The sequence below is a fragment of the Mycolicibacterium sp. lyk4-40-TYG-92 genome (assembly GCF_030209435.1).
GTDB lineage: Bacteria > Actinomycetota > Actinomycetes > Mycobacteriales > Mycobacteriaceae > Mycobacterium.
In genome coordinates, this window is record NZ_JARVRX010000003.1 from 1 (window position 1) to 57,671 (window position 57,671).

The 57,671-nt window shown below is 66.8% G+C and carries 41 protein-coding genes and 1 pseudogene (1 of these 42 running past the window's edge); 22 read left to right on the forward strand and 20 right to left on the reverse strand.

Annotated features, from left to right (window positions below):
- The first annotated feature begins 49 nt into the window (after window positions 1-49).
- Window positions 50-2,944, forward strand: a complete 2,895-nt coding sequence (locus QRN63_RS06315; protein ID WP_267316042.1) for an MMPL/RND family transporter — start codon at window positions 50-52, stop codon at window positions 2,942-2,944.
- A gap of 377 nt (window positions 2,945-3,321) precedes the next feature.
- Here the strand turns inward: QRN63_RS06315 and QRN63_RS06320 are convergent, their stop codons facing one another.
- Together QRN63_RS06320 and QRN63_RS06325 are read right to left on the reverse strand one after the other, a co-directional pair.
- A complete protein-coding gene (locus QRN63_RS06320; protein WP_267316043.1) occupies window positions 3,322-3,543 on the reverse strand; it encodes a hypothetical protein in 222 nt (73 codons plus the stop codon).
- Window positions 3,544-3,704: 161 nt separating this feature from the next.
- Window positions 3,705-4,490: pseudogene (locus QRN63_RS06325) on the reverse strand (L,D-transpeptidase); the annotation flags it as partial.
- 277 nt (window positions 4,491-4,767) lie between these two features.
- On the opposite strand from QRN63_RS06325, the gene QRN63_RS06330 reads away from it, so the two are divergent.
- A complete protein-coding gene (locus QRN63_RS06330) occupies window positions 4,768-5,829 on the forward strand; it encodes a patatin-like phospholipase family protein (protein WP_285030032.1) in 1,062 nt (353 codons plus the stop codon).
- 13 nt (window positions 5,830-5,842) lie between these two features.
- On the opposite strand, the gene QRN63_RS06335 is transcribed toward QRN63_RS06330, so the two are convergent.
- Window positions 5,843-6,259, reverse strand: a complete 417-nt coding sequence (locus QRN63_RS06335) for a DUF732 domain-containing protein (RefSeq protein WP_061001472.1) — start codon at window positions 6,257-6,259, stop codon at window positions 5,843-5,845.
- A 163-nt stretch (window positions 6,260-6,422) separates the two neighbouring features.
- The gene (locus QRN63_RS06340) at window positions 6,423-7,094 is read right to left on the reverse strand and encodes a hypothetical protein (protein ID WP_267316045.1); all 672 of its coding nucleotides are present in this window, start codon (window positions 7,092-7,094) and stop codon (window positions 6,423-6,425) included.
- Between the two features lie 468 nt (window positions 7,095-7,562).
- On the opposite strand from QRN63_RS06340, the gene QRN63_RS06345 reads away from it, so the two are divergent.
- The 8 genes from QRN63_RS06345 (at window position 7,563) to QRN63_RS06380 (ending at window position 14,377) form a co-directional block, all read left to right on the forward strand.
- Window positions 7,563-8,552, forward strand: coding sequence for an ABC transporter substrate-binding protein (locus tag QRN63_RS06345; RefSeq protein ID WP_285030035.1), 990 nt, complete (start codon window positions 7,563-7,565; stop codon window positions 8,550-8,552).
- Window positions 8,553-8,580: 28 nt separating this feature from the next.
- The gene (locus tag QRN63_RS06350; protein WP_285030036.1) at window positions 8,581-9,276 is read left to right on the forward strand and encodes a queuosine precursor transporter; all 696 of its coding nucleotides are present in this window, start codon (window positions 8,581-8,583) and stop codon (window positions 9,274-9,276) included.
- 74 nt (window positions 9,277-9,350) lie between these two features.
- Window positions 9,351-10,013: a 5-oxoprolinase subunit B family protein gene (locus tag QRN63_RS06355; RefSeq protein WP_285030037.1), complete on the forward strand. Its 663-nt coding sequence runs from the start codon at window positions 9,351-9,353 to the stop codon at window positions 10,011-10,013.
- Window positions 10,014-10,023: 10 nt separating this feature from the next.
- Window positions 10,024-10,917, forward strand: coding sequence for a 5-oxoprolinase/urea amidolyase family protein (locus QRN63_RS06360; protein ID WP_267316049.1), 894 nt, complete (start codon window positions 10,024-10,026; stop codon window positions 10,915-10,917).
- Between the two features lie 49 nt (window positions 10,918-10,966).
- Window positions 10,967-11,533 carry a GNAT family N-acetyltransferase gene (locus tag QRN63_RS06365; RefSeq protein ID WP_267316050.1) on the forward strand — a complete coding sequence of 189 codons (567 nt, stop codon included), beginning with the start codon at window positions 10,967-10,969 and terminating at the stop codon, window positions 11,531-11,533.
- A gap of 137 nt (window positions 11,534-11,670) precedes the next feature.
- Window positions 11,671-12,819 (forward strand): uroporphyrinogen-III synthase, encoded by a 1,149-nt coding sequence (locus tag QRN63_RS06370; protein WP_267316051.1) that lies wholly within the window; start codon window positions 11,671-11,673, stop codon window positions 12,817-12,819.
- A complete protein-coding gene (locus QRN63_RS06375; RefSeq protein WP_285030039.1) occupies window positions 12,816-13,499 on the forward strand; it encodes a sirohydrochlorin chelatase in 684 nt (227 codons plus the stop codon). The genes QRN63_RS06370 and QRN63_RS06375 overlap by 4 nt, the downstream gene beginning before the upstream one ends.
- A 65-nt stretch (window positions 13,500-13,564) precedes the next feature.
- Window positions 13,565-14,377, forward strand: coding sequence for a hypothetical protein (locus tag QRN63_RS06380; RefSeq protein ID WP_285030041.1), 813 nt, complete (start codon window positions 13,565-13,567; stop codon window positions 14,375-14,377).
- A 9-nt stretch (window positions 14,378-14,386) separates the two neighbouring features.
- Here the strand turns inward: QRN63_RS06380 and nirD are convergent, their stop codons facing one another.
- The 4 genes from nirD to QRN63_RS06400 form a co-directional block, all read right to left on the reverse strand.
- Window positions 14,387-14,776 carry a nitrite reductase small subunit NirD gene (nirD, locus tag QRN63_RS06385; protein ID WP_267316054.1) on the reverse strand — a complete coding sequence of 130 codons (390 nt, stop codon included), beginning with the start codon at window positions 14,774-14,776 and terminating at the stop codon, window positions 14,387-14,389.
- A 12-nt stretch (window positions 14,777-14,788) separates the two neighbouring features.
- Complete coding sequence (nirB, locus tag QRN63_RS06390) at window positions 14,789-17,305, reverse strand: nitrite reductase large subunit NirB (protein WP_267316055.1); 2,517 nt, start codon at window positions 17,303-17,305, stop codon at window positions 14,789-14,791.
- A 128-nt stretch (window positions 17,306-17,433) separates the two neighbouring features.
- Window positions 17,434-17,850, reverse strand: a complete 417-nt coding sequence (locus QRN63_RS06395; protein WP_267316056.1) for a hypothetical protein — start codon at window positions 17,848-17,850, stop codon at window positions 17,434-17,436.
- Complete coding sequence (locus QRN63_RS06400; protein WP_285030043.1) at window positions 17,841-18,599, reverse strand: isocitrate lyase/PEP mutase family protein; 759 nt, start codon at window positions 18,597-18,599, stop codon at window positions 17,841-17,843. The genes QRN63_RS06395 and QRN63_RS06400 overlap by 10 nt, the downstream gene beginning before the upstream one ends.
- Before the next feature lie 145 nt (window positions 18,600-18,744).
- On the opposite strand from QRN63_RS06400, the gene QRN63_RS06405 reads away from it, so the two are divergent.
- The 5 genes from QRN63_RS06405 (at window position 18,745) to QRN63_RS06425 (ending at window position 22,978) form a co-directional block, all read left to right on the forward strand.
- The gene (locus QRN63_RS06405; protein WP_267316058.1) at window positions 18,745-19,032 is read left to right on the forward strand and encodes an Rv0250c family protein; all 288 of its coding nucleotides are present in this window, start codon (window positions 18,745-18,747) and stop codon (window positions 19,030-19,032) included.
- A gap of 97 nt (window positions 19,033-19,129) precedes the next feature.
- Complete coding sequence (sdhC, locus tag QRN63_RS06410) at window positions 19,130-19,957, forward strand: succinate dehydrogenase subunit SdhC (protein ID WP_267316059.1); 828 nt, start codon at window positions 19,130-19,132, stop codon at window positions 19,955-19,957.
- 62 nt (window positions 19,958-20,019) lie between these two features.
- Complete coding sequence (locus QRN63_RS06415) at window positions 20,020-21,924, forward strand: fumarate reductase/succinate dehydrogenase flavoprotein subunit (RefSeq protein ID WP_267316060.1); 1,905 nt, start codon at window positions 20,020-20,022, stop codon at window positions 21,922-21,924.
- Window positions 21,925-21,926: 2 nt separating this feature from the next.
- On the forward strand, window positions 21,927-22,679 hold the full coding sequence (locus QRN63_RS06420; RefSeq protein WP_155900521.1) for a succinate dehydrogenase/fumarate reductase iron-sulfur subunit: 753 nt from the start codon (window positions 21,927-21,929) through the stop codon (window positions 22,677-22,679).
- Window positions 22,680-22,816: 137 nt separating this feature from the next.
- Complete coding sequence (locus tag QRN63_RS06425; RefSeq protein WP_204158310.1) at window positions 22,817-22,978, forward strand: hypothetical protein; 162 nt, start codon at window positions 22,817-22,819, stop codon at window positions 22,976-22,978.
- Window positions 22,979-22,987: 9 nt separating this feature from the next.
- Here the strand turns inward: QRN63_RS06425 and QRN63_RS06430 are convergent, their stop codons facing one another.
- Entirely contained in the window at window positions 22,988-24,409 is a 1,422-nt protein-coding gene (locus tag QRN63_RS06430; protein ID WP_285030044.1) for an MFS transporter, read from the reverse strand.
- Between the two features lie 25 nt (window positions 24,410-24,434).
- On the opposite strand from QRN63_RS06430, the gene QRN63_RS06435 reads away from it, so the two are divergent.
- Window positions 24,435-24,965: a CGNR zinc finger domain-containing protein gene (locus QRN63_RS06435; protein WP_285030045.1), complete on the forward strand. Its 531-nt coding sequence runs from the start codon at window positions 24,435-24,437 to the stop codon at window positions 24,963-24,965.
- 3 nt (window positions 24,966-24,968) lie between these two features.
- On the opposite strand, the gene QRN63_RS06440 is transcribed toward QRN63_RS06435, so the two are convergent.
- The 7 genes from QRN63_RS06440 to QRN63_RS06470 form a co-directional block, all read right to left on the reverse strand.
- On the reverse strand, window positions 24,969-25,454 hold the full coding sequence (locus QRN63_RS06440; protein WP_267316063.1) for a flavin reductase family protein: 486 nt from the start codon (window positions 25,452-25,454) through the stop codon (window positions 24,969-24,971).
- Window positions 25,455-25,523: 69 nt separating this feature from the next.
- Complete coding sequence (gene rfbD / locus QRN63_RS06445; protein WP_502888092.1) at window positions 25,524-26,948, reverse strand: dTDP-4-dehydrorhamnose reductase; 1,425 nt, start codon at window positions 26,946-26,948, stop codon at window positions 25,524-25,526.
- Window positions 26,945-27,943 (reverse strand): dTDP-glucose 4,6-dehydratase, encoded by a 999-nt coding sequence (gene rfbB / locus QRN63_RS06450; protein WP_285030047.1) that lies wholly within the window; start codon window positions 27,941-27,943, stop codon window positions 26,945-26,947. The genes rfbD and rfbB overlap by 4 nt, the downstream gene beginning before the upstream one ends.
- Window positions 27,943-28,812, reverse strand: a complete 870-nt coding sequence (rfbA, locus tag QRN63_RS06455; protein WP_267316066.1) for a glucose-1-phosphate thymidylyltransferase RfbA — start codon at window positions 28,810-28,812, stop codon at window positions 27,943-27,945. Before rfbA ends, rfbB begins: the two co-directional genes overlap by 1 nt.
- A 36-nt stretch (window positions 28,813-28,848) precedes the next feature.
- Window positions 28,849-30,363 carry a serine/threonine-protein kinase gene (locus tag QRN63_RS06460; protein ID WP_285030048.1) on the reverse strand — a complete coding sequence of 505 codons (1,515 nt, stop codon included), beginning with the start codon at window positions 30,361-30,363 and terminating at the stop codon, window positions 28,849-28,851.
- A 77-nt stretch (window positions 30,364-30,440) separates the two neighbouring features.
- Complete coding sequence (locus QRN63_RS06465; RefSeq protein ID WP_285030049.1) at window positions 30,441-31,301, reverse strand: CDP-diacylglycerol diphosphatase; 861 nt, start codon at window positions 31,299-31,301, stop codon at window positions 30,441-30,443.
- Between the two features lie 73 nt (window positions 31,302-31,374).
- Window positions 31,375-32,307: a type IV toxin-antitoxin system AbiEi family antitoxin gene (locus QRN63_RS06470; RefSeq protein ID WP_285030050.1), complete on the reverse strand. Its 933-nt coding sequence runs from the start codon at window positions 32,305-32,307 to the stop codon at window positions 31,375-31,377.
- A gap of 354 nt (window positions 32,308-32,661) precedes the next feature.
- Here QRN63_RS06470 and QRN63_RS06475 point away from each other — a divergent pair, with 354 nt between their 5' ends.
- Window positions 32,662-34,386, forward strand: coding sequence for an AMP-binding protein (locus tag QRN63_RS06475; RefSeq protein ID WP_267316070.1), 1,725 nt, complete (start codon window positions 32,662-32,664; stop codon window positions 34,384-34,386).
- 12 nt (window positions 34,387-34,398) lie between these two features.
- Window positions 34,399-35,040 carry a GAP family protein gene (locus QRN63_RS06480; RefSeq protein ID WP_267316071.1) on the forward strand — a complete coding sequence of 214 codons (642 nt, stop codon included), beginning with the start codon at window positions 34,399-34,401 and terminating at the stop codon, window positions 35,038-35,040.
- Window positions 35,041-35,043: 3 nt separating this feature from the next.
- On the opposite strand, the gene pe is transcribed toward QRN63_RS06480, so the two are convergent.
- From pe to QRN63_RS06495, 3 genes are read right to left on the reverse strand one after another with little or no spacing between them, the layout of a single operon-like run.
- Window positions 35,044-36,198 carry an acyltransferase PE gene (gene pe / locus QRN63_RS06485; RefSeq protein WP_285030052.1) on the reverse strand — a complete coding sequence of 385 codons (1,155 nt, stop codon included), beginning with the start codon at window positions 36,196-36,198 and terminating at the stop codon, window positions 35,044-35,046.
- Entirely contained in the window at window positions 36,195-39,170 is a 2,976-nt protein-coding gene (locus QRN63_RS06490; RefSeq protein ID WP_285030053.1) for an MMPL/RND family transporter, read from the reverse strand. The genes pe and QRN63_RS06490 overlap by 4 nt, the downstream gene beginning before the upstream one ends.
- Window positions 39,171-39,201: 31 nt before the next feature.
- Window positions 39,202-40,641, reverse strand: a complete 1,440-nt coding sequence (locus tag QRN63_RS06495; RefSeq protein ID WP_267316074.1) for a condensation domain-containing protein — start codon at window positions 40,639-40,641, stop codon at window positions 39,202-39,204.
- A 357-nt stretch (window positions 40,642-40,998) separates the two neighbouring features.
- Here QRN63_RS06495 and QRN63_RS06500 point away from each other — a divergent pair, with 357 nt between their 5' ends.
- Window positions 40,999-52,035 carry a type I polyketide synthase gene (locus QRN63_RS06500; RefSeq protein ID WP_285030055.1) on the forward strand — a complete coding sequence of 3,679 codons (11,037 nt, stop codon included), beginning with the start codon at window positions 40,999-41,001 and terminating at the stop codon, window positions 52,033-52,035.
- A 55-nt stretch (window positions 52,036-52,090) separates the two neighbouring features.
- Here QRN63_RS06500 and QRN63_RS06505 read toward each other — a convergent pair whose 3' ends face one another.
- A complete protein-coding gene (locus QRN63_RS06505; protein ID WP_285030057.1) occupies window positions 52,091-54,289 on the reverse strand; it encodes an acyltransferase family protein in 2,199 nt (732 codons plus the stop codon).
- 232 nt (window positions 54,290-54,521) lie between these two features.
- Between QRN63_RS06505 and QRN63_RS06510 the strand changes: the two genes are divergently transcribed.
- The 3 genes from QRN63_RS06510 to QRN63_RS06520 all read left to right on the forward strand — a co-directional run.
- Window positions 54,522-54,947 (forward strand): hypothetical protein, encoded by a 426-nt coding sequence (locus QRN63_RS06510; RefSeq protein WP_285030058.1) that lies wholly within the window; start codon window positions 54,522-54,524, stop codon window positions 54,945-54,947.
- Window positions 54,948-55,030: 83 nt separating this feature from the next.
- Window positions 55,031-56,881, forward strand: coding sequence for a DUF4012 domain-containing protein (locus QRN63_RS06515; protein ID WP_285030059.1), 1,851 nt, complete (start codon window positions 55,031-55,033; stop codon window positions 56,879-56,881).
- 140 nt (window positions 56,882-57,021) lie between these two features.
- Window positions 57,022-57,671, forward strand: partial view of a tyrosine-protein kinase domain-containing protein gene (locus tag QRN63_RS06520; protein WP_285030061.1) — the start only. It continues 739 nt past the right edge of the window; 650 of the gene's 1,389 nt are visible here — the first part of the coding sequence; its start codon is at window positions 57,022-57,024; the stop codon falls past the right edge of the window.

Sequence of the window (57,671 nt, forward strand, 5' to 3'; positions counted from 1 at the left end):
GCACCTCCACGGGCGTGCACGCCCAGACCTTCTGCCTGGTGAAATCCGCATGAGCAACCACAGCCTCGACGCCCCGACCGACTCTTTCCCCAGAGCTGAGCAGCCGCCGCACCGGCCGCTGATCCCGCGCCTGATCCGCACGCTCGCGATCCCGGTCATCGTGGCCTGGATCGGCATCGTCGTCATGCTCAGCACGATCGTCCCGGGGCTCGACGAGGTCGGCAAGATGCGCTCGGTCTCGATGTCGCCGCACGACGCGCCGTCGATGATCGCGATGAAGCAGGTCGGTTCCGACTTCAAGGAATTCGACTCCGACAGCTCGGCCATGGTGGTGCTCGAGGGCGAGCAGCCGCTGGACGCCGCCGCCCACGCGTACTACGACCAGATCGTCGCCAAGCTGCAGGCCGACACCGCGCACGTCGAGCATGTGCAGGACTTCTGGAGCGACCCGCTGACCGCGTCGGGCTCCCAGAGCGCGGACGGCAAGTCCGCCTACGTGCAGGTCTACCTGCGCGGTAACCAGGGCGAATCCCTCGCCAACGAGTCCGTCGAGACCGTCGACAAGATCCTCAAGAGCATCCCCGCTCCCCCGGGCGTGAAGAGCTACGTCACCGGCGCGGCCGCGCAGGCGTCCGATATGAACGTCGCCGGCGACCGCAGTCTGAAGATCATGGAGGCCGTCTCGTTCGCGGTCATCATCATCATGCTGCTGCTGGTGTACCGGTCGATCGTCACGGTGCTGATCGAGCTGTTCATCGTGATGGTGCTGGTGGGCGCGGCGCGCGGCCTGGTCGCCGTGCTCGGCTACTACAAGATCATCGGCCTCTCGACGTTCGCCACCAACCTGCTGCCGATGCTGGCCATCGCGGCGGCCACCGACTACGCCATCTTCCTGATCGGCCGGTATCAGGAGGCGCGCACCGCGGGGATGTCGAAAGACGACGCCTACTACGACATGTACCACGGCACCGCGCACGTCATTCTCGGTTCAGGTCTGACGATCGCCGGCGCGACATACTGCCTGCACTTCACCCGACTGCCGTACTTCCAGACGCTCGGTATCCCGCTGGCCATCGGCATGGTCACCGTGGTGCTGGCCGCGCTGTCCCTCGGCCCGGCCCTCATCACCGTGGTCACCAAGTGGGGCAAGACGCTCGAACCCAAGCGCGCGATGCGGGTGCGCGGCTGGCGCAAGATCGGCGCGGCGATCACCCGCTGGCCGGGCCCGATCCTGGTCGCCACCATCGCGGTCGCCCTGGTCGGCCTGCTGGCGATCCCCGGCTACAAGACGAGTTACGACGATCGTCAGTACATGCCCGCGGACCTCACGTCCAACGAGGGTTATGCGGCCGCCACTCGACACTTCTCCCCGGCCCGCATGAACCCCGACCTCCTGCTGGTCCAGACCGACCACGACCTGCGCAACCCGGCGGACTTCCTCGTGATCAACAAGATCGCGAAAGCCGTTGTGGCCGTTCCCGGTATCGCTCAGGTGCAGGCCATCACCCGGCCCGAGGGCACGCCCATCGAGCACTCGACCATCCCGTTCCAGCTGGGTATGCAGAGCACCACGCAGGTGATGAACCAGAAGTACCAGCAGGACATGATGGCCGACATGCTCAAGCAGGTCAACGACATCCAGGTGAGCATCGACACCATGACCAAGATGCAGGCCATCACGGTTCAGATGTCGACCGTCATGGACAGCATGGTCGGGAAGATGCACGGCATGCTGTACGACATCGAAGATCTGCGCAACCACATCTCCGATTTCGACGACTTCTTCCGGCCGATCCGCAACTACCTGTACTGGGAACCGCACTGCTACGACATCCCGGTCTGCTGGTCCATTCGATCGGTGTTCGACACCCTCGACGGCATCGACACCATGACGGACGACTTCCAGACCGTCATCCCCGACATGGACAAGATGTCCGCGCTGACCAAGCAGATGGTCCAGGTCATGCCCCCGCAGATCGAGACCATGAAGAACATGAAGAAGTACATGCAGATGATGTACGCCACCCAGAAGGGGCAGCTGGATCAGCAGGCCGAGGGCCAGAAGAACTCCAGCGCCATGGGTGAGGCCTTCGACAAGTCGAAGAACGACGACTCGTTCTACCTGCCGCCGGAGGCCTTCGACAGCGCCGACTTCAAGCGGGGTATGAAGAACTTCATCTCGCCGGACGGCAAGTCGGTGCGCTTCATCGTGCAGCACGAGGGCAATCCGCTTACGCCCGAAGGCATCTCGCACATCGACGCGATCAAGCTGGCCGCCAAGGAGGCGATCAAGGGCACCCCGCTGGAGGGCTCCAAGATCTACCTGGCCGGTAGCGCTGCGACCTTCCGCGACATGGCCGAGGGTTCGGACTACGACCTGATGATCGCCGGAATCTCCGCTCTCGCACTGATTTTCGTCATCATGCTGATCATCACGCGAGCCGTGGTGGCGGCCGCGGTGATCGTGGCGACGGTGGCGATATCCCTGGGCGCGTCGCTGGGTATGTCGATCCTCATCTGGCAGTACCTGATCGGCCTACCCCTGCACTGGATGGTGATACCGATGTCGGTGATCATCCTGCTGGCCGTCGGTGCGGACTACAACCTGCTCCTGGTCGCCCGGTTCAAGGAGGAGATCCAGGCGGGCCTCAACACCGGCATCATCCGGGCCATGGGCAGCACCGGCTCGGTGGTCACCAACGCCGGCCTGGTCTTCGCGTTCACCATGTCGTCGATGATCATCAGCGAGCTGCGCATCATCGGCCAGGTGGGCACGACAATCGGCCTGGGCCTGCTGTTCGACACCCTGGTCGTCCGGTCGTTCATGATGCCGTCGATCGCCGCCCTCATGGGCAAGTGGTTCTGGTGGCCGCAGATCGTGCGTCAGCGTCCGGTGCCGGTGCCGTGGCCACAGCCCGCTGAGAAGGCCGACGCGACCGTCTGACCCGTCATACCGAAAACGCCGCGCTGAGATCGCCTCTCAGCGCGGCGTTTTGGTTATGCGCCACCAGCGTTCCACTCGCGAAACACCGGCGGCGTCCCGATAGAAGCCGAGTACCTTTTCGGGACGCCGGTAGTCCCTGGGTTCAATCGCCGGCGTCAGATTGCCGTCCCCATTGAACTCACGGACTCCGCTGTCCACACATCCGCGCGGACTTCCCGGTCGCGCGACCCGCGCCGGACACCGGCCCGTGGACGCAAAATGCCCGCCTCCGCGCGACGGGGTCGTCGCACCGAGGCGGGCACAAGCGTGAGTATGGGTTGGAATGGCGGGGCCGGCCGGCCCCTGTAGCGCCACGCAGGCGCTACCGGTCTACCGGATCAGGCGCCGAAGCCGCGGCCCGTGGACCACGCGAACACCGCATGGGCCGCAGAACCCGCCATCTGATGGATTTCGGCTTCCGTGCCCCCGAGCTCGCGGATACGGTCGGCGAAGGTCGACTCGATGATGCCCGAACACGTCGACAGCAAGTCCATCAACGATGCGCCCGCCGCCGGCTGTGCCGACTCGAACTGGTTCGGCAAATGCGCTACTGCTCCCACGACCACTCCTGACCTCAAACTGATGTTTCCAGCTATCTAATTTTATCGGCTAAGTACCGGTCGTGACTAGGCCTTTTGCCGTGACACTGACCAGTGTACCTAATGCATTGTGGTGTGCGTCACATCGACGCGACCGAGATTCAACTTTGATCGCATCGTTATCACCATTGGTCCCACGGCACACTCCAGTCGCCGTTCTGCCACAGCTGCAGGGGCTTGCCGCCGGTGTTCCGCACCTCGACCACGTCGCCCGGCACGGAGAAGTTGTAGAACCACTGCGCGTTGTCGTGATTCAGGTTCAGGCAGCCGTGACTGGTGTTGGTGTTGCCCTGGGCCCACACCGTCGCGTCGAGCTGATGCAGGTACACCCCATCCGTACTGACGCGCACGGCGTACGGGATGGTCTCCTTGTACCCGAGGTGGTTGTTGATCGGCAGGCCGTACGTCGACGAGTCCATGACAACCGGATTGCTCTTATCGAGCACGGTGTAGACCCCGGGTTGCGTCCAGAAACTCAGCGTCTTGCCATTGACGGTTTCGGTACCCCCGCGCCCCATCGAGGTCGGCATGGTCTTCACCAGCGCGCCGCCGTCGTACACACTGACCTTCTTGGTCGCGTCGTCGGCGATCGACACGTGGGAGGCGCCGATGGTGAACGTCGGTCCGCCGGCCACCGACACCACGGTGCCCGGTGCCCAGTACTGCGGCGGACGCCAGTGCGCGGTGGTGTTGTTGACCCAGTGCCAGGACCCGGTCACCGGCGGGTTCGCGGTCACCACGAGGTCCCGTGCGGCCGCGGCCTCGTCGACCGGAGCGGCGAAGTGCGCGACGATCACGGTGCCGATGCCGTAGGTCGCACCTTCCCGAATGGGCGCCCCGGACGTCATCGTGAACGAGACCGGCGGCGGCCCCGGCGGGGGCGCGTCGTCGTCTGCGGATGCCACCGCGGTGGGGACGAGAAGGATCGTGGACATTGCCATTACAAACACGCGTGCCGCCAACATGCGGTCACAGTACCGATGCTCCATTCGTCACCCCCTCTCCGGTGAATCCCTCGATGTGCCAGCAACATTAGGGACGGGTACTGAGGGCGGCTTAGTCTGCGCCTAAGAATCGGCTGAGTGCGTCGGTAACGCGCGCCACACGGCCGCCAGAGCCCGCCCCGCCGTCACAATCCTTTGCGGTCCAAGGCAAACCACGGGACTTCACCTAGCATCGTCACCGATGGTGGCCGAAAGCATCCCCGACTCCCCCGCGGTCCCGGTCAAGACCGCCGATCTGGTGCTGTCGGGAGGCGGCGTCAAGGCAATCGGATTGGTCGGCTCCGTCGTCGCGCTCGGCGACGCGGGTTACCACGTCGGCCGGGTCTCCGGGACGTCGGCCGGGTCCCTGGTGGGCGCCGTGATCGCCGCCGCGAACCGTCATCAGCCGGCCGGATGTCTACTCAGCGGTGACCAGTTCCGGGAGCTGGCGATGACCCTGCCCTACCGCACGTTCCTGGATCCTGTTGGCACCAGCCGAATCCCGGTGCTGGGCAAGTACTGGACCGCCTTCCGCGGCCAGGGGATGTACCGCGGCGACGCCATTCACGACTGGGTCGACGGCGAGCTGCGCAATCTGGGCGTGCGGACCTTCGGCGATCTCGCGCTCGACGACCACGAGCTACCGCAGGAGCAGCGCTACCGCCTGGTCGTCACGGTCGCCGACATCACCCTCGGCACGCTGGTCCGGCTGCCATGGGACTACCGCCGGATGTACGGCCTCGATCCCGACGAGCAGTCAGTAGCGGACGCGGTCAGCGCATCCATGGCCATCCCGTTCTTCTTCCGGCCGGTGACGATCACGAGCGCTTCAGGCACGACGTCTACGCTGATCGATGGCGGCCTGCTGTCGAACTTCCCGATGTATTCGCTGGATCGCACCGACGGCAAGACCCCGCGCTGGCCCAGCTTCGGCATCACCGTGACGGCCCAGCGACCCGCTCAGGGTGACGGTGACCCGGGCCCTGGTCTGGCACCGGTGATCGACCTGCCCGGTGCCCCGCACCTTTTGGAGAACCTCATCAACACCGCATTGCTCGGTCATGACCAGACTTATCTCCGACAGCCGTCGGTCGCGGCCCGGACGATAGTGGTCGACGCGGCCGGCATCGGATACCTCGATTTCGACATTTCCCAGGCCGACCGGAAGCGGCTATACGACAACGGCTACTCCGCCGCAAACGAATTCCTGAATACCTGGGACTGGCCCACTTACCTACACCGATTTCACGCGGGTTCAGCGTGAATTCACCGCAATGTCAGTAGCGCGGGCGCGGCACTCCGTCGGCGCCGATGTTCAGGCCCGGGCACAAGTGCACCATCGCCATGTCCATCACGAAAGTCGCGGACGCCTTGTTCACCTTCAGGGACTTGGAGATGTCGTTCACGGCATCCCCCGTCGGCTGACCCGCGTACACGAACATATTGCAGGTCAGACGCCCGGTTTTGAGCAGATCGGCATCGCTGCTCTGCATCCGGCCGTGCAGCTCGGTGAGATAGGCGAGCTCCGCGGCATTGGCAGCGGCATTCGTCGGCACGCAGTCGAGCGGATTGCCCCGTTCGGCGCAGGCCGCCATCTGGCCCGTTCCGACATCAGCCGATGCGGGGGCAGAAATGCCTAGAACAGCCACCGCCAGAGCCGCCAACAACTGACCGGTGATCACACGCGCAGTCATCGCAACGACACCTCCCGACCGCCTATAAGACGCTTCCGTCAATTAATGTCCGGCACCGCCCCCGCAGTGTCCGTAACGGAATAATAAAGATTGTTCGGGCATAGCGATAACCGAACGGGAAATGAAGCTTTAACGACCTATGGCCGTAATACCGCCGAAACGGTCAGACCGCGCTTGGGACCACTTTCGACTCGGCGACCTGCGGCACTATTCCGGCGGCAACAACACCCAATTCTCCCGACGGGTCCAGCGCATCGGGCCACGGGCCGGCCAGTGCATCGAACTCAACTTGATGGCGGCCCACTGCCCGCTCGACGGCGCGCAGCGACACACTGCAGTCGCGCGCCCGGCGGCCGCACCCGCACTGCTGACCAGGGTGCTCGGCGCAACCGGCCACATAACGATCGACCGCGGCACGAAGCGTCGGATGCACGGGACGCGCCAACGCGATGCTGCGCACCTGGCCGCGGCGCCCGATCCAGCTGGCCACCACGTCTTCGCCCATGTCGTCGAGGGCCTGGACGTAAGCCTCCAACTCGGCTCGCGGGGACGGGTCGCCGGCGGCCGCCGGGCCGACGATTTCGATCACCGCGTGGCACTGCCAGTCCACCGGCCGGAACCGCAACGTCCGCCGGCCCGATCGCACGATCTGACCGCCCGCGCTCACCATCGCGCCGTCCGGTTGGGCCGTGTCGAACAACCACCGCATACCGACGAGCAATTCGGGGAGATGCCGGGTGACGACGCGCTCCGGCCGCTTCGAACCGAGCCCCTGACGTACCTCGGTCCGACCATGCCGGCGCGGGATGCGCAGCCCACTCGAATCCATCGTCATAGCAGCCTCCCAGCAAATCCCTCTTGTCCGCCCAAGAGCGGCGTCCATCCTCATTAGAGCACGGTCACAGGCGGCCCGACGATACGTCAAACGACTGACATCCAGCAGTTCTCGCTAACCACTCGGACCGACCCATAGGCAACGTCCGGACCATGCGCCCCACAAGAAACGCCGGTTACATTTCTATGATCACCTGCCATTTTTGACGCGCCAACCCGCATAACTGTCCAGCTCGCCGATGTCGTCCGAGCAACGACCCTCTGGCAGCCAGCTAATCGCACGGCAAAGTACATACCTACGGTATGATAAGCGCATCCGCCATCGGCCCAGCGCCGATATTTACGTTGTCGGCAAACTCCGGCAGACGGGCGTACGCAAACGGCACCGCGGCCCGATAACCACGACCGGCCCGGCGCGCGTTTGCGTGTTGGCAGCGCCATTCCCGCGGGCAGATGCGAGACTCACGACGTGCACCCGATCCGCTCGCGCCGCAGTTTCCTGGCACTGGCCGCCGGTGCGGCAGGCGCCGCGATGGTCGCCGCGTGCTCCAAGCCGCCGGCCTCGGGCACCGTCGCCGGCGACGGGTCGGTCACGATCAATCACGCATTCGGATCCACGCGCATTCCGGCACCGCCGAAGAGCGTGGTGTGCGCAGGCCTCACCGGGCAGGACGAGCTGCTGGCCGTCGGCGTCGTCCCGATCGCCGTGACCGAGTGGTTCGGAAACCAGCCATTCGCGGTGTGGCCGTGGGCCCAGCCCGCGCTCGGCCCGGCCCAGCCGGCCGTCCTGAACCTCAACGACGGCATCCAGGTGGAGAAGATCTCCGCGCTGAAGCCCGACCTCATCATCGCCACCAACGCCGGGCTGGATGCCGACACCTACAAGAAGCTGTCGGCGATCGCCCCGACAATCGCCCAGTCCGGCCAGGACGCCTTCTTCGAGCCTTGGAAAGAGCAGGCCACCGTCATCGGGCAGGCCGTCTTCAAGGCTGACGACATGAAGCGACTCATCGACGGCGTCGACGCGAAGTTCACCGGCGCAGGCCAGGCCCACCCAAAGCTCAATGGCCGAAAGATGTTGCTCGTCAACGGCCTTCCGACTGCCGACGGGGTCGAGATCACACCGGCCGGCTGGCGCACCGACTTCCTCACCGAGATGGGCATCGCCCTCCCGGGCGGGCTGGACTCGTTCACCAAGGGGCAACACGCGTTCGTGCCGCGCGACCAGATTGCCACGGCGTTCCGCGACGCGGACGTGCTGATCTGGACGCTCGATGCCGACGAACAGCGGCCCGCGGTCCTGGCCGACCCGACGGTCGCGCAACTGAGCCAGGCGAAAACCAACCGGATCGTGTTCCCCAACAAGGATCTGTCCGCGGCCATCACGTTCGCCTCGGTGCTGTCCTACCCCGCCGTGGCCGATCAGCTGCCACCCCTGCTGACCGCGGCCCTGGCCTGAGGTTGCACTCGCCGCTCTGCCTGCCAAGATGTTCGACGTGACCGTCGCCGAGCGCCCCGACCAGCACGCCCGCTTCGCGCAGGTCGGGTCGGCCTACTATCCGATCCTGATCGCGGTGTTCACGGCCCTGGTGATCATTTCCAACGTCACCGCCACCAAGGGCGTGGCATTCGGCCCGATCATCACCGACGGCGGCTTCATCGTCTTCCCGCTCACCTACATCATCGGCGACGTGCTGTCGGAGGTGTACGGCTTCAAGGCCGCGCGGCGGGCGATCTATCTCGGCTTCGCCATGAACATCCTTGCTGCCCTGACCTTCTGGGCGACGATCTATCTGCCGGCCGCCGACTTCTACCCGAACCAGGCGCACTTCGAGAACGTCGTGCACTCCTACACGCAGCTGATCATCGCCGGGCTGGCCGGATTCATCGTCGGACAGACGATCAATGCGTGGGTGGTGGTGGCCATCAAGGAGCGCACCAAGGAGAAGCACCTGTGGGCGCGACTGGTGGGCTCGACGTTCGCCGGCCAACTCGGTGACACCCTGGTGTTCTGCGCCATCGCCGCCAACGCCATCGGCATCAGCACGTTCCACGACTTCGCCATCTACACCGGCCAGGGCTGGCTGTACAAGACGGCCGTCGAGATCATCTTCCTGCCGGTGACCTACCGGGTGATCAGCTACATCAAGCGCCATGAACCGACCTACGAATTTGCTGTCTGAGCGCTTGTTAAGGCTCCTCTGGCGAGTGCGTAAGGACGCGTTAATTACCGGCTACCCGCGGGTAGGTTGGAGTGATGACCGTCACAGTGGACAAAGTTGGCACGACGATGCTCGGCACCGTCCGTAACTACGGCGACCAGGCCCTGCTGCTGGAATTGAACAGCACTGCCGAGGTCCTGGCCTGGACCGACACGCTGAGAGCCGCGAATCTGCCCGGCATCCTCGACATCGTCCCGGCATCGCGGACCATCCTGGTCAAGCTCGCCGCACCGCGATATCGCATCCCGACCGAGCAACGGCTGTCCAAGCTCCGCCTCGCGGAGGTCGACAACGCCGAGGTCGGCGCCCCACAGCAGCCCGACGTGACCATCGACGTCGTGTACGACGGCATGGACCTCGACGAAGTCGCCAAGCTGACCGGACTGACCCCGGACGAGGTGATCGCCGCCCACACCGGGTCGCTGTGGCGCGTTGCGTTCGGCGGCTTCACGCCCGGCTTCGCCTATCTGGTCGGTGGCGACGAGCGACTGCAGGTCCCGCGCCGTAGTGAGCCGCGCACGCGCGTGCCGGCGGGCTCGGTGGCCCTCGCCGGTGAGTTCGGCGGTGTCTACCCACGCGAGACGCCCGGCGGCTGGCAGTTGATCGGCCGTACCGACGCCACGTTGTGGGACCTCGAGCGGGAGCAGCCGGCGTTGCTGGTTCCGGGTATGCACGTGCAATTCCGGGCAATCGGTTAGGAGCGCGACCATGACCGCAACACTCGAAATCCTGAAGACCGGCCCGCTCGCGCTCGTCGAGGATCTGGGCCGGCCCGGCCTGGCCCACATGGGCGTGAGTCGCTCGGGCGCTGCCGACCGCCGCTCGCATGCGCTGGCCAACCGGCTGGTGGCCAACCCCAACGATCGCGCCACCATCGAGGTGACGTTCGGTGGCTTTTCCGCGCGGGTCCACGGTGGCGGGAGAGAAGGCGTGGCGGTGGCTGTCACCGGCGCCGACGCCGATCCCTCGGCCAACGGAAAACTGTTCGGGAACAACAGCATCCACTACGCCCACGACGGCGACGTGATCTCGCTGGGGGCACCGCACACCGGCTTGCGCAGTTATGTCGCGGTGCGCGGCGGCGTCGTCGTGGATCCGGTGCTCGGCTCCCGTAGCTACGACGTCATGTCAGCCATCGGCCCGCGGCCGCTGCAGCCCGGTGACGTGCTCGCCATCGGCGAGCACACCGCCGAGTTCCCCGAGCTGGATCAGGCGCCCGTGGCGGCCATCGCCGACGACCTGCTCGAGCTGCTGGTGGTGCCCGGTCCACGCGACGACTGGTTCGTCGACGCCGATGCCCTGGTGCACACCGAGTGGGTTGTCACCGATCGCAGCGACCGCGTCGGGATGCGGCTCAACGGCCGGCCGCTGAAGCACCGCTGGCCCGACCGTCAGCTGCCCAGCGAGGGGACGACACGGGGTGCAATTCAGGTGCCGCCCAACGGTTTACCGGTGATTCTCGGCCCCGACCACCCGGTCACCGGCGGCTACCCGGTGATCGGTGTCGTCGCCGACGACGACATCGACAAGGTGGGTCAGATCCGGCCCGGACAGCACGTGCGGATGCACTGGTCCAAGCCGCGTCAGCCGTTTGGCGCCTGAACCCGCGTAGGCACCAGCGCAGGCTGCGCAATCCTGGTAGAACGAGGGGGTGCACCCCACGGATCTCTCCCGCGTCCACAACGTTCACACGGCGCGACTGGTCCACACCGCTGATCTCGATGCCGAGACCCGCGAGGGGGCACGGCAGATGGTCATCGAGGCCTACGACGGCGATTTCTCCGATGCCGACTGGGAGCACTCACTGGGCGGCATGCATGCGTTGATCTGCCGACACGGCGCGATCATCGCGCACGGCGCCGTGGTGCAGCGCCGGCTCATGTACCGCAACACCGCACTGCGGTGCGGCTACGTCGAAGCCGTTGCGGTCCGCGAGGACTGGCGGGGCCAGGGGCTGGCCACCGCGGTCCTGGACGCCGTCGAACAGGTGATCCGCGGCGCCTACGAGATCGGGGCGCTCAGCTCGTCGGATGCGGGGCGGCCGATCTATACCGCGCGCGGCTGGAAGCCGTGGCGGGGGACGACGTCGGTGCTGGCGCCGGCCGGTGTCAATCGCACGCCCGAAGACGATCATTCGCTGTTCGTGCTGCCGGTCTCGGTCGAGGTCGATACCACCGCCGACATCACCTGCGACTGGCGCGAGGGCGACGTCTGGTGAGCCCTTGTGAGGTTTTTGCGCGCAAATCCCCAGTTCAGCGCCACATGTGACGTAAACGTCACCCTTTCTGCGTTGGCGACACCCTTGAGCAATGACTGGGTAACGAGCCGGAAACACGGTGTCCGTTCACTGGGCGCATGAGTGATCCCGAACGGGCCCCGCTCACCGGATTTCGGGTGGCGGTGACCTCCGCACGACGTGCCGATGAGCTGTGCACCCTGCTGCGCCGCCGCGGCGCGACGGTGATCGCCGCCCCCGCCATCTCGATGGTGCCGCTTCCCGACGACGACGAGCTCCGCACCAACACCCGGGCGCTGCTCGAAGTGCCGCCCGACGTCCTGATCGCCACGACCGGCATCGGATTCCGCGGCTGGATGTCCGCCGCCGACGACTGGGGCGTGTCGGGCGAACTGACCGAGGCACTCAGTCGCGCCCGGATCGTCTCCCGCGGACCGAAGGCCACCGGCGCGCTGCGGGCGGCCGGCCTCCCCGAGGAGTGGTCACCCGATTCCGAGTCGTCCCGCGAGGTGCTGGGCTATCTGTTGCAGGGTGGCATATCCGGCATGCGGATCGCCGTGCAGCTGCATGGCGCCACCGATGAGTGGGACCCGTTTCCCGAGTTTCTCGACGAGCTGCGCCGCGCCGGCGCCGACGTCGTCCCGATCAGGGTGTACCGGTGGCAGCCGGCACCGTCCGGCGGCGCCTTCGACTCGCTGGTCAACGATATCGCCGAGCGCCGGCTCGACGCCGTCAGCTTCACCTCGGCGCCCGCGGTGGCGGCGACCCTGCTGCGCGCGACCGAACTCGGCATCAATGATCAAGTGCTGGAAGCGTTTCGGAGTCAGGTGCACGCCATGTGCGTCGGTCCCGTGACAGCGCGGCCGCTGGCCCGGCTGGGTGTGCCGACCTCCGCTCCCGAGCGCATGCGCCTGGGTGCGCTGGCTCGCCACATCGCCGACGAGCTGCCCGTGCTGCAGGCCCGAAAGCTGCGGGCCGCCGGCCACGATCTCGAGATCCGCGGTACCTGCGTCGTCGTCGACGGTGTGGTCAAGGATCTTTCACCGGCCGGGATGTCGATCGTGCGGGCACTGGCGCTGCGGCCCGGTGCGGTGGTGTCACGGCAGGAACTTCTGGCCGCATTGCCGGGCAGCGGTTCGGACACCCATGCCGTCGAGACCGCGGTCCTGCGTCTGCGAACGACCTTGGGAGACAAGGAGATCGTCGCGACCGTGGTGAAGCGCGGCTACCGGCTGGCGGTCGACGACTACACGGCAGGTGCGCGGTGAACCCCGTCCTGGTCGCGCACGGCACCCGCAAGGGGTCGGGTGTCGCGATGATCGGTGATCTTGCCGAGCAGGTCAGCGGACTGCTGGACCGCCAGGTGCACACCGCGTTCGTCGACGTCCTCGGACCCACACCGGCCGAGGTGCTGTCGACGCTGCCGCCCGGCCCGGCTGTCGTCGTACCGGCCTTCTTGTCGTCGGGGTACCACGTCCACAACGACATCCCCGCCGGCATCGCCGAGAGCCGCCGCCGGGACGTCACGGTGACGCCGGCGCTCGGACCGTCAACCGCAATGGTCCGGGTACTGGCGGACCGGCTGATCGAATCAGGCTGGCGTCCATCGGATTCCGTGGTGCTGGCTGCTGCGGGGACCTCGGACCCGCGCGCCGCCGGCGACCTGCGCCGGACGTGCGCCATGCTCTCGGCGACGCTCGGCAGCCGCGTCGAGCTGGCGTTCGCGATCAGCGGCACGCACTGGGTCGGTGACGTCGTCGCCCGGCTGCGCAAGCGCGGCGCCGGGCGGATTGCCGTGGCGTCGTATCTGTTGGCCGACGGACTCTTTCAGGACCGGCTGTACACGTGCGGGGCCGACGTGGTGACCGACCCGCTGGGCCGGCATCCGGGCGTCGCCAAACTGGTGGCACACCGGTTCCGGACGGCCCGGTTGTCGCTGGCCGCCTAGGTTTTCGGCCGAAACTCAAGGGGTACCGCCCAGTTGTGGGGGATATCGCGGCCCATACTGGAGACATGGCCAAGCGGACGGGCAATGACGTAGCGCTGGACACCTACCGGTTTCTCCGTGGCGGCATGGTGGTCATGGCCGTTCTGCTGGGCGCGGCGCTGGCCGTCGAGCGCGCGCACGCCACGTGCTGGCAGACCTCGATCAGCGCCTACTACTTCACCACCGCGCATGCCGTGTTCATCGGCGCACTGTTCGCCATCGGCGCCATGCTCATCGTTTACCAGGGTGCCAGCGACACGGAGAACACCCTGCTCAACCTGGCCGGCGTGCTGGCCTTCGTGATCGCCGTCGTCCCCACCACGCGGCCCGTACTGCAGTGCGGCACAGCTGATCCCGTGGCGGTGCAGACCGGATCGGCCGTGCTGTTCAACGCCTGGACGGTCGCGGTGGTGCTCGCCGGTTCACGCGTCGCGTCGTGGTTGTTGTTCCGGCCCTACCGGGCAAGCACCATGCTGGGTGCCGCCGCGCGGTGGCTGCAGCGCGCGGTGCTCGGGACCGGCGTCGTGGTGCTGATCGTGGCACCGGAGTGGTTCCGGATCAATGCCCACGGCATTGCCGCGGCCGTCATGTTCGGGGCCATCGTGCTGACGGTGTTCAGCTCGGCCTTCGGCACCGCGCCGGCGTGCGGAAGTCGTTACCGTGGCGCGTACCAGGCGATCTCACTGCTGATGGCCGGCACCTTGGTGACCGCCGTGGTGCTGCACCTGACCCTCGACGGCTTCAACCACGCAGTGCTGATCGCGGAGATCGCCCTGATCATCGAGTTCACGGCGTACTGGGTATTGCAGACCATCGAGGACAACTCCTGCACGCGCTGACTGCCCCGGCTAAGCCGCTGCGTCGACTCCGAGCGGTCCGATCTCGACCAGCCCGGCCCACACCCGGATCGGGTAGACGGGCAGGCGCACCGAGGGATCATCAAGGCAGACACCGTCATCCAGGGCGAAGGCCTGTTTCTTGATGGGGCTCTGCACGCAGACCCGGCCGGCACGGTCGCCGACGAGGCCACGGGACATGACTGCCGCGCCGGAGAACGGGTCGATGTTGCCGACGGCGTACAGCGATCCGTCGTGCAGGCGGAACAGTGCCGCCTGCGTGCCGTCGGGCAGCAGCACGCCGGCCCCGCGTCCGGGCACCAGCCGGTGGTACGGGCAGACCGCGGTCCATTCCGAACGGTCCTGGTACTGCGCAACTTCGGACAGGTCATTGAGCGTCATCGTGTCTCCTGATCAGCTCTTGGCGGGCGGGACGGTGGGCATGCCGATCGGCACCTTGCGGCCGTTGCGCTCGGTGAACGCGATGGTCGGGTCGGCGACATCGGGCGCGTTGACGAACGAGACGAACTGCGTCAACTTCGCGCGGTCTTCCAGCACGCCCTTCCACTCGCAGGAGTAGCCGTCGACGTGCCGTTCCATGGCGGCTTCGAATTCGCTTGCCAGACCGAGAGAGTCGTTGCACACGACGTCGCGGACGTGGTCGAGGCCCATCTGGTCGACCCACGGGGCCGTGCGCTGCAGCCGGTCCGCGGTGCGGATGTAGAACATCAGGAACCGGTCGATGTAGCGGACCAGGGTCTCGTCGTCGAGATCGCCGGCGAGCAGCTGCGCGTGCGCGGGCGTCATACCGCCGTTGCCGCCGACGTACAGGTTCCAGCCGTTCTCCGTGGCGATGACGCCGACGTCCTTGCCGCGGGCCTCGGCGCATTCCCGGGCGCAGCCGGAGACGCCCATCTTGATCTTGTGCGGCGACCGCAGTCCGCGGTAGCGCAGCTCCAGATCGATGGCCATCTGCACCGAATCCTGTTGTCCGTAGCGGCACCAGTCGCTGCCGACGCAGCTCTTGACGGTGCGCAGCGACTTGCCGTACGCCTGCCCGGACTCCATGCCGCCGTCGACCAGACGCCGCCAGATTTCCGGCAGCTGGTCCACCCGCGCACCGAACATGTCGATCCGCTGGCCACCCGTGATCTTGGTGTAAAGCCCGAAGTCCCTGGCGATCTCGCCGATCAGGATCAACTGCTCCGGGGTGATGTCACCGCCCGGAACGCGCGGCACCACCGAGTAGCTGCCGTTCTTCTGGATGTTGGCCAGGAAGTGGTCGTTGGAGTCCTGCAGCGCGGCCTGCTCGCCGTCGAGGATGTGACCGCTGCTGGTCGACGCCAGGATCGAGGCGATGGCGGGTTTGCAGATGTCGCAACCCTTTCCGGATCCGAACTGGGCGATCAGACCGGAGAACGTGCGGATCGAGGTGGCCGAGATGATCTCGAACATCTCGGCGCGCGACTGCGGGAAGTGCTCGCACAGGGCCTTGGACTGCTCGACGCCCTGGGCTTCCAGCAGCTGCTTGAGCAGCGGAACGCAGGAGCCGCAGGAAGTCCCGGCCTTGGTGCAGGCCTTCAGGCCGGCGACGTCGGAGCAGCCGCCCTCGATCGCGCCGCACAGGTCGCCCTTGGTGACGTTGTTGCAGGAGCAGATCTGCGCGGCGTCCGGCAGGGCGCCCACACCGAGAGCGCCTGCGCCGTCACCGGATCCGGCCGGGGCGATGAGTGCCAGCGGGTCACCCGGCAGCGCCTCGCCGACCATCGGGCGCAGTACGCCGTATGCCGACGCGTCGCCGACCAGGATGCCACCCAAGAGGGTCTTGGCATCGTCGGACAGCACCAGCTTGGCGTAGGTCTGCTTCACCGGGTCGTTGACCACGACCTGCAGGCAGTCGGGCGTAACACCCTGGGCGTCACCGAAACTCGCGACGTCGACGCCGAGCAGCTTCAGCTTGGTCGACATGTCGGCCTCGGGGAACTCCGCGGCACCACCGAGCAGCCGGTCGGCCACCACCTCGGCGGTGGTGTAGCCGGGCCCGACCAGGCCGTAGCAGCGGCCCTCGACCGCGGCGACCTCACCGATGGCGTAGATGTCGGGGTCGCTTGTCACACACGACAAGTCGGTCAGGACGCCACCACGCTCGGCCATGTCCAGACCCGCCTCGCGAGCCAGCTCGTCCCGGGGACGCACACCGGCGGCGAAGATGACCAGGCCGGCGTCGATCAGGGTGCCGTCGCTGAGCAGCACGCGCACGCCCTCGTCCAGCGGCTCGATGGCGTCGGTGCCGACGTCCAGGTGCACCGAGATGCCGAGTTTGCCGATCATGCGGGCCAGCAGCGCACCGCCGGCGTCGTCGAGCTGCTGATTCATCGGACGGGGCGCCCGCTCGACGATGTGGGCCTGCATGCCGTACTGGCGCAACGCATTCGCCGCTTCCAGACCGAGCAGACCACCACCGATGACGACACCGGTGTTGTTGCCGTGTTCGGCCGAGCGCTGCATGGCGGCGCGGATGCCGTCGAGGTCGTCCAGGGTGCGGTAGACGAAGCAGCCGTCGAGCTGATGCCCGGGCACCGGCGGCACGAAAGCGTAAGAGCCGGTGGCCAACACCAGCTTGTCGTACGCGATGCCGCGACCCGACTCGGTCACCACGGTCTTCGCGGCGCGGTCGATACCGCCGACCTTGTCGGCCAGCACGAGGTCGACCAGCCCGTCGCCGTCATATCCGTTGCCCGGCAACGCCAGCTTCGACCGGTCCCAGTGCTCGGTGTACCCCGTCAGCCCCACCCGGTCATACGCGGCGTCTGCTTCTTCGGACAGCACTGTGATGCGCCATTGGCCCGCGGCATCCCGCGAGCGCAGCGCCTCGACGAGGCGGTGGCCGACCATTCCGTGGCCTACGACCACAAGGTTCTTCGCGTCCATGCCCCAAAAGGTAGGGAGGCGATATTGCGGATTGTGTTGCCGCGTGTGAATCGACCGTCACGCTCTTCTCACAGGCCTCGGCAATCGCCGGTGAAGTGCGTGCGCCCGGTCACAGGGCCTGCGGAGAGTTATCCGACGCCGGCAGGCGGGGCGGGGGTTGCCGTCGTGTACGGGTTGTAGATCGTCGTCGTGGTGGTGGTCGTCCCGTAACCGGAGGTGCTCGACGGCGTGTAAGTGCTGGTGGTCGTCGACGTCTCGTCCGTCGTCGACGTTTCCGACGTGCTTTCCGTCGTCGTCGTCGTTGTCGTCGTCGTGGTGGTTGTCGTCGTGGTGGTCCGCGTCGTCGTCCGTTTGGTGGTGGTCGGATACGTCGTCAATACCGTGGAATCACCGACCGGACCGGACGGCTGCTCGGACTCCTCGGAGGTCTGAATCACCTGGTAGATCAGGACGATCAGCAGCACCGCGGCAGCAGCGCCGGCGGCCCACCACAACCCGTAATTTTCGTCGGCGTCCCGCTCGTGCTCGGAGTCGCTCACTGCCACCGCGCCAGAATATCCGCGGCCGCCGTGCCCAGGGCCCGCTGCAGGAACGGCCCGAAGCTGATCCGGCCGACGCCCAGGGGACCGAAGGACGCGGGATCGTCGGACTCCGGGATCGCGATGGCGTTGATGGGCAACGGCAGGTCGGCGGCCAGCCGGCGATAGGTGTCATCATCGTGGCGACCGACCGGATACAGGGAGTCGGCCCCGGCCTCGGCGCACAGCTTCAACCGCGCCGCGGCACGCTCGTACCGGTCGGCCTCATCGCCGATCTGACGCAGGAACAGGTCAGTGCGGGCGTTGATCACGACGTGGACGCCGGAAGCGTCTGCCGCCCTGCGCAATTCACCGATCAGGTCGGCGTGCTCCTGGGCCTCGCGGATGCGTCCACCCTCCTTGTGCACGGTGTCCTCGATGTTCAGCCCCACCGCGCCCGCGGCCAGCAGACCGGAGATGAGGCGGCTCGGGGCCTCGCCGTAGCCGGATTCGATGTCGACCGACACCGGCACGTCGACTGCCGCGGTGATCTGGGCGACGCGCGTCGTCAGATCGTCGAACGACATGCCTTCGCCGTCGGGCTTGCCCACCGAGTCGGCGACGGGGTGGCTACCGACCGTCAGCGCGGTGAACCCGGCCGATACCGCCAGTGTCGCCGACCAGGCGTCCCACACGGTCGGGAGGACGACCGGATTTCCCGGCTGGTGCAGGGCCAAGAGTGCTTCGGCGCGCTGCGCCAGGACCGCGTCGGACATGGTCACACCGTACCGACAGGCCCTGCGGCGACATGCCGACACCGTCCCGACAAACGTGACCTGTCTCACTTTCATCTCCGGATCTGACTAGCATCCGGTGTCGTACTGTGATTTATGACACCCTTCAGCCCAAGGAGGTCGCCCGATGTCCACCACTACTGAGCTCACCGAACTGCACGAGTTGATCGGCAGTTTGCGTCGGTCCGTCAGCTCGCTGGCCGCCAAATACGGGGACTCCCCCGCCACCCGCCGCATCGCGAATGACGCCGAGCGCCTGGCTGTCGACATCGAACGGCTGGACATCGACATCGAAGAACTGGAATTCAGCCGCGGCATCAAGCAGCAAGGCCCGGCCAAGGAGAAGATCGTGATCCCCGACCACGACTACTCCAGCGATTTCTGGAACGACCACGACGGTGGCGTCGGCGGCTGACCGGCATGGGCACGGCGGTCCGTCGTGCCCAGCACCGGACCCGTTCCCACAACTTCATAGGTAGACCCTGCCCCCAACCGAAATCGAGGCTGTCTTCGTGAGCGCACCCGCCGCCAACCGTCCCGGGACCGGCGTCTTCTCCCCCACGCGTGCGCAGATACCGCAGCGCACCCTGCGGACCGATAACTGGCTCAAATCCCCGATTCTCATCGACCTGGGTTTCGCCGCATTCATCATCTACGCGACGGTGCGCGCCTTCCAGCGGGACCATTTCTACGTCGCGGACTACCACTACCTGACGCCGTTCTACTCACCGTGTCTGAGCGTCAAGTGTGGTGCCGCCAGCGAGTTCTGGCCCCAGCTCCTGCCCGCCGACGGACCACTGTCGCTGATTCCCTTCGCGGCGCTTTCCCTGCCGTTCCTACTGCTGTTCCGGCTGACCTGCTACTACTACCGCGGCGCCTACTACCGCACGGTGTGGCAGTCCCCGACGGCCTGCGCCGTCGCCGAACCGCACGCCAAGTACACCGGTGAGACGCGGTTGCCGCTGATCATCCAGAACACCCACCGGTACTTCTTCTACATCGCGGTCATCATCTCGGTGATCAACACCTACGACGCCATCGTCGCGTTCCATTCGCCCAGCGGTTTCGGTTTCGGGCTCGGCAACCTCATCCTGCTGGGCAACGTCATCATGCTGTGGGTCTACACGGTGTCCTGCCACTCCTGCCGGCACGTCACCGGCGGCCGGCTCAAGCACTTCTCGAAACACCCTGTGCGCTACTGGATCTGGACCCAGGTCAGCAAGCTCAACACCCGCCACAAGCTGTACGCGTGGATCACCCTCGGCACCCTGATGTTCACGGACTTCTACGTCATGGCCGTGTCCGCCGGTTGGTTCAACGACCTCAGGTTTGTCGGATGAGCTTCGTGGTCACCGAAACGTTCTGATTTCCAACGCTATTCACGACAATTTGGAGTTATTTCATGGCTGAACTCGAACGGCACGAATACGACGTCGTCGTAATCGGAGCCGGCGGGGCGGGGTTGCGTGCGGTCATCGAGGCCCGCGAGCAGGGCCTGCGCGTGGCGGTGGTGTGTAAGTCGCTGTTCGGCAAGGCCCACACCGTCATGGCCGAGGGTGGCTGCGCGGCGTCGATGCGCAATGCCAATTCCAAGGACAGCTGGCAGATCCACTTCGGCGACACCATGCGTGGCGGCAAGTTCCTGAACAACTGGCGCATGGCCGAGCTGCACGCCCGCGAAGCACCGGACCGCGTGTGGGAGCTGGAGACCTACGGCGCGCTGTTCGACCGCACCAAGGACGGCCGGATCAGCCAGCGCAACTTCGGCGGCCACACCTATCCGCGCCTCGCGCACGTCGGTGACCGCACCGGCCTCGAGATCATCCGCACCATGCAGCAGAAGATCGTCTCGCTGCAGCAGGAGGACTTCAAAGAGACCGGTGACTACGAGGCCCGGATCAAGGTGTTCCACGAGTGCACCATCACCGAGCTGGTCAAGGACGGCGACCGCATCGCCGGCGCATTCGGTTACTGGCGCGAGTCGGGCCGGTTCGTGCTGTTCGAGGCGCCCGCGGTGGTGCTGGCCACCGGCGGCATCGGCAAGTCGTTCAAGGTGTCGTCGAACTCCTGGGAGTACACCGGCGACGGCCACGCCCTGGCGCTGCGGGCCGGCGCGACGCTGATCAACATGGAGTTCATCCAGTTCCACCCGACGGGCATGGTCTGGCCGCCATCGGTGAAGGGCATCCTGGTCACCGAGGGTGTGCGCGGCGACGGCGGAGTGCTCAAGAACTCCGAGGGCAAGCGCTTCATGTTCGACTACATCCCTTCGGTGTTCAAAGGCCAGTACGCCGAGACCGAGGAAGAAGCCGACCAGTGGCTCAAGGACAACGACTCCGCACGACGCACCCCTGATCTGCTGCCCCGCGACGAGGTGGCGCGCGCCATCAACTCCGAGGTCAAGGCCGGCCGCGGCACGCCGCACGGCGGCGTGTACCTCGACATCGCCTCACGCATCCCCACCGAGGAGATCAAGAAGCGCCTGCCGTCGATGTACCACCAGTTCATGGAACTGGCCGAGGTCGACATCACCAAGGACGAGATGGAAGTCGGCCCGACCTGCCACTACGTCATGGGTGGCATCGAGGTCGACCCCGACACCGGCGCGGCGCGCACGCCCGGCCTGTTCGCCGCCGGCGAGTGCTCCGGCGGTATGCACGGCTCCAACCGGCTCGGCGGCAACTCACTGAGTGACCTCCTGGTGTTCGGCCGACGGGCCGGCCTCGGCGCGGCGCAGTACGTGAAGGGGTTGCCGGCGCGGCCGGTCGTCTCGGATGACGCACTGACCACGGCGGCCCGCGAAGCGCTGGCGCCGTTCGATGAGCACGTCGGCGCGGAGAACCCGTACACCCTGCACACCGAGCTGCAGCAGGCGATGAACGACCTGGTCGGCATCATCCGCACCAAGGAAGAGATCGAGCAGGCGCTGCTCAAGCTCGACGATCTGAAGCGCCGGATGCACAACATCACCGTCGAGGGCCACCGGCAGTTCAACCCCGGCTGGCACCTGGCCGTTGACATGCGCAACATGCTGCTGGTCAGCGAATGTGTCGCCAAGGCCGCCCTGGCCCGCACCGAGAGCCGTGGCGGCCACACCCGCGACGACTACCCGGAGATGAGCGCCGACTGGCGCAACATTCTGCTGGTGTGCAGTGCGGGCGGGGGCGACCCGATCGTCCCCGACGTGACCGTCACGCCGGAACAGCAGGTGCCCATGCCCGCCGAACTGCTCGCCTGTTTCGAGCTGTCGGAGCTGGAGAAGTACTACACCGACGCCGAACTGGCCGCCCATCCGGAACGGAGCTAGCCATGAGCAACAGCTACCAAGCCAATCTGCGGGTCTGGCGCGGCGACGACACCGGCGGCGGTCTCGACGACTTCAAGGTCGAGGTCAACGACGGTGAGGTGGTGCTCGACATCATCCACCGCATCCAGGCCACGCAGGCCCCGGACCTGGCGGTGCGGTGGAACTGCAAGGCCGGCAAGTGCGGCTCGTGTTCGGCGGAGGTCAACGGCCGTCCCCGGCTGATGTGCATGACGCGGATGTCGACGTTCGATCCGGCCGAGACCGTCACCATCACCCCGCTGCGCGCGTTCCCGATCATTCGCGATCTGGTGACCGACGTGTCGTTCAATTACGAAAAGGCGCGCCAGATCCCGTCTTTCGCGCCGCCGAAGGACCTCAAGCCCGGCGAGTACCGGATGCAGCAGGAAGATGTCGAGCGGTCGCAGGAGTTCCGCAAGTGCATCGAGTGCTTCCTGTGCCAGAACACCTGCCACGTGGTGCGTGACCACGAGGAGAACAAGCAGGCGTTCGCCGGGCCACGGTTCCTGATGCGGGTGGCCGAGCTGGACATGCACCCGCTCGACACGCTGGACCGCAAGGACATGGCGCAGGACGAGTTCGGCCTGGGCTACTGCAACATCACCAAGTGCTGCACCGAGGTCTGCCCCGAGCACATCAAGATCACCGACAACGCATTGATCCCGATGAAGGAGCGCGTTGCCGACCGCAAGTACGACCCGATCGTCTGGCTGGGCAACAAGCTCTTCCGGCGATGAGCGCTTGCGCGAAGAGCCGGAAGCGACGGGCGAAGCCGGAGGGAGGGGCGGACGTCTTCGCCTGCCGATCCGGCGGGGACGGCGATGTTTCGGCGTAGGCTCGGAAGGGCAGCCAATCCGTGACGAAAGGCAGCCAGATGGGCCAATCAGAAACGCACAGCGTCAACGACATTCGGACCGCCATCCGCGAGCTTTCCCTGCGCGCCGAACTGGCCCGTAAGGAGGGGCGGCCTGACGACGCCGCCGAGCTCGAGGCGCGGGTCGCGAAGTATCGGCAGGAACTGGCCGCCAAGCCCTGACCGGCGCCGTCAAGCACCGTCTGAAACCGCTCGGTCTGCGTGGAGCAGCACGAAGCTGACTGCCCCACCACAGATTGCGACGAGTCCCGCGACGATGAGCGCCGCTGCAAGGCCGGATGTTGTGGTGTCGGCGCCCGTGCCGCCGGCCTGAGCGACAGCACCACACAGCGCGACACCGATGGTAAGGCCGAGCTGTCGAGCCGCATTCGCCGCTGCGGCCGCCGATCCAGCGCGAGTCGGTGGGACCGATGTCGCCGCAACAGCAGGCAACACCGGTGAGATGGCCCCGGCGCCGATGCCCGTCACCACTAGCGCAGCGATCAGCGTCGTCCACTGTGGGCGCACCACCACCGCCCAACCCGACAGACATGCCAGGCCGGTGAGCATCGTCCCTGCGCCCAGCACCCAGCTGCGCGGTGCATCGTGGAGGCGGGCACTGCAGGTCAGCGACACCGCGATGAACGCGGCGAGCTGGATCGTGAGAATGAAGCCGGCCTGTAGCGGAGCCATTCCCGCGGTGCCCTGCAGCCATCGCGAAAGCACGGGCAAGGGCGCAAAGGCGGCGAAATAGTAGGCGAACGCCGCGAGGAGCGCTCCGGTGAAGCCTCGGGTGACGAACAGCCCGGCCGGAAGCACCGGATCGCGCACGCAGCGCTGGACAAGGACGAACGCCCACGCTGCCGACACGCCTGTCGCGGCGCCTACGACAGTGCCGGTCGATGCCCACCCATGTTCCCCAGCGTTGATCATGGCGTACGTGACAGCCGTCATCGCCGTCGTGACCAGTGCAGTGCCAACGAGATCCACCCGACCACTCCGGTGGTGCTCCCGCGGTAGCGCGACGGCCCCGAGAACCACTGCAAAACCACATACGGGCACTGCGGCAACGAACAACCAGCGCCAACTGAGGAATTCCGTGACGGCGCCGCCGGCGAGGGTTCCAACCGCGCTGCCGGCGCCGGCGACCGCGCCCCACACGGCGAAGGCGATCCCGCGGGCGCGCCCGGTGTAGCACTGCGCCAATAACGGCACCGCCGTCGCGAATATCGCTGCGCCACCGACTCCTTGGGCAGCACGGGCCGAGATGAGCAGACCTCCGGAGCCCACCAGAGCACATGCCAGTGACGCACCGCCGAACGCGACGAGGCCGGTCAAGAACAGCCGCCGGTGCCCGACGCGGTCGCCCAGAGTCCCCATGGCCAGGACGAGTGCGGCGAGAACCAGCGTGTAGACATCGACGATCCACTGCGAGGCCGTGAAGCCGGCGCCGAGTTCGTCGGCGATGGCGGACACACTGACCGTCACCACGGTGGTGTAGACCAGCAGGAGAAACGTTGCGGCACAACACGCCAGCAGCGCACGCCAGTCGGTGTGCCGGCGCACCGGCAAGGCGTGCTGCCGGGATTTCGATGGAAAGGTCTTTGACGGCACGGTGCCACGTTGATGTAATGCTCTTGTGCGTGTAAACCCTTACACCGAGCCGTTGCTGCAGAACGTGACCGAACTCCTCAATCAGCCGGTGACCACGGCAGCCGAACTCCAGGACCGGTGGATCACCCGCGACATGCCGACCCAGCATGACGCGACCGCCGCTGATCTACGCCATGTGCGAGAGTTCCTGCAGCAGTGGGAAACACTGGTTGACGCGGCCACCGATGAGGACCGGGTGAGCGTTCTCAACCGACTCCTCGCTCGCTATACGACCAGCCCGTCGATCACCAATCACGACGGCAGCGGCTGGCATCTGCACTACCGCGCCGCGGACGCCGGATTCGCCGCCACGTTGTCCGGCGCCACCAGCGCGGCCGCCGCCCACTACCTCACCGATCGGGGCCTGCACCGGATACGCAGGTGTGCACGGGCCGACTGCGCGAACGCCTTCGTCGACTTCACTCGCCCCGGCACGCAGAAATATTGCAGCCACTCCTGCGCGAATCGCGACGCTGTTCGGCGGCACCGCGCCGCGTCGGGCCGGCGCAGCGACTGAGCCTCACGCCTCCAGGCGGCGGAACGCGCTGCGGTGGAAGACCATCGGCTCGACGTCGGGGTTGATGACGATGTCGCTGATCGCCAGGACCACGATGGTGTGATCGCCGGCCGGAACCAGCTGGTCGATCGACGTCTCCAACCACACGCTGGTGCCGTGGATGAACAGCGCGCCGTTGTCGCGGGCCTCGGTCTCCATGCCGGCGAAGCGGTCACCGGTCTTGGCGGCCAGGGTGCGCGCCGCGGCGTCGTGCTGCTGGCCGAGCACGCTGATGCCCAGCGCCGGCAGGTTCTTGAGCTTCGGCCAGGTGGTCGAGGTGTTCTGCACACAGAACGACACCAGCGGCGGTTCCAGCGACACGGGCACGAAGGTGCTGGCGGCCAGACCGACCTTCTCGCCGTCGACGTGGGCTGCGATGGCGACGACGCCGATCGGGAAATGGCCGAACGCCGCGCGCAGAGATGCCGGGCTGAGATCTGTGGAGCTCATAGTCCGTCCATCTTCACACGACGCTCCGCAGCGCACCCGAGCAAGCGTCCGCTTGGCGGGAATGCTCGGCTACTGACCCAGGTAGCGCGACAACGAATCGTCGGCTGCCGCGGGTTTGAATCCCGTTGACTCCAACTTCCGGTTGTCGAGCACGCTGTTGCGCGGCCGCGGGGCCACCGCACTGGTTGCCGAGGCGAAATAGGCGTCGGTGCTGACGCCGGTGACCCGCGCCGGGTCGTGGCCGGTCAGCTCGAATACCCGCCGGGCGACGTCGGCCCACGACGTCGCCGGACCCGAACCGGTGACGTGGTACGTGCCGTAGGGCGCGCCGGTCGTGGTCAGGTGGCGGATGGCCCGCGCCAACTCGGAGGTGAACGTCAGCCGCCCGACCTGGTCGTCCACTACGGACGGGTCGACGCCCCGCTCGGCCAGCGACGCCATGGTCCGGACGAAGTTGTGGCCCTCCCCGATCACCCACGACGTCCGCAGGATGTAGTGCCGCGGCACCGTCGCGACGATCTGGTCGCCGGCGGCCTTGGTCTGGCCGTACACCCCGAGCGGGGCGATGGCGTCGTCTTCCCGGTACGGGGAGTCGGATGTGCCGTCGAAGACGTAGTCGCTGGAGAGGTGCACCAACGTGAGGCCGCGGGCGGTCGCGATCCGGGCCAGTGCCGCAACGCCGGTGACGTTGACGGCCCAGGCGTCGGCCCGGCCGCTCGGGGTCTCGGCCGCATCCACCGCGGTGTACGCGGCGGCGTTGATGACGGTGTCGTAGTCCTGCCACCGGCGGGCCTTCTCCAGGTCGCCGGCCAGGTCCACGTCGTCCCGGGTGGCGAACTCGACGCTCGGATCATCGCCGTATTCGGCGCGCAGCGCCCGGCCGACCTGGCCATTCGCACCCAGTACCAACGTCTTTCGCGGCGCGACAGGTTGGATGCCCGAGAGCCCGGGGTGGGCCCGGTCCTTGGCCGACAGCTCGGCGCGCTCGAGCGGGATCGGCCATTGGATGGCCAGCGTCTCGTCGGCCAGATTCACCGAAACATATTGCGCATCAATCGAATAGTGGTCGTTGACCAGGTAGACGTACGCGGTCTCGGGCGCCAGGGTCTGGAACGCATTGCCGACCCCGCGCGGCACGAACACCGCACGGGACGGGTCCAGCTCGGCGCTGAACACCGCCCCGAACGTCGGGCCCTCGCGCAGGTCGACCCAGGCGCCGAAGATCCGTCCCGTCGCCACCGAGACGAACTTGTCCCACGGTTCGGCGTGGATGCCGCGGGTGGTGCCGACTGCGTCGTTGAACGAGATGTTGTTCTGCACGGGCCCGAAATCCGGCAGCCCGAGCGCCGTCATCTTCTCGCGCTGCCAGTTCTCCTTGAACCAGCCGCGGTTGTCGCCGTGTACCGGCAGCTCCCAGATGGTCAGGCCGGGAATCGGTGTGGCATTGGCGGACAGCGGTTTTCCGTATTCGATCACGGGTGGCCCGTCGCTCACTGACCCTGGCCGGCGTAGCGCGCCTCGGTAGCGTCTTTGACCGGACGCCACCAGGCCTCGTTGTCGCGATACCAGGCGATGGTGGCGCTCAGCCCGTCGGCAAAGTCGAGATACTTTGGCTGCCAACCGAGTTCGGTGCGCAGCTTGGTGGAATCGATGGCGTAGCGCAGGTCGTGGCCGGCGCGATCGGTGACGTGGTCGTAGGCGTCGACTGGTTGGCCCATCTGCGTCAGGATCATCTCGATGACGGTCTTGTTGTCCTTTTCGCCGTTGGCACCGATCAGGTAGGTCTCGCCGAGGCGACCCCGCTCGATGATCGTCAGCACAGCGGACGAGTGATCGTCCACGTGGATCCAGTCGCGCACATTGCGGCCCGCGCCGTACAGCTTCGGCCGGATGCCACACAGCACGTTGGTGATCTGCCGCGGAATGAACTTCTCGACGTGCTGGTAGGACCCATAGTTGTTGGAGCAGTTGGAGATTGTGGCCTGGACACCGAACGAGCGCACCCATGCCCGCACCAGCAGATCACTGCCGGCCTTGGTCGACGAATACGGCGACGACGGGTTGTACGACGTGCGTTCGGTGAACTTGGCGGGATCGTCGAGCTCGAGGTCGCCGTAGACCTCGTCGGTCGAGATGTGGTGCAGCCGGGTGCCGTGCTTGCGGACCGATTCCAGCAGCGTGAACGTCCCGACCACGTTGGTGTGCAGGAACGGTTCGGGATCCCGCAGCGAGTTGTCGTTGTGCGATTCGGCGGCGAAGTGCACCACGACGTCGGTCGTGGCCATCAGTTCGTCGACCAGCGCGGCGTCGGCGATGTCGCCCAGGACGAAAGTCATCCGCTGATCGGGCAGGCCCGCAAGGGATTCCCGGTTACCCGCGTAGGTCAGCTTGTCCAGCACCGTGACGTGATGATCGGTGTGGTCCAGGACGTAGCGGACGAAGTTGGCCCCGATGAACCCGGCGCCCCCGGTGACCAGCAGCCGCGCCATCAGTACCCCCTGTTCAGCAGGTCCAGCAGGTACGTGCCGTAGCCGGACTTCACCAACGGCTCGGCGCGCTCGCGCAGCTCGTCACCGCTGAGATAGCCACGCCGCCAGGCGATTTCCTCGGGCACGCCGATCTTCAGGCCGGTACGGCGCTCGATGGTCCGCACGAACTCGGCGGCGTCCGTCATCTGATCGAATGTCCCGGTGTCGAGCCAGGCCGTGCCGCGCGGCAGCACCTGCACCCGTAACCGGTTCTGCGCCAGGTACGTTCGGTTGATGTCGGTGATCTCGTACTCACCGCGGGCGCTGGGCTTGAGTTCCCGGGCGATCGACACCACGTCGTTGCTGTAGAAGTACAGGCCCGGCACGGCGTAATTGCTCTTGGGCACCGCCGGCTTCTCCTCCAGGGAGACCGCGCGCCCGGCATCGTCGAATTCGATGACGCCGTAAGCCGCCGGCTCGGCGACCCAGTAGCCGAAGATCGCCCCGCCGTCGACGTTGTTGAACCGCTGCAGCTGCGTGCCCAGGCCCGGGCCGTACAGCAGGTTGTCGCCGAGGACCAGCGCCACACTTTCCCCGCCGAGGAAATCGGCACCGATGGTGAAGGCCTGCGCCAGCCCGTCCGGCGACGGCTGCTGCGCATAGCTGATCGACACCCCGTACTGCGATCCGTCGCCGAGCAGCCGCTCGAAGCTCGGGGCGTCGAGCGGAGTCGTGATGACCAGGATGTCGGTGATCCCCGCCAGCATCAACGTGGACAGCGGGTAGTAGATCATCGGCTTGTCGTAGACCGGGATCAGCTGCTTGGACACCCCTGCGGTGACGGGGTGCAGTCGCGTGCCCGCGCCCCCGGCCAGGATGATGCCTTTCACCCGGCCATCCTGACATACGGCCACCGCGCCAGGTGCTCACCGAGCAGACTCGACCGCGGGCTCGGACGCCAGTACCTTCCCGTTCTGCACGATTTCCAGGCCCGACGACGAGACGTGGTACTCAGCCGAATCGGGATCGTTGAACGCGACGAAGCCGTCGCCGGACTCATTCACGGTTCCCAACCGGATCGTCGCTCCGTCAGACAGCCGATAGCCCAGGTAATACAGCACCCCGACGCTGCTGCGGCAGACCACGACCGCCGACTGCGCGGTGCGCAGGATCATCGCGGCCTCGTCCGCGCCGGTGCAGCGGGCGGCGCCGTTGTATGTGGTGAAGCCGCGGGTGTCGGCGTCGGGCAGCACCATTCGCGCCGTCGTGGGCACCAGCGAGGTGGGCGTCTCCGGCTCGGTCGACTCGACCGACGTCACGGTCACCCCCGTCGTCTCGGGTGCAGTCGTCGTGGCCTCCGCCGAAGTCGTTGCGCCGCTGCGTCCGTCATGTCCACGCAGCAGCACGACACCGACGAAGACCAGCGCCACCACCAGCAGGATTCCCACCCCGGTCAGCGCCCAGGTCGTCGGGCTCATGCCGGACCGCGCCGCCACCGGCGGATCTGGTTGGCGCACAAGGCCCATGGGCGCGGCTGGCGGTGCGGACCGCAGTGTCGGCGCTCCGGGTACCGCAGGCGCCGAGGCCACCGGCGGCAGGGTTGCCGCGGCACCGCGGGCCAGCGCCGTGGCGAAATCCGAACACGATGCGAAGCGGTCGGCGGGCCTGCGTGCCATCGCGATGGCCATCACGGGGTCCAGGTCGGCGAGGTCCGGGCGGATCTCCGCCAGCCGCGGCACCACACCGCTCACGCGTTGGCTGATGAGCGCCACGGGCGTCGAGTCGCCACCCGGAGGCCGGCCGGTCAGCAGTTGAAAAGCGGTGGCCGCCAAGGCGTATTGATCCGAGCGACCATCCAGCTTCTCACCGAGTAATTGTTCCGGCGCCGCGTAGTTCGGCGTGCCGAGCGTCATGTTGGTCGACGTCAGCCCGTCGAAATCGTCGACGCGCCGGGCGATCCCGAAGTCAGCGAGCAGCACCCTGCCACGGCCCGGGCCCTGCCCGCTCAACAGGATGTTGGCTGGTTTGACGTCGCGGTGCAGCAGTCCGCGGCTGTGCGCATGGTCCAGCGCGTCGGCGATCGCGGTGACGATCGCAATCACCTGGTCCCGCGGCATCCCACCGGGGCACTGCGTCCGGAGCACGTTTCCGGCATCGGAACCGTCGACGTAGTCCATCGAGATCCACAGTCGTCCGTCGTATTCGCCACGGTCGTGTACTCCGACGATGTGCTGGTGCCACAACGTCGCCGCGGCGTCGGCCTCGCGCTCGAAGCGCCGCCGGTATTCGGCGTCGGCCGACAACGATGCCGGCAGGACCTTCAACGCGTCGGTTCTGGGCAGCCGCGGGTGCTGCACCAGGTAGACCTCGCCCATGCCGCCGGCACCCAGTTTCCTGACCACGGTGAATCCGGCGAAGACCGATCCATCGGGCAGCGACATGGTCGGATCGTAACGGCCCGAACGCGAAAGAGCGGCCACCCGAGATGATCTCGGGTGGCCGCCTCTCGCGGACTGATCTAGCGCTTGTCCAGGATGCCCTCGATGTTGGCGACGCCGTGGATGCCGGACGTGGTGTTGCTCTCCAGGACCACGAATCCCTTACCCGCGGGGTTGCGGCTGACCAGCAGGGTTTCGTGCGCCATCGCCGCGGACTTGCCCTGCTTGTTCAGCGGCGTGACGATGTCGTCGTTCAGTTTCTTGAAGAAGTTGGCGTCGACGCTGCCGGTGATCCAGGCCCGGTACTGGTGCTTGCTGTCCTGCCACTTGTCGTTGTGGCCGGTGACGTCGACGACCTGGTCGACCCACTTGTGCTCGTCGGTGCTGACCTTGCCGGCCTTGACCGCCTGGGCGATGTCGTCACGAGCCGGGGCGTACAGCCGGGTCAGGTGGATGTGGAGCTGGTTGAGCCGACGGGCGTCCGCCGAGTTGATCCCGAGCGCCCAGTCCGGGCCGCCCGTCATGAAGTGGACCGACTCGTAGGCGTGCTTGAAGTAGTTCGGAGCGTCGCCCCGCAGCAGGTTGTCGCATTCGATGCCGGTCTCGCGGACGGTCGGCACCACCAGCAGGTCCTGGGTCGTCTTCATGTCCACGCCCGGGTGCACTGCCCAACCGCGCGTCGAATCGTGGCCGGGCCACTGGATGTCGAAGTTCCGGCCCGGGTGCTTCGGCGAGTGCTCTCCGACGCCGTGCGCCGGCGGCTTGACACCGTCCCAGATGGGATCGTCCTTGTGGTTGTCGCAACCCTGGTAGTGCTGCGCGCCCGTCTCGGCGTGGGCGGCCGGCGAAAGACCGAAGGCCAGCACCGGCGCCACCACCAGGGCGGCGGCGGCCGCGGCACGGCGGGTGAAGCGGGAGCCGGTGGTCGTCGTGTTGGTCATTTCGTCTCCTGAAGGGTTTAGGGGGGCGTGCCTTGCGGCGTTGAATTAACCTTCGCGGAATCGAGGCCCCAGGTCAGTCCACTGATCGGGCCCCCGACCGGACGAATTCGGCATCCCCTGATCGGGGGACACGGGCGCCTCGGCCCGGTCGCCGCCGCTGAGCGGCCCACAACTTTTCCTCTGCCCGCAACACCACGATCCCGGGGCCGCCGTGGCCTTCCGCCGTCGACTTCGTCACCCAGATGACGCTCCACCCGCGGGATTCGAGCTCCGCGGTGTGGCTGTGGATCCATTCGCGATAACCCGGGGTATCCGCGTCCTCGTCGCACTCGACGGCGACCTTCCACCGTGGCCAGCCCAGCGCCGCCCGAGTGCAGACGAGTCCCCATTGGTCATAGAACGGGATTTGCGTCTGGAGTCCGGGAATCCCGGTGCGGCGCAGCAATCGCCGGGTCTGGGTCTGCAGCGGAGTCTCCGCCCCGCCATCGGCCTGCGCCAGCGCACTCCGCAGCCGATCGATACCCCGAATCCCGCGATTGGCGTCGGCAAGCGCCCACACGTCTGCCGGGTCCAGACCCGTCGCGTTCAACAATGCATCCAGGGTCGGCACCGCCTCGGTTTCGGGCAGGAGCCTGCCCAGGTCGAACGCTGTCCGCGCCGCGGACGTCACCCGCATGCCGCCGCTGATTTCTCTCACCTCGTCTGGAGCCAGCGCATACGAACGCACCGTGAGCCCGGTCGGGGAGTGCCGGTTGGTCCGCACGACCTCGGCGGGCGCATTCACATCGAGCCACTTGGTGCCGTACACGGCCGCCGCCGACAGCCCGCACAACACTGCATCGGGCCCGGCGAACAGCCACGCGGCCTCGGCGCGCAGCCGCGCGGTCAACGCCACCTCGTTGGCGAGATAGACGCCCCGGTAGACGGCGCGGTACCCGGCACGGAGCTCTCGCTTGGTGAGCAGTCCGGTTTCCAGGACTGTGCTCCCGAGAAACGGTCGGTTCATGCGGCGAGCATGGCTGCGGCCACCGACAGATCGAATATCTCTACCGGTGGTTGTCCACAGGCGACGCACGACCGAGCCCGGCTCCAGCCGCGCTCCACAACCAGGCCGCAGTGCCACCTCCCGCGCCGGCCACACTCCACAACCACCAAGTCCGCAGTACCAGCGACTCCCGTGCCGGCTACTCTCCGCAACCACCAAGGCCGAGCTGCTACGGCGAATGTGCATGTTCGGTTTGATATTTCGCGGTTTTGCGGGTCAAGCCTGCACATTCGTCGTAGCACTCCGCATCGCATGCAGCACCTGACCGGCAAACCAGGTACCACCGGTCACATGTGAGTTGAGTAACCTGGCGCCATGTCCGATGCGTCGATCCTGTCCGTGCTGCGCGAGCGCGCCAGCCTGACTCCTGACGACGTGGCCTACACCTTCACGGACTACGACCACGACTGGGATGGCGTCACCGAGAGCGTGACCTGGGCGCAGCTGTACCGTCGCACCCTCAACGTGGCGCACGAGCTCCGCATGCACGGCGTCCCCGGCGACCGCGCGCTGATCATCGCGCCGCAGGGGCTGGCCTACATCGTCGGGTTCCTGGGCGCCATGCAGGCGGGTTTCATCGCGGTGCCGCTGTCGGTCCCGCTACCGGGCTCGCACGACGAGCGGGTGAGTGCCGTCATCACCGACACGTCGCCGACGGTCGTGCTGACCACCGCGGCCGCGTTCGACATCGCCGCGCAGAACGTGGACGACGGCGCGTCGATGGTCGCGGTGATCGCCGTCGACACCCTCGATCTGGACGCCGACCGGGACTTCGACGAGGAGGTCCCGCCGGGCCCCGACATCGCTTACCTGCAGTACACGTCCGGGTCGACGCGGCTGCCGGCCGGTGTGATGATCTCGCACAAGAACCTGCGGGCGAACATCGAGCAGTTGCTGGCCGATCTGCTGTCGCAGCACGGCGGAGAGCTGCCGCCCGGGTCGACGCTGGTCTCGTGGCTGCCCTTCTATCACGACATGGGCCTCGTCCTCGGGATCGCCGTCCCGATCTTCTCCGGCCACAAGGGCGACCTCATGAGCCCCATCGCCTTCCTGACGCGCCCCGTCCGCTGGCTGCAGGCGCTGTCGCGCAACAACCCCGCGTGGTCGGCCGCCCCGAACTTCGCGTTCGACCTCGCCACCCGGCGCGTCACCGACGAAGAGATGGCCGAACTCGACCTCAGCGGCGTCATCGGCATCAACAACGGCGCCGAACGCATCCACCCGCCCACCCTGATCAAGTTCGACGAACGCTTCGCGGCCGTCGGCTTCCGGCCCGAGATGATGGTGCCGTCCTACGGTCTGGCCGAGGCGACGCTCTACGTGGCCAGTGGTGCGCACGGCCGTCCGCCGGAGGTCGTCGAGTTTGCCGCCGACGAACTCACGCAGGGCATCGCGCTGCGCAAAGCGGGTGGGACGCCGCTCATGCGTTACGGCCGGGCGCCGTCGCCGCTGCTGGAGATCGTCGACGCCGACAGCTGCCAGCTGTGCCCCGAGGGCGTCGTCGGCGAAATCTGGGTCCGTGGAGACAACGTCTCCGCGGGGTACTGGCGCAAGCCCGAACAGACCGGGTCCGCTTTCGACGCGACGCTGGCGAACGCCCCCGAGGGCACGCCCGAGACGGGCTGGCTGCGGACCGGGGACCAGGGCTTCATCTCCGAAGGCGACCTGTTCATCGTGGGCCGCATCAAGGACATGCTGATCGTGCGCGGCCGCAACCACTATTCGGACGACATCGAAGCGACGGTGCAGAAGATCAGCCGCGGCCGGGTGGCGGCGATCGCCGTGACCGACGACCACACCGACCAGCTGGTCACCATCATCGAGCTCAAGTCGCGCGCCGACGCCGCTGAGCTCGATGCTCTGAAAAACGATGTGGTCGCGGCGATTTCGCGGGCGCACGGGTTGCAGGTCGCAGATGTCGTGCTGGTGGAGGCCGGGTCCATCCCGACCACCACGAGCGGCAAGATGCGCCGGTCGGCGTGTGCCGAGCAGTATCGGCAAGGGCAGTTCGTCCGGTTGGACGCCGGGTTGAGCTCGTAGCCCGCGCCCCCTATGTGGATCACCCTGCTGGTGATGGCGGTCGCGGTCAGCCTGGAGCCGTTCCGCATCGGCATGTCCGTCGTCATGCTGAACCGGCCTCGCCCGCACCTGCAGCTGGCCGCGTTCCTGTGCGGCGGTTTCCTGATGGGCCTGTCCGTCGGCGCGGTGGTGCTGTTCTTCCTCGAGTCGCGGTTACCCGCCTGGGCCTCAGCACATTTCAACCTGCCGACGGTCCAGATCGCGATCGGCGTGCTGGCTTTGGTGGCCGCCGTCTTGCTGGCCGTCACGAAGGGAAAGGACCGCGAGCTGCCCGCGTGGCTGACCCGGCTGCTCGACGGCCGGTCGCTGTGGGTCGCCGGCGTCGCGGGCCTGGGCATCGCGCTGCCGTCGGTCGACTATCTCGCGGCGCTGGCCGTGATCGCCGCCGCGCACCTCGAGGCCGGGGTTCGGATGAGTGCGCTGGTGACCTTCAACGTCGTGGCGTTCTCGTTGGTCGAGATACCCCTGCTGGCCTACCTGATCGCCCCGCAACGCACGCGTACCGCAATGAGCAGCCTGCACAACTGGATTCGCGCCCGCCGGCGGCACGAAGTCGCAGGCCTGCTGGCGGCGGTGGGTGTCGTGCTCGTCGCCGCGGGCGGGTTGGGGATCTAGCCCCTAGTGCGCGCTCGGCCCGTGGCTCATCACGTAGTTGATGCCCGACATCAGCTGTGACACCGGGTCGGCGGCACCACCGAAGGCGGCCTGCGTGGCCGGGGCGGTGGCCGCGGCCGGGTCGTAACCGTTGACGGGATCGACCGTGATCGGCGCGGTCGCCGGGTCGTCGTTACGCGAATATCCCGCATCCACCATCGGCTTCATCACGGCGTCAAGGTGATTCATGTCCGCTTCGGACATGCCGAGGTACTTGAACGGCACGACGAGCGGCAGGTGCTGCTCGGGGATCATGTAGGTCGTGGTCGTCGCGCCGCGGGAGTTGACGGTCTTGACGATGTTCTGCGGCGGCACGTTCTTCGGGTTGGTGAATGCCACCGCGGTGTGGCCGGTGGCCAGACCGACGACCGCGTTCGCCAGCGCCATCAGGTTGTCCGGCCGGTCCGGCCAGTCGGCGATGCTGTCGTATGCGGAGATGAATTGGTATGTGTCGTACTGACTGTCGACGACCGGCGGCATCAGAAAGTCGAGCGCCGGGACCGTGCTACCCACCGGGTAGGTCTGCCGCAGGAAGCTCTGGGTCCACGGGTTGATGGCGAGCGGATCGCCGTAGGTCGCGAACGACAGCTCGTTCGGCGCCGGCGCGGCCGGGTCGTAGGCCAACCGGTCCTGCACGGCGTGCACGACCATGGCACCTTCGGACAGGCCGATCACCGTGCCGGGACCGCCCTCCTGGACGCGGTTGATGACGTTGTTCTTGCCGACCTCGACGGACTCGCCGATGCTCGGGCCGTTCAATCCGATCTCGGGCATCTTCTGGTGCAGTTCCTCGATGCCCGGGATGAAGCTGAGCACGTGGCCCTGCACCTGGCCGGCGGGATAGTCGACGATCTCGCGATTGAGGCCCGGGAACCAGTCTGCGCCGGTGCGCCGGATGTACTCGTCGTACGGGATGCCCATGACGTGCGCGCCGCCCAGTGCATACCCGCGGCCGGGGGTGCCGATCGGCGGGATGGCCGGGACGATCGGGCCGGCCCCGGAGCCGGACCCGGCCCAGGGCTCGTCGGCCGTCGCGATCCAGCCAGCAAGAGGCCCAGAAGAACCGACCGTCAACAGCGCGGTCGCGATAGCTATCGAGCTGGCAAGTCGCTTGTTCATGCGTTGCTCCCCTGCGGTTTCGGTCGGGACGGCCACCAGTTCGCCTCTCCGACGAGCGTGGCCATGGCGGGCACGGTGATGGTCCGCACCAGGAAGGTGTCCAGCAGGATGCCGGCGCCGATGACGAAGCCGCCCTGGATCACGGTACCGATGCTGGAGAACAGCAGACCCCACATGGAGGCCGCGAAGATCAGGCCGGCCGCGGTGATGACGCCGCCGGTCGACGACAGCGTGCGAATGATGCCGTACCGCATGCCATGTGGCGATTCGTCACGCATGCGCGAGACGAACAGCATGTTGTAGTCGGCGCCCACCGCGACCAGCACCACGAAAGCCAGTGGGGGGACGGTCCAGTGCAGTGGCTGATGGAACAGGTACTGGAACACCACGACGCCGATGCCGAGCGCCGCGAAGTACGAAAGCACCACGGAGCCGACCAGATACAGCGGTGCGATGAGCGACCGCAGCAACAGCATCAGGATCAGCAGCACCACCGCGACCGTGACGGTGATGATGAACCGGATGTCGTTCTGGTAGTAGTCGCGAGTGTCCTTGAGCGCGACGGGATATCCGCCCATCGACACCGTGGCATCCGACAGCGACGTGTTCGGCTGGGCGCCGCGGGCGGTGTCGCGGATGGTGTTGACCTGATCCATCGCGGCGGCGCTGAACGGGTCGAGCTTGGTGAGCACGAGGTACCGCACCGAGTGTCCGTCGGGCGAGATGAACATCTTCGACGCCGACTTGAAGGCCTCGAGCTGCAGCACCTCGGGCGGGATGTTGAAGCCCGCCTGGGCCGGGCCGGACGCGTTCTGCTTTATCGACAGCAGGAAGGCCCCGGCCTGGTCGAGACCCGAACGCATCAGCTGGATTTGTTCGACGACCTCGTCGACCCCGTTGGCGACTTCCCGGCTGCCGCTCGCCGAACGATCGGCGCCCTGACGAAGCTTGGTCAGATTGGCCTGCGCGCCCGCGGGGCTGTCCATCCCCATGGTGCGCATGACCTTGGTCAGGTTGGTCATCGCACTTTGGAGTTGCTGCACCGACGCGTTGAGCGTCTTCTGGTCCTGCATGGTCTGCAGCTGCCCGGCGAGTTTGTTGATCTCGTCGATGGTGCCGTCCTGGCGCGCTTCTTCGAGACGCTGGAAGTGGCCGCGGGTTTCGGCGCAGGACAGGTCGAGGTCGCACACCGCGTTGTTCTGCAGCGCCGCCAGCACCGGGCCGACCCAGCCGAACATGTCTTTGGCCGCTGTGTAATTCAGTCCCAGGGTGTTGCCCAGCTTGCTGACGCTGTTGACGAGCTTGGCCGCGACTTCCACGTTCTGCACCAGTTTGTTGCCGCCGTACTGGCTGCGGATCGCGGTGAAGGCGTCGAGGGTCGTCTGCAGTTGCGTGGCGATCTGGCCGACCTGGCCGCGCACGTCGGCGAGGTTGGTCGCGAGGGTGTCGGCGCCCTTGGCCAGCCGGTCGATGTCGCCCGTGCGCTGGCCGATCATGCCGGCGCCCTCGGTCAGCCGGTCACCGACCAGACCCGCCTGGAAGGTGGCGCGGAACTCGGGCGGCACCTCGCCGAGCGGACGGGTGATGCCGCTGACCATGGCGACGTCCGGCAATTGGCTGATGCGCGACGCCATCTGTTCGAGGTCGGCGAGGGCCTGCGGGGAGCGCAGGTCGCGCGGCGACTGCACGAGGACGTACGACGGCACCGACTGGTTGACGTTGAAGTGGCTCTCGAGCGCCGCGTACCCGATGGAGCTCGGGGCCGACGCCGCGACGGCCTTGCGGTCGTCGTAGTTGAACTTCGCGAAGCCCGCGGCACTGGCGAGCAGGAGCAGCACCAGCAGGCTGGCCACCAGGTGCAGTCGCGGCCGGCGGACGATGCGCGCGCCGGACCGGCGCCACAGCTGTGCGGTGAGCTCGTTCCGCGGCTTGATCCAGCCACGCGGCCCGACGAGCGTCAGGATCGCGGGCAGCAGCGTCACCGCGGCGAGGAACGCCACCAGGATGCCGATGGCCGACGAGACACCGACGGTGGAGAAGACGCCCATCTTGGCGAAGCTGATACCGAGGAAGGTGACGCCGACGGTCGCGGCCGACGCGGTGATGACCTTGCCGACGGAGCCCAGCGCGCGCCGGACGGCGACAGTGGAGTCATCGCCCTGCCGCACGTAGTCGTGGTACCGGCTGATCAGGAACACCGCGTAGTCGGTACCCGCGCCGAAGATCATGGCGCTCAGCAGGATGATGGCCTGATTCGACACCCCCAGCCCGGTCAGCTGGGACAGCCCGGCGACGGTCGCCTGCGCGATCACCAGCGACATGCCGATGCCGGCGAGCGGCAGCATCATCGTCACGGGATTGCGGTAGACGACCAGCAGCACCAGGAGCACGAGGACTGCGATGGCGATCTCGATGGGCATCCGGTCCTTCTCACCGGCGACGGTGAGGTCGGCGACGGTGGCCGCCGGTCCGGAGAGATGGATCTTCAGCGGGCTGCCGGCGGTGCTGTGCCGGACGATGTCGGCCACCCGGTTGTAGGCGGCGTACGACTGCGGCGTCCCCAGCGCGCCGGCCAGACCGACCGGCAACACCCAGGCCTTCTTGTCCTTGCTGGTCATGAAGTTGCGCAGCGGCGGGGTGCTGACGAAGTCCTGCATCATGACGACGTCGCGCGGGTCGTCGCGCAGGGCGTCCACCAACTTGCGGTAGGTGGCTTCGTCGCTCCGATCCAGGCCGCGGTCGTTGATGAGAACGATCAGCAGCAGGTCATCGGTGCCGGGTTCCTTGAACGCCTCGGTCATGTGCCGGGCGGCGACGTTGGACGGCGCATCGGCGGGCAGCATCGCCAATGGATGCTTCTGCGCCATCTCGTTGAGGCTCGGCACGGCCAGGGGCAGCGCCACCGCCAGCGTGATCCACAGGCCGATCACCGCCCAAGGCCACCGCACCACAAAATCGGCTAGCCGTCGCAACTGAGGCCCCTTGTCGAGCCCGCCCGACGGGTCACCAGTTCCCGCCGTCGGCGATCCGCGTGCAGACCGACTTCATCGCCTCCAGGTACCGGGTGACGGACTTCTTGGCGATGGGGTTGTCCGGATACATGACCTCCATGACCGTGCCGCCTTCGTAACGGAAGACGTAGATGGTCAGCTGGTAGGAGTACCGGCCGTCGGAGTAGATGCCGATGTTGTTGGCATACCCCATCTCGGTGGCCGCCAGGATGGTGTTGAGCGGCGCGGCGCCGCCGTGCAGGAAGTTCGACACCGGGAAGTTGGGTCGCGGCCAGTCCAGCCACGGCGCGAGTTCCAGCACGCGGTAGTACGGCACGCGCGCCATGTTGAGGTTGCCGTCGAACGACTCCTGCGCCGCCCAGGCGGCTTCATTGAAGGTCGCCGCGGCGATCGGCACGGTGATGGGCACCAGGCCGGTGAACCAGCCCTGCGTCATGAAGTTGTCCGACGTGCGCCGGGTGTCGCGCGGGGTGAGGCCGTAATACGTTGCGGCGCCGGTCAACTCGTGTTCGACCTGGGCCATGCAGGCAAACAGCCCACCGACGAAGCGGGCGCCGGCCGCCTCACAGGCGGCCTCGAAGCGCGCCGTCTGCTCCGGGTCCATGAGCGATTCGCCGACCATGTCACCGACCGACGGCTCCATGGCGTTCCCCAACGGCAACGGGAACTCCGGCATGCTGTTGTTGTTGTTCTCAGCAAACTCGATCCAGGCCTGAACCTCAGGGGAATCGACCGTCAGCGCCGAGGTGCGCTCATGCTCCTGGACGCACCATTCATCGAAGCTCCCGGCGTCGGGCAGAGCAAACGCTGAGCCCCCTGTTGTCAATGCTGTGTACCGGCCATGAGCCTCCAGCATGGTGATACCGATGAGCGCCGCGTCGCCGTGCACGTGATCGATGGCCGCGTAGAAGTTGAAGCTGTCTTCGCTCTGGACGATGCCGAAGGAGAAGCAGCCCCACTCCAGTGGCGTCGGAATGTCCACGAGGTGCTTGCGTACGTCCTCGACAGCCAGTTCGCCGTGATTGACGGGTTCGAATTCGAGGTCCTCGGGATCGGCGATCGTATGTCGAAGGATCTCGCCCGTGCCGTTTCCCGTCGCTCCGCTCGCCCCGGCCTCGGTGTACTCGAACCAGCTGCGGTAGGTGTCGTGCCTGCGCAGATACGAGTTGAGCGCCTCGTTCATCGCCGCGATGTCGCACTGACCAGGGACTTCGCACGTCGCGATGATCTGCCGGGAGTACTCGAGGCCCGAGCCGGTGCGCTCGACGACACCGCGGATGTGCTGGCCCTGCATGTAGCTGACCGGCACCGAACTCACAGGTGCCTGCCGGGCCACTTCGCGGGCCGCCTCGGTCGGGTGCCAGGAGGTCAGAACACCTGGGATCGGCGTCCAATCATCGATCTTTCCGATCGTGATCTTCCCGATTCGCAATTACTTTCCTCCCAGGTCTGGGCACACCGAGGCCCGGCAACACTGTTGGCGTCATCAACATACCCCGGCAACCTTTGGCGGTGCCGTTACGCCTGGTGGCGCGGTCCCCGATGACCAGCCACCACCGCCGCACTTAATCCTCGTGCTTCAGCAACCTACATGTAATACTGGCCCGCAGAAGATGAGCTGGCCGTGGCCGTTCGGAAGATCAACTGGCCATTCGTAAATGAGTCGGCCGTCAAGTAGATCTGCCGACCAATCGTCTAGGCCGGCCGTTGGCAACATAAATTCTGGCGCTGAACACGGTCTCTGCGTGGGACCGGACGTCACCGGCAAACGCGGGAGGACAGCTTTTTCATGGCAACGATCGAAGGTCCGGAAACTTCCAGGTTCGCGATCGTCGGGTACGCCGCGCGCTTCCCCGGAGCCACCGACGCCGAATCCTTCTGGGAGATGCTGCGCGAAGGCCGGGACGCCGTATCCGAGGTGCCACAAGACCGGTGGGACGTCGACGAGTTCTTCGACGCCGACCCGGACGCCCGCGGCAAGATCATCACCCGCCGCGCCGGCTTCCTCGATGACGCCGTCGGCTTCGACGCCCCGTTCTTCGGAGTCTCCACCCGCGAAGCCAAGATGATGGACCCCCAGCAGCGGCTGCTGCTGGAGATGGCATGGCGCGCCGTGGAGCATTCGGGCACCGCGCCGTCCGCGCTCGCCAACACGCAGACCGGTGTGTTCATCGGCCTGGCGACCCACGACTACCTGGGCATGGCCTCGGGTGAGTTGACCTACCCGGAGATCGAGGCCTACATGGCCATCGGTACCTCGGGCGCCGCGGCGGCGGGCCGCATCAGCTACCGACTGGGACTGCAGGGGCCGGCCGTCACCGTCGACACCGCGTGCAGCTCGTCGCTGGTGGCCATCCACCAGGCGTGCCAGGCCCTGCAGCTCGGCGAGTGCGATCTGGCGCTGGCCGGTGGCGCGAACGTCATCCTGAGCCCGGCGACCATGATCACCTTCTCGCAGTCGCGCATGCTGGCCCCGGACGGCAAGTGCAAGACGTTCGACGCCGCCGCCGACGGCTACGTGCGCGGTGAGGGCTGCGGCGTCGTCGTCGTGAAGCGGCTCGAGGACGCGGTGCGCGACGGCGACCGGATCCGGGCCGTCATCCGCGGCAGCGCCATCAACCAGGACGGCGCCTCCGGCGGCCTGACGGTCCCCAATGGTGTTGCACAGCAACGGGTTATCGCCGAGGCGCTGGAGCGCGCGGGCCTGACACCGGGCGACGTCGGCTATCTCGAAGCGCACGGCACCGGCACGTCGCTGGGTGACCCGATCGAGGTCCAGGCCGCCGCCGCGGCGTACGGCACCGGGCGCGACGCCGACGACCCGCTGCTGATCGGCTCGGTCAAGACGAACATCGGACACCTGGAGGCTGCCGCGGGCGTCGCCGGGATCATCAAGGTCATCCTGTCGCTCGAACATCAGGAACTGCCGAAGCACCTGCACTTCAAGAACCCGTCGCCGCACATCCCGTGGGACCGCATCCCGGTGAAGGTTGTCGACGAGGCCACCACCTGGGAACGCGGCGACCGGCCGCGCGTCGCGGGCATCAGCTCGTTCGGCTTCTCGGGCACCAATGCCCATGTGCTGCTTGAGGAAGCGCCCTTGCCGGCAGTTGAGGCCGAGACGCCGGCCGAGGAGCCCGACGACCGGCGCTTCATGGTGCTGCCACTGTCGGCGCGGACCCCGGCGGCGCTGCTGCAGTCCGCCGAGGACTACCGCAGCTGGCTGGCCGCACACCCCGAGGCCACCCTCTCGGACGTCTGCATCACCGCGGGTGCCGGCCGCGCCCACTTCGAACACCGTGCCGCGCTCGTGGTGAATTCCCTTGACTCCGCGCGGGAATTGCTCGGCGCACTGGCCGACGACCGCCCGGCGCCCGGCCTGGTGCGCGGGACCTCCGCGGACAAGCCGAAGACCGCCTGGCTGTTCCCGGGTCAGGGCAGCCAGTTCGCGGGCATGGCCAAGGAGCTGTTCGAGACCGAGCCGGTGTTCGCCGAGACCGTGCGGCAGTGTGCCGCCGCGGTTGCCGATGTTTGCCAGGGCGAGCGAAGCGACGGGAAATATTCCGAAAAGCCTTTCCTTGAAGTGATCTTCGAAGGTCCGGATGACACGCTGCGGCTCACCAGCTACGCCCAGCCGGCGATCTTCGCCGTGGAGATGGGGCTGGCCAGGCTGTGGCAGTCGTGGGGCTTCGAGCCCGACGTGGTGCTCGGCCACAGCGTGGGCCAGTACACCGCGGCATGCGTCGCGGGCGTGTTCAGCCTGGAAGACGGCATGCGACTGCTCGCCGAGCGCGGGCGCCTCTTCGGGAACCTGCCGGCGGGCGGCCGGATGGCGGCGATCTTCGCCGCGCCTGAGCGCGTCGAGCGGCTGACCGATGAATACCCCAGCCTGTCGGTTGCCGCGTACAACGGCGCCAACACCGTGCTCTCCGGTCCCGGCGCCGACCTGGAACGTGCCGTCGCGGGACTGACCGGCGACGGTGTCCGCTGCGACTGGCTGGAGACCAGCCACGCCTTCCACTCGGCTCTGCTGGACCCGGCGCTCGACGAATTCGAGTCCTACGCAAACCAGTTCACGTTCAACGCGCCGCAGCGAATCCTGGTGTGCAACCGGACCGGTGACACCCTGGGGCGTACCGCGAAGCTCGACGGCCAGTACTGGCGCCGGCACGCGCGTCAGCCCGTGGAGTTCGCCAAGGGCGTGGAGACCCTCGCCAAGCTCGGTTGCGCGGTGCTGCTCGAAGTCGGCCCCCAGCCCATCCTGACCGCCGCGGCCCTGCGCGCCTGGCCCGATCCGGCGACCGCGCCGCGGGCCATTGCCTCGTTGCGCCGCAAGGGCGCTGACCACCGGCAGCTCACCGAGGCACTGGCCACCACGTACACCGTAGGTCACCTGCCGGACTTCGCCGCCGTCCGGCCGGGCTCGGCACACAATGTCGATCTGCCGACCTACCCGTTCCAGCGCAAGGCGTACTGGTTCCGCGACGAGCGCGTCACGCCGACTGCGACGGCGCACATGGGCGGCGGGGCGACCACCGAGGCTGTCCGCCTGCTCGAAGACGGCCGCATCGACGAGCTCGCCACCCTGCTGGGCGGCACCGACGAATCGGCCACCGCGGTACTGAACAAGCTTGCGGCACAACACAACCGGCAGCGCACCGCGCAGTCCGTCTCGGACGCCCGGTACGAGATCCGCTGGGACAAGATCGCGGCCGGGGCGCCCGTGGAGATCGGCGAGGGTTCGGCGTGGGTCCTCATCGGTGACGCGGTACCCGACCCACTGACCGAGGCCCTGACCCGCCTCGGCCACCGGCACCGTGTCCTTGGGCTGCCCGCGTCCGACGCAGACGAGCAGCAGCTGGAAGCGGATCTGCGCACGGCCGTCGAGGAGGAGCCGGCGCTGCGCATCCTGCACGTCGCCGGACTCGACGCCGACCGGGCTTCCATGCAGGCCTTGCTGCGGATACAGCACCGCGTCCTCACCGGCACGCAGCGCCTGTTCCGCGCGGCGGCCGCCGCTGAGTTGCGGGCACCCATCTGGGTGATAACCCGTGGTGCACAACGCGTTATCGACACCGACACTGTCGCGCCGGAGCAGACGGGCCTGTGGGGCTTCGGCCGTTCGGCCGCGCTGGAATACCCGCAGGTGTGGGGCGGCCTGGCCGATCTGGCCTCCGATACCGCACAAGCCGGCACCGACGAATGGTCGCGCTTGCTCACCCAGGTGATCGCCGCCCCACGCGGCGAGGACCAGATCGCGCTGCGCGCCGAGGGCGTGCACGTGCCGCGGCTGGTCCGTCGTACCGGGCAGCCGAATCCGACACAACTGGAATTGCGCGCTGACGCAACGTATCTGGTGACCGGCGGCCTGGGCTCGCTCGGCCTGGAGATCGCGGGCCACCTGGCCGCGCACGGTGCCCGGAACCTGGTGCTGACCAGCCGGCGCGCGCCGAGTGAGGCCGTGCAGCAGCGCATCGACGCGCTGCGCGAGCAGCACGGCTGCCAGACCCGCGTCGTCACCGCCGATGTCGCCAATCCTCATGACGTCGCCCGCCTGATGTCCACCCTTCGTGCCGAGCTGCCGCCGCTGGCCGGTGTCGTGCATGCCGCCGGCGAGAACAGCACGACGCCGCTGGCCACGCTGGAAGACGCCGAGCTGGAGCGTGTCTTCTCGGGAAAGGTCTGGGGTGCCTGGTACCTGAGCGAAGCGGTTGCCGACCTGAAGCTCGACTTCTTCCTGTCCACCTCGTCGATCTCCGCGGTGTGGGGCAGCTACGGCCAGACCGCCTACAGCGCCGCCAACGCCTTCCTCGACGGCCTGACGTGGCGCCTGCGTGAGCAGGGCGTGGCCGGTATGAGCGTCAACTTCGGACCGTGGTCTGCGGGTATGGCCGATCCCGATGCGCGTGCCCAGCTGGAGCGCCGCGGCGTCCGTACCCTGTCCCCTGCCGATGCCCTGACCGGTATGGCCGATGTCATGGTGTCCGGCGGCGACCCCGCGGAAGCCGTTGTGGCGCGCATGGATTGGGCCAAGTTCCTGCCCATCTACTCGCAGGCCGGGTCCCGGGCCCTGCTGGCGGAGGTCGCCCGCGAGGTGCCCGAATCCGCCGGCGCCTCGGGTGCCGTCGGCACGTCCGGGAACACGCGCCTGGTCGAACAGCTCATCGCCGCACCCGTGCAGCAGCGCAAGAAGCTGGTCCTGGAGTATCTGCGGGACGCCGTCGCCGAGGTGACGCGCATCGAGGCCTCCGAGATCCGCGAGGAGACCGGGTTCTTCGACCTTGGCATGGACTCACTGATGGCCGTCGAACTGCGTCGTCGCCTGGAACAGGGTGTCGGCAAAGAACTTCCGGCGACCCTCGCGATGGACCACCCGCGGCTCACCGATGTCGCCGACTACCTGCTCAGCGACATCCTCAACCTCAGCGAGAAGGCGGGCGCGAAGGCCGTCACCGAGGTCAAGTCGCTCGCCGCTGCCGACGAGCCCATCGCCATCGTCTCGGTGGCATGCCGTTTCCCCGGCTCGCCTGATCCGGATGCGTTCTGGCAGGTGCTGTCTCAAGGTGTCGACGCGATCAGCGAGATCCCCGAGGACCGTTTCGACGTCGACGAGTTCTACGACCCCGACGCCATGACGCCGGGCAAGATCTACACCCGCTCCGGCGGTTACCTCGACAGCGTCGACACGTTCGATCCGGAGTTCTTCGGCATCTCGCCACGCGAGGCCGTGTGGATCGACCCGCAGCAGCGCCTGATGCTCGAAATCGCCTGGGAGGGCCTGGAACGCGCTGGGTACGCCCCGGCCGGGTTGCGCGGCAGCCGAACCGGCGTGTTCGTCGGTGTCGGCGCCAACGAGTACTCGCATCTGCTCTCGGGCGGCTCCGTCGAGAATCTCGAACCGCACTTCATCACCGGTAACGCGCTCAACGCCATCGCAGGTCGCGTGTCGTTCACACTCGGCCTGGAAGGGCCGGCCATGGCGGTCGACACCGCCTGCAGCTCCTCGCTGGTCGCGGTCCACCAGGCCGTGCAGGCCCTGCACGCCGGCGACTGCGACATGGCGCTGGCCGGCGGCGTCAACGTCCTGCTGAGCCCGGCGTCCATCGTCGCGGCGTCCCGCGCCCGGATGCTGGCGCCCGACGGCCGCTGCAAGACGTTCGACGCCGCCGCCGACGGCTACGTCCGCGGTGAAGGCTGCGGCGTCCTCGTCCTCAAGCGGCTCAGTGACGCCCAGCGCGACGGCGACCGCATCGCCGCCGTCATCCGCAGCACCGCGGTCAACCAGGACGGCGCGTCCAGCGGCCTCACCGTCCCCAATGGTGGTGCGCAGCAACGCCTCATCAACACGGCGCTGGCCCGCGCCGGCCTCAGCGGCGGCGACGTCGACTACCTCGAAGCGCACGGCACGGGCACCCCGCTCGGCGACCCGATCGAGGTCCAGGCCGCGGCGGCCGCCTACGGCGCGGGCCGCGACCCGCAGCGGCCGCTGCTCATGGGCACCGCGAAAACCAACATCGGGCACCTCGAGTCGGCGGCCGGTGTCGCCGGTCTGGTGAAGGTCGTGTTGTCGCTCGAGCACGAAATGCTCCCGCAGACGCTGCATTTCAACAAGCCGTCGCCGCACATCCCGTGGGACTCGCTGCCCGTCCAGGTGGTGGACAAGCCCACGCCGTGGCACACCGACGGCCGTCCGCGCCGCGCCGGCGTCAGCTCCTTCGGCTTCACCGGCACCAACGCGCACGTGCTGTTGGAAGAGGCGCCGGCCGTGGTGTCTGACGACGACGTCGCCGATGACGCGACACCCGAAACCGCTGTGGCGGAACCGATCAGCGTGCTACCGCTGTCGGCCCGCTCGGCCCAGGGCCTGACAGCGCTCGCGCAGCGCTACCGCGACTGGCTCGAAGCGCACCCCGACGCCTCGATCGCCGACGTCTGCTTCACCGCCGGTTCGGGACGTTCGCACTTCGAGCACCGCGCCGCGGTGGTCGCGAACACCGTTCACGACGCGAAGAACCTGCTGGAAGACCTCGTCGCGAACAAACTGCGGCCGGGCGTGCTCAAGGGCGAGTGCGCCGACCCGCCGACCACCGCGTGGTTCTTCCCCGGCCAGGGCAGCCAGTACCCGGGCATGGCGCGCGAATTGTTCGACACCGAGCCGGTTTTCGCCGACGTGGTGCGCCGGTGCGCGCAGGCGGTGGATCCGATCCTGCCGCGCCCGCTGCTGGAGGTCATGTTCGGCAACGATCGTGAAGCGGCAGAGACGCTGCGCAACACCGCGTTCGCGCAGCCCGCGATCTTCGCCGTCGAGATGGGCCTGGCCCGGTTGTGGCAGTCGTGGGGCATCGCGCCTGACGCGGTGCTGGGCCACAGCGTCGGTCAGTACGCGGCGGCCTGCGTGGCCGGGGTGTTCAGCCTGGAGGACGGTGCCCGGCTGATCGCCGAGCGCGGCCGGTTGTTCGCCAGCCTGCCTGCCGGTGGTCGCATGGTGGCGGTGTTCGCCGATCCCGAATACGTGGAGCGCGCCGCTGAGGCGTTCCCGCGGGTGTCGGTCGGTGCGTACAACGGCCGCAACACCGTGTTGTCGGGTCCGGGTGAGGATCTGGAGCAGATCGTCGCCGCGTGCAGCGAGGACGCCACGCGCTGCACCTGGCTCGAGACCAGCCACGCCTTCCATTCCGAGCTGCTGGACCCGGTGCTCGACGAATTCGAGTCCTTCGCAACGCAGTTCCAGTTCGCGACACCCACGCTGCCGCTGATCTGCAACCGCACGGGCGCGGTCCTAACCGCCGAGACGCCGCTCAACGCGCAGTACTGGCGGCGGCATTCGCGTCAGCCCGTGCAGTTCACCGAGAGCGTCAAGACCGTCGCGGCGCTGGGTTGCTCGGTGCTGATGGAGATCGGCCCGCAGCCGATCCTCACCGCGGCCGCGCTGCAGTGCTGGCCCGAGGGCGCCGAGACCCCGCGGGCCATCGTGTCCCTGCGCAAGGGCGCCAACGCGCAGCGGCAGATCACCGAAGCGCTTGCCACGACGTACATCTGCGGGCACCGGCCGGACTTCGCGGTCAAGAACCGCGGACACCGCGTCGAGCTCCCCACATATCCGTTCCAGCGGCGCCGCTTCTGGCCCAAGACCGCGAATGTCGTGGGCATGAGCTCCGGCGGATCGGCGGCCACGTCCGGAATCCTTGGCAGTGCCAAGGATCTGGCCACCGGCGACACGATCTACAGCAATGTGCTGTCGGTCAAGACGCAGCCGTGGCTGTCGCACCACGTCATCTACGGCACCGTCGTGGTGCCGGGTGCGACGTACGCGGCGATGGCACTGGCCTCGGTCGGAGCGCCGGCTCGGGTGAAGGAAGTCTTCTTCTACGAGCCGATCATCCTGCCCGACAAGGCCTCTCGCGAGACGCAGCTGACCATCCGGACCCTGGAGGGCGGCGAGGGCTGGAAGTTCCAGGTGCACAGCCGGCCGAACGGGGTCCGGGAAGCCGAGTGGTCGCTCAACGCCGACGGCACACTGCTGGCCGGCGCCTCTGACGAAGACGCGGCAGACAACGTCGCGGGTTCCATGGAGGACGTCGTCGAGCGCATGGAGCGGCTGCGTCCGCAGCAGCTGTTCGAGACCTTCAACGACATGGAGCTGGCCTGGGGCCCAACGTGGTCCACGTCGCTCAAGTCGCTGTGGGTCCGTGATGGCATGGCGATCGGTGATGTGTCCGTCGGCGACGAACTGGCCGAGCATCTCAGCAGCGAGCCCATCCACCCCGTCCTGCTGGACCTCTGCACCGGTGTGGCCTTCCCGGCGTTCCCGGCGCTGCTGGCCGCCGAACACGGCATGCACGACCTGTTCCTGCCGCTGCGATACGGCCAGGTCGAGCTGCGCGAGAAGATGCCGCGGCGCTTCTACGCCCGGGCGCGCTGGCACACCAGTGAGCTGACCAACGAGACCCAGGTCTTCGATATCGACTTCCTCGATCGCGACGGCAAGCGGCTCGGCGGCATCACCGAGTTCACCGTGAAGCGGGCGCCGCGTGAGGCACTGCTGCGGGGGCTCGGCGGCGACACCACCCGTCTGCTGTACACGCTGGGCTGGCAGGAGGGTGCGGCACCGGCCGCCGGGGACGAGGCCGAAGCCAAGACCACAGGTACCTGGCTGGTCGCCGGCTTCGACGAGTTGGCCGCCGGTCTCCCCGGTGCCGTCAAGCTCGACCAGACGCTGGACGCCGCCGCCTGGCAGCAGGCGATCACGACGGCCGCCGAGGCCGGCGCCCCCGTCACCGGAATCGTCTGGCGTGCTTCGGGCTACGAGGACGCCGACGTCGCGGCCCGCCTCGAGACCGAGGTCGGCACCGTGCTGGCGGGCATGCAGACCGCACTCGCCGAGGAGAAGCTGAACCTCACCGGCGGCATCTGGATCGTCACCGAGCGCGCCGTGGCCACCGAGCCCGGCGAGCCCGTCGACCCCGTGCAGGCCGCACTGTGGGGCCTGGGGCGCACCGTCATCAACGAGCAGCCGACGCTGCGGCTCAAGCTCGTCGACCTCGACGGCGCCGACGACAACGCCACCAACTGGCTGACCGGCATTCTGGGCACCCCGGTGGCCGAGTCGGAATTCGCGCTGAGGCAAGGCAAGTTCCTCGTGCCACGGCTGATGCACTGGGCGCGCAGCGGCCACTTGCCGATGCCGCGTTCCGACGACTACGTGCTGGCACCCACCGAGCGTGGCGCGATCGACAACCTGCGGCTGACCGAGAAAGAGGTGACGCCGCCGGCGCCCCATGAGGTGCAGGTCCGGATCGAGGCCGCCGGCCTCAACTTCCGCGACGTGCTCAACGTGCTGGGCCTCTACCCGGGCGATCCGGGACCCATCGGCGGTGACCTCTGCGGTGTCATCACCGAATTGGGTTCGGAAGTCACCCGATTCAAGGTGGGGCAGCGCGTCTTCGGCTCCATGCAGGGTGCCTTCTCGAGCCGGCTCAACGTGCCGGAGCAGCTGCTCGCCGTGGTACCCGAGGGCATCAACCCGGTCGACGCGGCGACCCTGCCGGCGGCCGCGCTGACGGTCCGGCTGGCGTTCGACTGGGCGCAGCTCAAGCCGGGCGACCGCGTGCTGATCCACGCCGCCAGCGGTGGTGTCGGGTTGGCGGCGGTGCAGATGGCGCGCCAGAAGGGCGCGGTCGTCTTCGCCACCGCCAGCACCTACAAGCGTGCGACGCTGCGCAAGATGGGCGTGGAGTACGTCTATGACTCGCGGACAACCGATTTCGCGGATCAGATTCTCGCCGACACCAACGGTGAGGGCGTCGACGTGGTGCTCAACAGCCTGACCAACGAGGGCTTCGTCGAGGCCACGGTGCGAGCCACCGCCCAGGGCGGCCGGTTCGCCGAGATCGCCAAGCGCGATATCTGGACCCCCGAGCGCATGGCCGAGGTGCGGCCGGACATCAACTACGAGATCGTCGCGCTCGACGTGACGATGATGACCGATCCGGCACACATCCAGCGGCTCATGGAAGAGGTCGCCGACGGACTCGCCAAGGGTGAGTGGACACCGGTTCCCGCCGAGGTCTACCCACTGACCGAGGCCAAGACCGCCTTCCGCCGGATGCAGCAGGCCCGGCACATCGGCAAGATCGTGGTGCAGATGCCGAAACCGCTGCAGCCGCATGGGGATCGGACCTACCTGGTCACCGGTGGCCTGGGCGCGCTCGGTCTGCACACCGCGGCCTACCTGGCGCAGCTGGGTGCCGGCGACATCGTGCTGACCAGCCGGCGCGAGCCCGATGGCGAGGCGCAGCGCGCCATCGACGCGATGATGGAGCGCTTCCACTGCCGGGTGCACGTCTTCTCCGGCGACGTCGGTGACGAAGCTTCGGTCGCGGCACTGCTCGACCGCATCCGCACCGAGCTCCCGCCGCTGGCCGGTGTGGCCCACCTGGCCGGCGTGCTCGACGACGCGCTGCTGCCCCAGCAGGATCTGGAGCGCTTCCGGAAGACCCTGGGCCCCAAGGCCTACGGCGCTCTGCACCTGCACAAGCTGACGAAGGACGACGATCTCGACTTCTTCATCGTCTACTCGTCGGCCTCAGCGGTGCTCGGTTCACCGGCCCAGGGCAACTACGCCACCGCCAACGCGCTGCTCGACGGGCTCGTCGCGCACCGCCGGGCACTGGGTCTGCCCGCGACGTCCGTCAACTTCGGTCCGTGGGGCCGGGGCGGCATGGCCAGTTCGCAGGCAGCCACCGCGAACCTCAGCGCGCAGGGCATGATGCCGCTCGAGCCGGCGGCGGCGCTGGCCGCCCTCGGCGAGGTGATCCGGCACGGCGCCGCGCAGGCGACGGTCCTGAAGGCCAACTGGCAGCGGGCCGCGAAGATGCTCGGCGGCATCCGTCCGCCGCTGCTCGACCAGGTCCTGCCGACCAGCGACGCGGCCGCAACCGGTGACAGCGAACTGCTGCGGCAGCTGCAGGAGATTCCGGACGCCCAGCGCGCCGGGTTCATCACCGAATTCCTGCAGAAGGAGGTGCAGGGCTTCCTGCGCCTGGCGCAGCCGCCGGCGGCCACGAGCCGGTTCCTCGACCTGGGCACCGACTCCCTGATGGCGGTCGAGCTCCGCAACCGGTTGTTCGGTCAGTTCGGCGGCAAGTTCGACATCAGCCCGACGGCGATCTTCGACTACCCGACCCTCGGCGAACTCGCCGGGCACCTGGCGTCGCAGTTGCCGCCGTCGGATGCGCCGGAGGTGGCTGTTGAGGAGCCGGCGGCCGAGAAGTCAGCAGACACACCAGTCGCGGAAGCCACACCCGAGGCAGCCACCGAGGAGTGACGAATGTGAGGGCTGTGCACGAGCATCGACGCCGATGCGTGCACAGCCTTCACACTCACGACGGGCTATCTGCCAGTGGAACCCCTGCCGCCGTGAGACTTTCGGCATACGTCGGGGCGAGCTTCCCGGCATACGGGGGCGCCATGTGCGCCCAGTCGACTCGTGCGGGCGTATTGCCCACAAAACTCGGACACCGCTGGCTCTGGTTGCAGAACCAGGGCCGCGAGTCGACCCATGCACCACCTTGTTCGACGGCCAACTTCTGCTCGGCCCTGGCCTTCGCATACCAAACAGACGGGATGGTCCCGACGCAGCTCGACGGCGTGCTGGATACCTTGCTGACACACTCCTTGATCGCCTTGTCACTCGGCGGCGGCGCGACCAGCACCACTTTCTTGGTGTTTTCCCTAAACCGATCGATGATTCGATTGAGCGAGTCCGACCAAGCCTGCATCGACATCTCGCGCCTTGAATCGACAACACGGTCTCGCGCGTAGGCGTTGGATATCACGACGACATCTGGCTTGACGGTATTGATGACCTCTACGGCGCTGTCCTTACGGCCGGCGCACTCCGGGCTCACCGTTGTCCTGTCGATGCTGTCCTGTGTGAAAACGCAGGACCCCATCGCCTGGTTGAACACTTGCAATGCGCCATTCGAGCTCAATGCGAGCTGCCGCCAGATCTCTGAATACCCCAGCGCCACAGAATCACCGACAAGAACGACCTTCAGAGGCGCGGTTGGTGGACCGTATATGCAGAACTCCGGCGGTGCGATCGCAGACGCAGAGCATATGGCCACCTCGGGTGTGACGAGCTGGGCGACGTCTCCCCTACTGAACAACGATTCCATCGTCGGGTCCAGAACCGGCCACGCGCTCGCCTGCAGCGCCACCGAAATCTCGTCTTGCAGAGCGCTGGCTCGCGAGCCCAGAGTGATCGCAGGAAGAGCCGAGTCCACCTTTTCACGCGTCAGGTCGATCGCTGCATCTCCTACTTCGACCGTGTCGGACGGCGTGACCGGCCGAGCCAACCACGCAGTGCCAGCGACGGCGACGAGTGCGGCGGCAGCAAGCGCGGCGTACTGGGTAGACCTCGCGGGCGCATACTTGCGTCGCTGAATCTTCCGTATGAGCTCCCCGAGCTCTGTAAAACTATTGCGCCGCAGTGGATCTTCGATCAAGTGATACGAGGCGATCGACAGACCGAAGGTCAAAGCGACAACAGCCGCGTAGTAGGCGCCGCTCACATCCATGATGGCTCCGAGAAGAACGATCACGGGCCAGTGCACCAAATACAAGGAGTACGAAATATTCCCGATGTACGTGGAAGCCCGATTCCGTAGGAATGGCTGGTAGTCGGGCTCACGCCCCACTCCCGCAGCGATCACCAGGGCCGCGCCGAACGCCGGAAGTATCGTCCACGGCGCCGGAAAAGCCGTTTGGGTATCGCTGATCAGCGCGAAGCTGACACTGATGACCAGCAGACCGCTCCACGACAGGATGGGCTTGAGAACTCGTGGAATCTGGGCCAGCAGTCCGACTGCGGTTGCCAGAATCGCACCAACGCCCAACTCCCACACTCGCGCAAAAGTATCGAAGTACGCGGTCGGCGGAGATTCCGCGGTTTCGCGCATAGCCCATAACAACGACGCCAGGACGATGACACCCATAACTCCGCCGGCGAGGGCCATCCGCCGTGAATGCGACCAGCTCTTGCGAACGATGACCACACTCAACGCGAAAATCACTGCGGGCCAGACGAAATAGAACTGTTCTTCGACCGACAGCGTCCAGTAGTGCTGAATCGGCGACACCGTAGCTGCCATCGAGTGGAAATAGTCCGTACCGATACTCAGAAAATGCCAATTCGACCAGAAGATGAACGCCCACAATGCGTCAACTCCGATCTCATGGGATCGAAATCCGCGAAATACCAGAGTCGACGCCAGATAGGTGAGCACCAGAACGACGGTGGCGGCCGGGACGATTCGGCGGATGCGGTTCCAATAGAACCGCCTGAAGGAGACCGTGCCGGTCTTCTCTGCGCCACGCATGAGGTTGCCGGTGATCAAGAACCCGGAGATCACGAAGAACACATCGATGGCGGCGACGCCTCCTCTGGGCCATCCCCAAAGGTGGTACGCGAACACGGCGAGCATGCTGACCATGCGCAAGCCTTGTATGTCGAGCCGCTGGCTGGTGTCTGCCGCGCGACGCCGACGCCGACGCCTGACTACCTCAGATGAGCCCACGGCCAGCCTCCTATCGGCAGCTCAGCACCGCCGCCACGACGCAGCTTACGGACAAGACAATTTTTTTGACTGCATTACCGGTGAACCGCCTCCACGCCGGGCGTTGCCCCCAGGTTCGAGAGCGGAGACCTTCCAGAACATCCCGCTACCTGCACCGTTTGCGTATTGACGCCGACCATAATTTCTGTCAGGCTCCTATGAGGAGCGATCTCATCGGCGGAAGGCTCGGACAATGTCTGCTATCGCGATGCATGTTTCGAACACCAAAGCCAAGTTGCGGGCCGGAACTGCTGCCTGCGTGGTCGCCGGCGCCGCAGTCCTGACTCCCGCAATGGCCCAGGCGGATATCGCAACGCCGGTACCCTTGGCGCCGATCTCGCAGGTCCTGGACAACGTCGCCCAGGCGCCCCACTTCTTAGCCGAGGCCACGTGGTGGCAGAACGATCCCTGGTGGTGGGTGGGAACCGGACCGAATCCGTCGACCCCCGCACCCATCCTCGTGGGGACATTCACGCCGCTCTCGATCATCCCGGGCTTCCTCCAGGAGCCGTGGAAGCGCCTGACACAGAACATCAATCTCTCGGTGTGCTTCTTCGGTGCAGGCGCAAAGATCGGGCCGTACGGCACCATCACGGTTTCACTTACTCGGGGCTGCTAGTCCGCGCGGCCGACTCGCAAAAGCCAGACATTGATGGTTCTGCGGATGCCACAGGGCGGCCGTTCAATGCGGAACGTTCCTGAGTGAGCAAGCATTCTCAAGACCCGACGGCGGGCGAACCGACCGGCGACGACAAAGACGAAGACAGCGGCGAAACCACGCGTACACGAAAGGTGTTGCGTCGCCGACGTTTACGCGGCGTCACGCTGATTGTGTTGGCTGCCGCCGCGGGATTCCTGTGCTGGCTGGGATTCGAAGGTTACTCAGCCAAATCCCACCTGGAACGGGCACGCGTCGGTGCACAGCACGCAAAGGAAGCGTTGTCCGCCGGCGACGTTGACGCGGCTGTGCGCGCCGCCGCTGCAGCCGAAGTAGATGCCAAGCATGCGAACGATGCCGTGCGGTCGACGCCGTGGACTGTCGCTGCACACATCCCGTTCCTAGGAAGTCCGTTCACGTCCGCGCAGCAGATTTCGCACGTCGTTCTTGGACTGGCTTCGGATGTGTTGAAGCCTGCGGCCGAATTAGGTACGGCGCTCTCACCAGCCCATCTCATCAAGGGATCACACATCGACGTTCAGGCACTTCGGGACAAGGAGCCGGGCCTGCTCAAGATCGCCGAGGACGCTCGACGGTTGCAAACGGAAGCGGACGCGATCGCTGACCCGACCTACCTGGCGACTCTGCGGAACGCACGCTCGGAGCTGCAAGCGCAAACGGCGAAAGTCACCAACCTCCTCGACAAGGCGGCCCTCACGGCCAAGCTCGCACCGTTGCTCATGGGCGCAGACGGGCCCCGAACTTACTTCATGGGGTTTCAGACGAATGCCGAAGTCCGAGGGACGGGAGGGATACTCGGCGGGTTCGGCATTCTCCGGTTCGACAACGGCACGCCGACCGTAAATGCCTTGGGCCCCAATACTGAATTGGCCGGGCCGTTCAAACCACTGGACCTTGGGCCCGAGTTCGGCCAAGAGTACGGCTACACGAATCCGAGCACCGATTTCCGGAATAGCAATCTCAGCTCGCATTTCCCCTACGCGGCACAGATATGGCGCTCTATGTGGGCACAACAAACGGGCGAGGAAGTCGACGGAGCAATCGCGCTCGACCCCGTCGCCCTGAGCTACGTGCTGGGCGCAACCGGACCGGTCACGATGCACGACGGCGAACTGATCACCAACGAAAACGTCGTCGAGCTCACCGAATCGACTGCGTATCGACGGTTTCCCAATGATCAGGCCGCGCGCAAGCAGTACCTCCAGGACATCGCCAACGCCGTAGTCAGAAAGATGACCACCGCCGTCGAATCACCGCGGAAGTTGCTCGACGCACTCGGGAAGGCCGCCGACGAACGCCGAATCGCAGTCTGGAGCGTATCCCCTGAAGCCGAGAAACTTCTCGAGCAGACGCCACTCGCACACTCGATCCCAGATAACGCCTCTCCCTACGCCGCGGTCATCCTCAACAACCTCGCGGGCAACAAGGTTGACTACTACCTCCGGGCGCACGTCACTTACCAGGCCGAGGGCTGCACCGGTACGACCCGCAACTCGACGGTGACCGTCAAGCTGACGAGCACCGTGCCGGACATACCGCTGCCCGAGTATGTTGCCGGCTCGCTCGGCCTGAGCCGCAACGTTCCGATCACTTTGCCGAGCGGCTCGATGCTGACGTCGGTCCGACTGGTCGCAACCAAGGGAGCAGCGTTGGTGGGGGCCTTCTCCAACGGCCAACAGATACCTGTATTTACCGGAACGGACCGAGGCCATCCAACCTTTGAAATCCAAGTGGCAATCCCCCCAAGGCAATCGGGTGAGCTGATCTTCCGACTGTCTGAGCCGACGGTTCCAGGTGCGGCCCAAGTGCCGGCGCAACCACTCATCGCCACGACAGCTCCAACGGTCGCGGTTCCCGAATGCACGCAGAAATAATCACAGTTCCGCGTAATTGACGTTGGCGTTGACCTACATTGGAAGCGACATCGCCGAGTGGAGGGTGTGGAGGTCGGCCACAACCTCCCGCGCGACGCCTGAGGTCGACCGTGCCGGGCCACCAGAAGGAGTGGACTGCAGTGAATCTCCAGAACATTTTGCGAATACTCCGGACAAGATGGATACCGGTTGTGGCCGCAATTGTCGTGACCTTACTCGGCACCGTAATCATCACTGCCACAACGACTCCGCTATATAAATCGTCGACGCGGCTGTTCGTTTCCACTTACGCCGGCACCTCACTGACCGACGCATACCAAGGCAATTTGTTTTCCCAGGAGAGAATAAATTCCTACACGGTTCTACTCACGGGCGAAGTACTCGCGCAACGTACCGTCAATGCACTCCACTTGGACATGTCCCCACAGGCACTGCGTAAGGAAGTCACCGCTCGATCCAAAGCAGGTACCGTCCTCATCGACGTCGACGTTCTCGACCCGTCACCCGTTCGAGCCCGCGATATCGCCAATGCCCTGTCGAACGAATTCGTCGCCATGGTCAAGGAGCTCGAAACCTCCGGCGACGGCAATCTCCCCGATACGCGGGTCGTAGTAGAGCAGCCGGCGGCGGTATCGAGCTCGCCGGCTGTGCCGAAACTGGTAAGGAACTTGGTGCTCGGCGCGGTTGCAGGTGTGCTCCTCGGCGTCGCGTTGGCCGTCGTACTCGACGTGATCGACAGCACCGTCAAGAAGCGCGAAGACCTCGAAGACATAACCGGAGTCAGTGTCGT

Excerpts from the sequence above, each read along its gene's own strand:
- QRN63_RS06465 (WP_285030049.1), bottom strand. The coding sequence starts at position 31,301 with ATGACCAACACGACGACCACCGGCTCCCGCTTCACCCGCCGTGCCGCG.
- QRN63_RS06315 (WP_267316042.1), top strand. The coding sequence starts at position 50 with ATGAGCAACCACAGCCTCGACGCCCCGACCGACTCTTTCCCCAGAGCT.
- pe (WP_285030052.1), bottom strand. The coding sequence starts at position 36,198 with ATGAACAAGCGACTTGCCAGCTCGATAGCTATCGCGACCGCGCTGTTG.
- QRN63_RS06425 (WP_204158310.1), top strand. The coding sequence starts at position 22,817 with ATGGGCCAATCAGAAACGCACAGCGTCAACGACATTCGGACCGCCATC.
- QRN63_RS06420 (WP_155900521.1), top strand. The coding sequence starts at position 21,927 with ATGAGCAACAGCTACCAAGCCAATCTGCGGGTCTGGCGCGGCGACGAC.
- QRN63_RS06350 (WP_285030036.1), top strand. The coding sequence starts at position 8,581 with ATGTTCGACGTGACCGTCGCCGAGCGCCCCGACCAGCACGCCCGCTTC.
- QRN63_RS06470 (WP_285030050.1), bottom strand. The coding sequence starts at position 32,307 with ATGAACCGACCGTTTCTCGGGAGCACAGTCCTGGAAACCGGACTGCTC.
- QRN63_RS06440 (WP_267316063.1), bottom strand. The coding sequence starts at position 25,454 with ATGAGCTCCACAGATCTCAGCCCGGCATCTCTGCGCGCGGCGTTCGGC.
- QRN63_RS06335 (WP_061001472.1), bottom strand. The coding sequence starts at position 6,259 with ATGACTGCGCGTGTGATCACCGGTCAGTTGTTGGCGGCTCTGGCGGTG.
- nirD (WP_267316054.1), bottom strand. The coding sequence starts at position 14,776 with ATGACGCTCAATGACCTGTCCGAAGTTGCGCAGTACCAGGACCGTTCG.
- QRN63_RS06330 (WP_285030032.1), top strand. The coding sequence starts at position 4,768 with ATGGTGGCCGAAAGCATCCCCGACTCCCCCGCGGTCCCGGTCAAGACC.
- QRN63_RS06460 (WP_285030048.1), bottom strand. The coding sequence starts at position 30,363 with ATGTCGCTGCCCGATGGATCGGTCTTCGCCGGATTCACCGTGGTCAGG.
- QRN63_RS06355 (WP_285030037.1), top strand. The coding sequence starts at position 9,351 with ATGACCGTCACAGTGGACAAAGTTGGCACGACGATGCTCGGCACCGTC.
- QRN63_RS06480 (WP_267316071.1), top strand. The coding sequence starts at position 34,399 with ATGTGGATCACCCTGCTGGTGATGGCGGTCGCGGTCAGCCTGGAGCCG.
- QRN63_RS06475 (WP_267316070.1), top strand. The coding sequence starts at position 32,662 with ATGTCCGATGCGTCGATCCTGTCCGTGCTGCGCGAGCGCGCCAGCCTG.
- QRN63_RS06500 (WP_285030055.1), top strand. The coding sequence starts at position 40,999 with ATGGCAACGATCGAAGGTCCGGAAACTTCCAGGTTCGCGATCGTCGGG.
- QRN63_RS06510 (WP_285030058.1), top strand. The coding sequence starts at position 54,522 with ATGTCTGCTATCGCGATGCATGTTTCGAACACCAAAGCCAAGTTGCGG.
- rfbB (WP_285030047.1), bottom strand. The coding sequence starts at position 27,943 with ATGGCGCGGCTGCTGGTCACCGGGGGCGCCGGGTTCATCGGGGCCAAC.
- QRN63_RS06415 (WP_267316060.1), top strand. The coding sequence starts at position 20,020 with ATGGCTGAACTCGAACGGCACGAATACGACGTCGTCGTAATCGGAGCC.
- QRN63_RS06370 (WP_267316051.1), top strand. The coding sequence starts at position 11,671 with ATGAGTGATCCCGAACGGGCCCCGCTCACCGGATTTCGGGTGGCGGTG.
- QRN63_RS06360 (WP_267316049.1), top strand. The coding sequence starts at position 10,024 with ATGACCGCAACACTCGAAATCCTGAAGACCGGCCCGCTCGCGCTCGTC.
- nirB (WP_267316055.1), bottom strand. The coding sequence starts at position 17,305 with ATGGACGCGAAGAACCTTGTGGTCGTAGGCCACGGAATGGTCGGCCAC.
- QRN63_RS06380 (WP_285030041.1), top strand. The coding sequence starts at position 13,565 with ATGGCCAAGCGGACGGGCAATGACGTAGCGCTGGACACCTACCGGTTT.
- QRN63_RS06405 (WP_267316058.1), top strand. The coding sequence starts at position 18,745 with ATGTCCACCACTACTGAGCTCACCGAACTGCACGAGTTGATCGGCAGT.
- QRN63_RS06400 (WP_285030043.1), bottom strand. The coding sequence starts at position 18,599 with ATGTCCGACGCGGTCCTGGCGCAGCGCGCCGAAGCACTCTTGGCCCTG.
- QRN63_RS06340 (WP_267316045.1), bottom strand. The coding sequence starts at position 7,094 with ATGACGATGGATTCGAGTGGGCTGCGCATCCCGCGCCGGCATGGTCGG.